We start from the raw sequence: 57,671 nt of genomic DNA, 5'->3' as shown, positions 1-57,671 counted from the left end.
TTCATTAAAATCGTCGGTAGATAAGTTTTACAACGAGGATGAACTGAAAAAATGGTCGGCAGCGTTACAAACCGAGCCAGGCGATTTAGTATTGGTTTTAGCTGGTGCGGTAAAAGAAAAAGTACAAAAACAAATGAACGAGCTGCGTTTAGAAATGGGTTCTCGTTTAGGCTTACGCGATAAAGATAAGTTTTCGGCACTTTGGGTGTTAGATTTCCCACTGTTAGAATGGGATGAGGAAAGTGAACGCTATCACGCCATGCACCACCCTTTTACTTCGCCAAAGCCAGAAGATATCGCTCTGTTAGATACCAAACCAGGCGAGGTACGAGCAAATGCTTACGATATGGTATTGAACGGTACTGAAATTGGCGGTGGTTCTATCCGTATACACGATAAGGAAACACAGGCTTTAATGTTTAAGCATTTAGGTTTTTCTGATGAAGAAGCGAAAAAACAATTTGGCTTCTTGTTAGATGCTTTCGAATATGGCGCTCCGCCACACGGTGGTTTAGCCTTCGGTTTCGACCGTTTGGTATCTCTTTTTGCGGGTTTAGATACCATTAGAGATGTAATTGCTTTCCCTAAAAACAACTCGGGCAGAGATGTAATGATTGATAGCCCAAGCACAATTGATAATAAGCAATTGAAAGAATTGAAGATTAGTACAGTTGGCAGTTAACAATATTAAGTTAGCAGTTTGCGATTAGCAAAAAGAATAGCAGCCCCGATAAAAATCGGGGCTTTTTGCTATAGTTAAAATTTAATATTTCACTTAAAAAAATAGTTTTTGTCTATAAGGATATCAAAATTTAGTATCGGTTTTGGATTGTCTTAGCCTTTGTTTTACCCTATCTTTGCGGCAAGAAAAATTTAAAAACAAAAATAATTATGAGTTTCGTAGGTAAAAAATTCCCTAGTATTACAGTTGATGCCATGTCTGAAATGGGCGACGATTTGAAAATCAACGTATTTGAAGAAGCAGTAAAAAATAACTCTAAAGTATTATTATTCTGGTATCCAAAAGATTTCACTTTTGTTTGCCCTACCGAATTACACGCTTTCCAAGCAGCTTTAGCAGATTTCAAAGAAAGAAATACGGTAGTAATTGGCGCATCTTGCGATACCAACGAAGTTCACTTTGCTTGGTTAAACACAGCTAAGGATAACGGCGGTATTGAAGGTGTAACCTACCCTTTAATTGCTGATACACACAGACAATTGGCAGGTACTTTAGGTATCTTAGATCAAGAAGTAGATTATACCGAAGAAGGCGAAGAAGTTTTCTCTGGTTCAAACGTATCGTACCGTGCTACTTATTTAATTGATGAGACTGGCAAGGTATTCCACGAAAGTGTAAATGATATGCCTCTGGGCAGAAACGTGAAAGAATATTTACGTTTAATTGATGCTTACGCTCACGTACAAAAACATGGCGAAGTTTGCCCAGCTAACTGGGAAGAAGGTAAATCGGCAATGAACGCAACTAGAACTGGCGTTGCTGAGTACTTAAGTGCTAATTAATTAGAACAGAAAAACCACAAAGGCACAAAGAACACGAAGTATAAAGAAAACCTTTGTGTTTTAGTGCCTTTGTGGTTAAAAATCTTTTAAAATCATGTTTTTAGAATTAACAGAAGATAATTTAGGCCAATACCTTTCAGACAATAAGAAAGTGATGGTGCAATATGCAGCTTCGTGGTGTGGCAACTGCCGTATCATGAAACCAAAGTTTAAAAAATTAGCAGCAGAAAATGAAGATGTAGCATTTTTAATTGTTGATGCTGAGAAGTTTCCGGGTTCTAGACAGTTTGCAAAAGTAGATAACTTACCCACTTTCGCTGCTTTTGAAAACGGTGCTCTGGTTGATCAGGCTCAAACTAACAAAGCAGAAGTGCTAACCGATTTATTTACTAAAATCAAGTAGTTATGAAAGTTCCTGTAATTAGGCAGTTTTTCGAAAACGCAACACCTGAGCAGTTAAATGCAACCTTGGAAGTGTTAGAGGCTTTTTGCGAATTTAGAGGAGTAAGTGAGGCAGAGGTTGATGTAGCCGGAGAAATGATTACCAACATTTGCGGTGCACTAGAAGTACACGAAAGCGTAAATGGAGGTTTAGAGCCTCGTGAAGCATTAAACGCTTTTTCTGCTAAAGTAATGGGTTCTATCGATAGGTAGTTCTCTTAACATACAAAAATCCCCGAAATAGAAATGTTTCGGGGATTTTTTTAAAGATTTTTCCTATACAAATTATAAATAACCTGTTATCAAAGAAGTCAATGTTTGTGTTACATTTCGTTGGCTGTAGTGAACTTTAGTAGTTTCCATGGCAAATCACATCCAATAACAAGCCTTAAAAAACGATATAAATCTGAATTGGACATAAATTAAGGCTTTTTTTTATATAGTAGACCGATGTTAATCCAGCAATCAATTAGCTAACAGCATTTTATAGCTCAGGGTTGTGGGGTTTTTTATCTATGTTTTGTCAAAACAATTATTTTTGACTTAAACAACCTATTTATGAAAAATTTAATTTTAATGTTCTTCTTTGCAGTTTCTTCTGCATTTACTTACGCTAAAACTCCTCAAAATTTTGACACAACTAAACTAGTATATGTTGTTAATTTCGATGAATACAGCGATTCCTAAATTCAAGAACTCCCCTTAAAAAAATGGTAGCGCCAGTTTTGCTCATAACCTACGGCGTAGCTAGCTTAGAAAATCCACACCTTCAGAAACTGAACACTTCTTGGCAAAACAAAGTAAAGGACATGAAGATGAAGGGTAATGGTTTAGACGACTACACTCAATTTGCACCAATGGCCTTCGTTTATGGACTTAATCTTGCAGGAGTAAAAGGAAATCATGACATAGGGGATGTTGCGGCAGTGAATGTTATTTCTTTCCTACTCTCTACGGCAATTGTCCGTCCAATAAAACAGCTCACAAATGTAGAACGTCCAGATGGCTCGAATCACCATTCCTTTCCTTCAGGCCATACAAGCACGGCTTTTGTATCAGCACAGCTGATGTTTAGAGAATATCAAGGTAAAGATGTTGTTTTAAGCTTACTTGGCTATCCGTTTGCCGTTTACACCGCATTATATCGCACAGTAAACAATAAACACTGGCTTGGAGATGTGGTTGCTGGTGCAGGCATAGGCATACTAAGTACCGAATTGGCTTACTACATGCTACCACATGTGAAAAAACTCTTTAATAAAAAATCTAAGTCAAACTTTGCTGCTTATCCCATTTATCAAAATAAGGCATACGGATTAGGAATGACTATGAAGCTTTGATTAGGTAAGCCTAGCGAAGCTTTTAGAGCATCGATAGGCCCAATTTAAACTACAAATTCTTCCTATACAAATTATAAATAACCTGTTTATCAAATTCTGTTAAAATCGGGCTGATATCAGATTGTACATAGTGAATTTTAAAAGCTTCTATGGCATAATTTGGCCGTTGTAAATTATACCCAATTACTTTTAAGCCAACCATAGGGTCAAAATTTTCTGGAACGCTATCTAAAACATCATCATACCATAAACCATAGCCTTGTTGCGCTAAAGTTTTCCAAGGGAAGTTTTTAGGGTCGTTTTTACGGCCTGGCGCATAATCTGCATGGCCAATAAAATTAGCAGCAGGAATGCTGTATTTTTTCTTTAAGGTTTTCAACAAAGCACACAAGCTGTTAATTTGAGCATCAGTCCAAGGATCTGTAGTGCCGTTATTATCCATTTCTATACCTATTGAGCAAGAATTCATATCGGTAACTTGGCCCCATTTACCAGCACCAGCGTGTTGGGCCCGCAAATAATCGTTTACCATTTGCACCACTTTGCCATCTCTGCTTACCACATAATGTGAGCTGGTTCCGGTACGAGGGAGCGTGAAAGTTCTTAAAGTTTGTCCTAACGAATCTTGCGCAGTGTGGTGTATCATCACAAAGTTTGGTTTCCTAATGCCCATATTGGTGGTGCCAACAAAGTACTGTTCGTTAAAAAGCGAGTTCATTTGCTGGTTTTCGGGTGGGGTGGCAGCAATAATCTTCGAAAATGATTTTGCATTGTTTTTATACACTTTATCGGTAGCCTTGTATTTGTAAGTGCTACAAGCAATAAGGAATAACAATGCCGATGATAAAAAGACGATTGTAAATTTGTTCGATTTCATTGATGTGGATTATTAATAGGATTTGAAAAATTATCATAGTGGAAGAAGTTATTTGCCAATTCGTGACTAAAACTTACAACTCTTTGTGTACTTTGCGGCTTTGTGGTTAAATTTGAACTTTTTATTTTTTACTAATTTAGCACATTAACGCAAAACCCCGAAAAAACAATCGAATATGCGCAAAATAAATATCAAAATCGTGAAACCAATACTGTTGGGCGCTGTAATAGCTACAGCTTTTACAGCATGTACAGGCACAAATTCTACACAAGAAAGTTCGGCAAAAAAAGATGTAGACTCTTTAACAGAATATGTAGCACAACGACTTCCAATATACGAAAAGGTGAGATTGAGCACCGATTTGAATTTATTGACACCAAATGAGCGCAAGGTTTTACCTTTACTAATTGAAGCTGCGCAAATTATGGACGAACTGTTTTGGAAGCAAGCTTATCCGCAACGCGACAGCTTACTGGCAGCTATTAAGGATGAAAAAACAAGGGAATTTGTAAAAATTAATTACGGCCCTTGGGATAGGTTAAACGGCGATAAACCTTTTGTTGCTGGCATTGGCGAAAAACCACTCGGCGTTACTTTTTATCCTTTGGATATGACCAAGGAAGAGCTGGAAAAATCTGACGTGAAAGATAAACAAGGGCTTTACTCGGTAATTATTAGAGATGCAGGCAAGTTAACCTCGGTGCCTTACCATATCTACTTTGCTACCGAGTTACAAAAGGCAAGCAGTTTACTAAAACAGGCCGCTTTATTGGCTGATGATGCCGGACTAAAGAAATACTTGAACCTTAGGGCGGATGCCTTGGTAACCGACAACTATACCGCTAGCGATTATGCTTGGTTAGACATGAAATCGAACGGCTTGGACATCATTATTGGTCCAATTGAGAATTATGAAGACAAGCTTTTTAACGCCAGAGCCTCTTTTGAAAGCTATGTACTTGTTAAAGACAAAGAGTGGAGCAAACGTTTGGCAAAATATGTTTCAATGCTTCCAGAACTGCAAAAAGGCTTGCCAGTAGAAGCTAAATATAAGAAGGAAGTACCAGGAACCGATTCTGAATTGAACGCTTATGATGTAGTGTACTACGCAGGCGATTGCAATGCGGGTTCTAAAACCATTGCGGTAAACTTACCAAACGATGAAAAAATTCAACAGGAAAAAGGGACTCGCCGTTCACAGTTGAAAAATGCAATGAAAGCGAAATTCGATAAAATCTTAGTTCCAATTTCTAAAGTATTGATCGATGCAGGACAACAAAAGCATATCAAGTTTGATGCTTTTTTTGTCAACGTAATGTTCCATGAAGTGGCTCATGGTTTAGGCATTAAGAATACGGTTGCTGGCAAAGGAATGGTGCGTACCGCTTTGCAAGAGCAATATTCTTGGTTAGAAGAAGGCAAAGCCGATGTTTTAGGCTTGTACATGGTAACTGGTTTGCTTAAAAAAGGCGAATTAGAAGGAGACATTAAAGATTTCTATACTACTTACATGGCTGGAATTTTGCGTTCGGTACGTTTTGGAGCCTCTAGCGCACACGGAAAAGCGAATATGCAGTGCTTTAACTTCTTTCAAGAAAAAGGCGCTTTTGAACGTACTGCAGCCGGAACCTATAAAGTAAACTACGATAAATTTGCCACAGCCATGAACGAGCTAAGTGCTGTAGCATTTGCACTGCAAGGCAATGGCGATAAAGTTGCAGTAGAAAAAGCACAAAAAGAAAGAGGAATTATCAAACCAGAACTACAAGCTGATTTAGATAAATTGGCTCAAAAAGGCATTCCGGTAGATGTAATTTTTGAACAAGGTGTAGATGTGTTGGGGATGAAGTAGAAGCCCTCCGAAAATCGGAGCAAGCTCTCCAACCTCTGGCTTAGCATACCGGCAATAAAATATAAATTGGCTCGATATGATTTTCGAGCCAATTTTAGTTTTTAGCGAAGCTATAAACTCCGTTCGATTATTATTTGTGGATTAAAATACTGCCGCGGCTTTTTAAGACACCCCACCCGTTGGGCACCCCTCTGAAAGAGGGGAATTACACACAACATTCCCCTCTTTCAGAGGGGTGGTCGAAGACCGGGGTGTTTTATACCGCAAAAGCTAATATTCTTAATATTAATAATCGAACTCAGGCCTATAGGCTGTCTAAAACCTCAATAATAGACTTAGTAGTATAGGCATTTTCAACGGCTTTGCTTTCAAATACAAACATTTCGAAAAGAGAAAAGCAGAAATATATCAAATTAGTAGATGGGTCGAGCTTATCTCTTCAGGCCTAAGACATCAGCCAAGCTTTATAATTCTATCTATAAATTCATTTAAATTATTTTTATTAACTTTTGATGGGATAATGCTAATTTTTGGTTTAAATAAATCACTGCCAAAAATAACTTCTTCATTTTGACCAGGATAAACTAAAATTAATTCTTCCGCTTTTAATAACGGAAAATCTGTCAAGCCAATATCTAAAATATAGTCTTTTATACATTTCAGTAGATGAGTAGTCTTAATTCTTTTTTCGGTAGAATATTTGGAGTCCAAAATGTAAAACTTCGTTCCACTGTCTCTTTCAATTTTCAATATATAATCAGGTTTGTAATATCCTGAAGATATTCTTTGTAATCCTGTCAAATTACTTTTATTACCAATAAAAAAGTCATAGAACAAGGATACTTTGAAATTCGTAAATTGAAAATAAAATTCTTGAAAAGTATTATCCTCTAATTTTGGATTTTCTTTCTTAAAACTAATAGGATTCTGTGCTTTTAATGAGTTGATTATTACAAAAAGATTAAAACGCTCATATAATGTACTTAATTTTTTAACATTTAATAGATTTAGTTCACCTTCAAGGTTAATGTTGACGTCTCTAATTAATTTGATCTTATTGTACGCCTCTGCATAATGTCTTTTGTTTGAAAAGACAGGTGTTAACCTTGGAAGTGCATTTTTTGAACTGGCTTTGGTAAAAGCAGATTCATACTTTTTCTTTAAAGATTGAATTTTACTCTCCACTTTTTCCAAATCATCCTTAACCTTCAAAAAAGGAATAACTTTGAACTCATTTATGCTGTAAAACTCTTTATCATAATATTGTTTAGTGGGTAGATAGTTTTTAATTCTGTTTTTAATTTTCCCTATTTCTAACTTTACATAATCAAAAGACCCAAGAATTATTTGGTTTTCATAGACATTATAGTCATTTACTTTTTCTTCTGTGCGAATTTTTTCTATTACACCATAATTATTATTTATCTGAATTGAGTTGATGGCATTTTTATAAAGGTAATCAATATTTAATTCATCAAGATTATTTATCAACCAATCGATAGAACTGTTTGAAACTTCTGCTAATTCATAATCTACAATTTTACTTTCTATCCTTAAAACATTATGAGGTAGTGATTTAAAACTAAAGAAAATACTCTTAAAAAAGTTGTAATATTCATCAAAAATATTTACAAATTTTGAACTATAATCAAGATTTTGATTTTCTTTATCAAGCCTAGATTTCAGCGTGCTCTTTGAGAAAAAATTATCAAAAATAATGGGATCTTGATTCCACAAATACAAGAGTATTGCTTCCAACTCTGGTACTTTTAATTTTTGAATTCTAACTTCAAAATTAAATTCTTTAGCGCTAATATTGATTTTCAAATACCCAAAGTAATCTTCAAAAATTCTTTTTTTTCTTTCGTAGAAATACTATCATCGGTAAACACTAATAAGTTGTTTTCAGTGTCAAATATCTCATCTTCTATGAAAACGGTTTTTTGCTTTACCTCCCCTAAAAATTGAAATTTGTATTCAAATAATTCATAAACAATATATATCCCATTTTCGGGATAAACTTCTTGTGCTATATTGCTTTGGTCTATATGAAAGAGCTTAAACATTCGATAACGTCAAAAAATAATTATAATTTTCTTCATAAATTCCTTTTTCTGACCCTATGTTAATTATATCTTCTAAAATCCTAGTTGAAATATCACACTTATTATTTTTTAATTGATCTTTTAAAGATTCTAACTTTAACTTATTTTCCGAACCTTGCAGGTTTATTAAAGGTAAGAGTTTTTGTGCAACACAGTAATCTAAAGGCTTATTAACGTCAGACATATGTTGACTAGCTAAACTAATGTATCTTCTTATAGCAATTTCTACCCTTGGACTAATATAAATTTTTAAGTTTTTGAACTCATTTTTGATATCCTTATACCCTTTTTCTATTTTGCCTTCAATTTTAAATTCGATAGAATCAGTTAGTTCAAAAAACTCAATGCATCGTTGAAACGATAATTGAATATTCTTTATTTTTGCATTTGAAATATTGTTAAAGCTAATGTCTTCAGCCTTGTTTAACTGAATTATATTTATTCTGTCTAAAACACGCGGTGATAGTTCTTCGGTAGTATGATCGTAATTAATTGTGCCAATAAACCTAAGATTATTGGGGAATTTAATCGCTTCATTGTGCCCTAATTTAACTTCAAGCATACCTGATGAATCTGTCAAGTTATAAAAAGAAGACCAATAATGTTCCAATGGACTTAAATTTGCCTCATCTAATATGATAAAGGACATAGGCGTTTTTAAATATATTGTCTCATCTTTTGCCTCTTCATTCATTTGTCTTGTCAAAGAATATATATCCGTTGATGAAGAATGAAATTTTTTTGTTAATGGGTTTACAAAGCCTATAAAATCTTTTTGAGAAGTCCAACCTCTATTTACTGAAACTTCTCTAATTTTTTCTTTGGGCGTTAATATATTGGCAAGAATTCTAGCTAAAGTTGTTTTACCAGTGCCAGGAACGCCTGCAAATACTGTCAATGTATTTTGAAAAATTGAAATCAATAAATTATCGACAAAGTGATTATCAAAATTTCGATTATTTTGTTTTAAAATATTAACTACCTCATTTCTAAAGTCACGATATTGATGCTTTTCAAACTGATCTATTATTTTAAAGTCCTGAGCTACAAATATCTCATTTTCTTGTTCAGACAAATCTCTACCACTTATAAAATCGAAATGAGTTTTTCCTTTTACTAATTCTGCCAATTTTTCTTGGGAATTTTTTTGCTCACTTGTAAATTCAGACTTTAATTTCTGAACTCCCGCCTTTAAATCATCTTGGATAATACGTAATTTATCGTTTTCTAATCTAATCTCTTGATTACTTTCCTCTAGTTTTAATTTACCCTCCTCAACCTCTTTTTCTAAATTTTCTTTCCGAGCTTCTAGCTTAATTATATCACTATCTAGTTCGGCTTTTCTTTTTTCCAATTCTTCATTTTTGGTTTGTTCGAGTTCATTGATCTCATTTGCCAGCTTATTTCTTTGTGTCTCAATTTTTTCTATATCCTGTTTTAAGACAAAAAATTCTTCTTCTAATTTTTGCTTATTTTCTTTTATTTCTTTTATTTCTGGGATATTCTTGAGCAAATCAATATCGCTATCTAATACTTTTCCACCTTTTTCAAGAATTTTTTTTAATCTGAAATTATCCCTAATTTTGCTCTCAATCTTCTCTACTTGAGTTGTTTTTCTTAGTATTAATAAAACATTTTCGAGATTATTCTCATTAAAATAATCAGGGTAATTAATTAACTCTGTTTGAAATTCTGTCAATAATTCATCATCGCTTTTGAAGTCATATTCTTCTTTGAAAATCAAGCTTAAATCATTTACTTCAATATAAACTTTTCTGATAAGATCATTAGCCTCTAATTCTAAATAAGAGTTGTCATTAAATTCATATTCGCCAAACTTTTTAAATCTACTTTTTGCAATCTTAAATGAATTGTCATTTACTTTTACTGCTTTGAAAGGGCCTAATAATTTTTCTTCAAATATTATAAAAAAACAATTTTCAGTTTCAACATAAAATTCTTTTATGAGCTGAAAAAATTCCATTTGCGGTGTAAATAGTGATTCTTCTACATTAATTACACCTTCAAAAAATTCAATTATCTGATTTGCTTCTATAGGATAAATATATGAATCTATTGTTGAACATTTAGGCAATGTTCCTCCTTCATAGTATCTCGTATTTCCAGAAATAGTTCCATATGATATTTTAATGATTTGCTGTAGATTAAATCTAGATAGTGATTTATCTTGGATAGTTTTGTGGGGTATTACAACTATTTTCCCCATATCCCATTCGTCAATACTCCTGATGATACCGTTATCGTAATAAAAAAGCGGCAAAATATTTCTCTCGGGAAAATCTTCATCTTTTACCGCTACAACATAATTATTATGTGTTAACTTTAAAAATGGAGTTTCCTTGTAACTAAACGGATCATTATTATCTAATTTCATTACCTTTTTAAATCTGATTGTTAATTATTGATTATATCAAATAGTAAATATAAGTGTTAAATGAGCATAAAAAAAGTTGATATTTTAATAACTAAAAATGAGCTTGCCGCAGCTGATGAAAAATCAGTTGCGCAATGACGGAATAATGAAATAGCTGTGGTTATAAATGAAAAAAGGCTTCCAAAAATTTGGAAGCCTTTTTTATGGTTTTTTTAACAATTGTTAATCAAAAAACGGCACAACATTATTTTTGTTGATATATTCTTCAACAATTCCAACCTCATCAATATCAACAAATTCTAAAAAATCGGTGTCTCTAATTTGTTCCCACAATAAATGGTTTTTATCATTATGGTTTACTTTAGGCTCTCTACCTAAAACAAAATACTTACCATCTTTTTGTCCGTCTAATTCTAATGCCTTAGTTAGGGCAACAAACCTGGTAACATCATTCTCTAAATTATAATGTTGCTTTTCAAAATTAATAGCTTGTCCTGCAACAGGTACGCCGTTAACGCCTATAAAATTTACCTCAACAGGGGCAATTAAATTCTTAAAATCGTTAGGGGTAATTGTTCTATCTACATTAACCTTACCACTAATTTTAGGATAAAGTTTACTTTTTACTTTTTTATAAATGTCAAAACTATCGTCAACAACAATTGCCTCATCATATTCAAAAATATATTTTTCGAAAAGCTTTCTGAAATTAGAGGTGTTTAATTCAATGTCAATTTGTTTGGCTTCAGAAAATTGAATTAAATTATTTGAGTATTTAGAAAGATAAGAGATGTAAGAACTGTTTACCCAATTAGTTTTCGGCTTATTACCTAAACTAAATAACGCTTCAACATTTTCGGCCTCATTATTTATTTCCTTTTCTAGCGTTCGTAAATAAGTCTTTAGAATGGTATTACTTTCATTAGCTAATAATCCTTTAATTGCTGACAATTTTGATGCAGAATATTTGAAAAAGTGTTGCTCGCCATTAAACATCATCAGCCCAATGCTCACTTTCTCATCAAGAGCAGCACTAATTGGGACGTATAGTATGGAGAATAAGGTTTTCATTTTAGTTCAGTATTAAAGAATGGATAAAAGCTCTAAAGGTATCTTCACATTGTTTTTTCCAAGCATCATTAAACAAATATTGTTCCATCTTTGCTTTTAAATCTACAGTATTTATAGTCCAAGAATTTGGTACTAAGGCAAGTATGTTGTCTAAATTTTTCTCGCACTCTTTGGTGCAAAGGTAAAAACTTTCGACCAGTTTATTTACGGTTTCACCCAATTTCCTATCATTAGCAAACAACAACTTAGCTAAATCTGTATTTAAAATGCTTTCATCGGCCGTTAATAATGATATTCCGTAATCGAACGAGCTCGAATTAAAAATATTTACGTGGTCTATCGCATAAAATGATAAGCTGTTATCTTTTGCATAATGAAGCAGCAAGTTGTTATTGTTGTAATTTCTATCTTCGTTGGCTAACCAAATATCAAACAAAGCTATTTTTAAAAAGTCAGATTTCACTAAAATTTTATCTCTAAAACTCTTTTCCTTAAATGAGGGAATAAATGTTAAATCTAGTTCTTTTGTATTTTTTAGAAACAAAGAGCCAAAGCAATCCTTATCAAAAAGGTTTGGCTGCAATTTCGGAAACCTTTCAATTGGTACGTGTTCTTTACTAACTTGCATTAATGAGTTTTCAGGGACGTTTATCGACCATAGTTTCGCAAATTCTGAAGCAACTAGTTCGTTAAACAAATAGTTAGGAAATTTATCATATTTGCAAACCCAATCTTTTAAATCATTACAGGTAACCAAAAGAGGATGGCTACCACTGGTAGGAAACATCTTATGAGCTTCTTGAATAGTTTGTAGTTGTTCCAAAAACGTAATTTGTTTGTTTACTGCAATATATAAAATTTAAGTTGATATCTCTTCAACCAAGAACATCCCTAAGGATAGCATTCTTAGCCCGACGCCTCCCCTAAAGAGGCGTTTCTTTTGATAAGCAAATTTTCGTTGTAAAATAATTGGCTTATCTATACTTTCAATTGCATTCGTTGAAGATTTAAAACGTGGACAAAAAACAGTATTTTTTGTCCATATCAAAACAACCTGGGCCAATTTTTCGATTTCTGGCCCACGTTCCTCGTAAAACAAAAATAGTAGCTAATGCCTGTGTGTGCTAAACCCAGATTGAGCAGATTAGCCCGCAGGCGAAGTAAAACTAGCCGAGGACTATAAGCGAAAGCGGGACTAGCATCAACCATTGCAGCAATATGCTTTTCAAGAAAACAGTTTATTTATGCTGCTTTGCCGCTTTTTTTATGTGAATTATTCTTCGTTGCTAAAAAATGAAAATTTCTTGTAACCTTTCGCACCCCTTTTTCGTCTACTACTAAATACAAACTAATAAAAAAGGCCTCGGGTCTTTTTAAAAACTAAGCGAAATTTTTAAAAGTTAAAAAATACACCAAACAGGTGCGGGTATTTTTATGCCCAAAAATTTAAAATAAAACACTCGGAAATGAAGAAAATATACTTATTAATGATTGCTTTTCTAACATCGATTTCGCTCCTAGCAGAGGCAAATAGAGGAAAGCAAATTGACATTAACGGAACTGTTTTAGATGAACAGCGTAAACCGATAGATTATGCCACCGTTGGTTTGTTTAAAGCCTCAGACTCGTCTTTGGTTAAAACAGCTATGACTACCCCCGAGGGAAAATTCAGCTTTCCAAATATTGTTGCGGGCAGCTACTACATCAAAATTAACATGATGGGTTATCAAATCTATAAAGGAAAATCTTTTGTAGTTGGCGAAACGGTTTTAAACCTTCCAGATATTTTATTAAAAGCAGATAGTAAGACCTTAAATACGGTAAGTGTAACGGCGGTAAAACCTCTTTTAGAGCGCAAAGCGGATAAAATGGTAATGAATGTGGAGAACAGTTCGGTTGCTGTAGGTTCATCTGCTTTAGAGGTGTTACAAAGAGCGCCCGGGGTTACGGTAGATCAAAACGATCGTATCTCAATGCAGGGAAAACAGGGCGTACTGATTATGCTAGATGGCAAACAAACCTATATGAGCCAAGCTGATGTGGCAAATTTATTGCGTAACATGCAAAGTTCTGAGATAGAAACTATAGAGCTCATCACCAACCCATCATCAAAATACGATGCTGCTGGCAACTCTGGCATCATCAACATTAAAACAAAAAGAGCTAAAAATGGTGGCGCCAACGGAAGCTTTAATGCTGGTACGGCGTATGGTAAAAACCCTAGAGGCAATACAGGATTAAATTTAAACTACAGAAACAAAGGTGTAAACGTTTTTGGGAGCTACAACTTTAATAAGGGAGCTAGAACAAATGTAATTGATATCGATCGGATTGCTAACGCTACAGCCACCAGTGCAGACACTTATTTTTCGCAAAAAGGAGGCGATGATAGGGATTTCGAGAACAATAATTTTAAAGTTGGCGCCGATTTTTTCTTAAATAAAAATAACACCATCGGCGTTTTGGCTACGGGCTATCTTAACAGTGCCAGTCAAGATTCTTACAACAAAACAAATATTGGCAAATCATTTAATCAGCTAGATTCTATTTTAAACACCACCAACTTAAATACATCTAGCTACAGAAATTTTGCTTACAACTTAAATTATAAATCGGTATTAGATACCACAGGCCAAGAATTAACTTTTGATGCCGATTACTCCAAATATAAAGGTAACGACAGAAGCGATTTGGTAAATACCCTCACTTTTGCAGATGGTTCTTTTGTAAAACCAATTGGCCGGTTGAGGAATAATACGCCCAGCACAATTAACATTAGGGCGCTAAAAGTAGATTACTCTTTGCCAATTAATAAAACTACGAAGCTTGAAGCGGGTGCAAAAAGCAGTTGGGTAGAAACAGATAACGATTTGAAAGCCGAAGAATTTGTAGGCAGTGCGTGGCAAAATGATGAGCGTAGGAGCAACCGATTTGTATACGATGAAAATGTAAATGCAGTGTATACCAATTTAAGTAAGCAGTTTAAAAAAACCAGTGTACAGTTAGGTTTAAGGATGGAACAAACCAACTCTAAAGGCCATTTAATTACCACCAATAACATGGTAGAGCGTAGCTATTGGGATTTCTTTCCGACCATTTATGTGCAGCAAACGCTGTCTAAAAACCATCAGCTAGGGGCTTCTCATGGGCGAAGAATTGACAGGCCTAGTTACGATGCCTTAAACCCGTTTGTTTTTTATTTAGATGAATATACCTACAACCAGGGCAATCCTTTCTTAAAGCCGCAATACACCAATAATTACGAGGTAAATTACACGTTTATGCAAAGGTATTTCTTAAATCTAGGTTACAGTGTTACCAACGATGCCATTACCGAAGTAATCTTACCGAACGAAGAACGTAAAGCGCTGTTTCAAACCAATGAGAACTTGGCCACTCAAAAGGTACTATCGGCCAATTTAACGGTGCCTGTTAAAATTAAAAAATGGTGGAGCATGAGCAACAACTTAAATGTTTTTCACATGGCTTTTGAAACACCAAACTTAAATGGCCAAGCGTTAAAAACCGGGCAAACTTCTTACCAATTCCGTATGCAAAATAATTTCATCATTATGGATGGATTAACTGCAGAATTGAATGCAAATTATGAATCGCCGTTAACTTACGGAACGTTAGACTTGGAAGAAAGAACTTTTATAGATTTCGGGATCAGCAAAGCGATTTTGAAGAAAAAAGGCAGTTTAAAGTTTGCCGTATCTGATGTATTTGACACCAATAGAACAAGGTTGAAAAGCGCTTATCCAGGATTATCTTATAACCTATACCAAAAAAATGAAACACAGCTATTCCGTTTAAACTTTACTTACAGGTTTGGTAAAAACGAAATTAAGCCCGCCCGCAGAAGATCTACAGGAACGGAAGCAGAGCAGGGCAGAATGAAGAATTAGCAGATAACGCTCTTAAAAAAAGCTTAGTCGATTTTTGACTAAGCTTTTTCGTTTGAGCTGTGCTTTGCCTTAAGCAAGCACCATCTCAATATGCGGAATTTCGTCTTCCAAATATTCCTCACTATCTTTTACAAAGCCAAAGCTTTCATAAAATTTCTTCAAATACAGCTGCGCTCCAATGCGAATTGGGCGTTTACCATGGGTTTCGTAAACTTTTTCGATGCTCTTTTCCATCAAAGTAATACCAGCACCAATGCCTCTATATCTCGAATTACTTAATACACGGCCAATGCTCGCCTCTGTAAAAGAAACTCCGGGTGGAACTATGCGAGTGTAGGCAACCAAATTATCGCCGTCCCAAGCCATTAAATGGTGGCACTTCAAATCTTTGCCATCTACATCTTGGTAATTGCAGTGTTGTTCAATAATGAAAACCTCACTTCTTAACCTCAAAATGGTATAAAGCTCTAGTTTCGATAATTCCTCGAATGATTTGTAAGTCCAGTTTAATATTGGCGTTGACATAAGAAATGATTAAATGAGTAATTGACAAAATGATAAATAAATACCCGCAGATTTTGGCAGATAACCGTTCTGCGAAAACCTGCGTTCGCTATCAGCGAAAATCTGCGGGCAAATTTATAAAAACTAGTTTAATGTTGGTGTTGTCATAAGAAATGAGTAATTGACAAAATGATTAATACCCGCAGATCAGCACAGATTTATCCGCTGATTTAAGAAGATGCGTTTCTGTGTAAATCTGCGCTCTTATTATCAGCGAAAATCTGCGGGCAAATTTATAGAAAATACCTTAGGCATATTGTTCAACTGCCTTCGGACTTTCCGTCTATTAACTTCCGATTTCTAAGCCAAGTTTCTACCCGCATTTACGATGCCATAAACCGTTCTGATAGCTAATTTCTCGTAAGCCTGTTGTTTTTCTTCACTTAAATCGCCCTGCAACTTATCTAAAGCAAAATGTTGGATCAACACTAGTGGCAAAATGATTTTTTCACGCACAGCGATTGATTTCTTCTCTACCGGATAGTTTTCCATCAAGGTTTCATGTCCTGTCAATTTCAATAACATCGATTTAGAAAGTTCAAATTCTGTATGTAATTGCTTCCAAAAAGCACCAAATTCTTTATTATTTGCTAAGTAAGCCGTAATCTCAAAATCCGATTTACTCATAGACATGATACAGTTATCTACAATGGTTTTAAAGTAGCCTGATTGATTATAAGTCTTCTTAACCTGCTCCCAATTTCCTAAATCTTCTTGCGCTTTTAAGGCTGTACCCACGCCGTAAAAACCTGGCACATTCTGCTTTAGCTGGCTCCATGAGGTTACAAAGCCAATAGCACGTAAATCATCTAGTTTTAGTTTAGTACCAGCGTTTCTTTTCACTGGTCTACTGCTAATCGTAATTTTAGATAGCAAACTTAACGGAGATAGTTTTTCCAGATACTCTAAAAACAATGGATCGTTACGCAAATCGATATAAGCTTGGTAACTATCTTTAGCCATTTTGCTAAGGATATCGAAGTTTTCTTTATCTAGCAAAACGTTGTGCTTTTCTTTAACGCCCGATGAAATACCTGCGTTAATTAATTGTTCTATGTTAAACGCAGCACTATCAACAGAGCCATATTGCGAACTAATGGTTTGCCCCTGCACCGTTAACTGGATATTCTTATTTGCTATTTCTTTACCCATAGAGGCATAAAAACGGTGTGTTTTACCTCCACCACGAGCTGGGGGACCTCCTCTACCATCGAAAAATGCCAACTGAATGTTGTGTTCTTCGGCAACTTTGGTTAAAGCAACTTTAGCCGTAAATATAGACCAGTTGGCCATTAAATAACCACCGTCTTTGGTACTATCAGAGAAACCCAGCATTATGTGCTGCTTGCCGCCTCTCAAAGCCAAATGTTTTTTGTAGAACGGATGCGTGTACAATTTCTCCATGATTTCGCCAGCACCAGTTAAATCGTTAACGGTTTCGAAAAGCGGCACAAAATCAATGGTTAAATCTTCTGCTTCCCAGCCATTCCAAAGAAAAAGCTCCATTAATTGCAAAATATCGCTTGCTTGTTGGCAATTACTGATAATAAAACGGTGGCAAGCTTCCTCGCCATTTTTCTGTTGGATGTCTTTAATCTCTGCAATAGTCTGTAAGGCATCTTTAATCAAACTATCTTGTTCATCCGTGTAAATTACCTTGGCGCTCCTAAACGAAATGGCTTTGAGCTTCTCTTCTTCCGATAAGCTATCGTAATCATCGCTGTAAAGAGAATTAATTGGTTTCTGGCTTCTGCAATACTGATGCACCTTTCTTAATACTCTACTGTCTTGTCTAATATCTAACGAGGCAAAGTGACAACGATAAAGCTCTACTTTCCTTAAAAGATCTTGTACCACATTCACAAACAAGCCGTCATGATCTTTATTCAACGTATCAATAATGTCATTTAGATTTTTAATGATATAATCTGAAATATCTTTTTCTTCTAAGGTATTGTTGAAGGCATTTTCATAGAATACTTCTTGCAACAAATTGATACTCTCTTCTACCCCTCTAAAAGTGATACGTCTTTTGATATTTCTAAAATCGCGATAGTAGCACCTGAAAAGAATTTGGCGCAACATTTTAGAAACTTCCAAAGTGGTTTGCGCTTTTACGTTCGGATTACCATCTCTATCTCCACCTGGCCAAAAACCTAATTCGATAACTTTTTTAGGATCAATGTGATATTCGCTTAGTAACTGGTTTAGGCCAGTTTGGATGTTTGCCGCAGCAAAATAGAATACATTTTCTAGGTACCAAGCTAAGCTTAATGCCTCGTCTACCGGCTGTTGGCGATTTTTTATTGAAGAACGGCGTTTTGCCTAATTGTTGCAATAATTGATTAATGGTGGTAAAATCGTTTGCCTTAATTGCCGATGTTAAATCATTGATGATTCCTAGAACAGGACCAGGGTAAAACTGTGTAGGATGCGCAGTTAGCACCAATCTTAATGAAAACTCTTCTACCAGTTTGTCAATTTTCTCATGCAAGTTGGCATCGTCATTTGCTTTAAGAAATAAGGCTCTTAAAGAACTTTGCTCATCACTGATATTCAACTTGGTAAAAGAAGCATCCTCTACCGCATCAAACAGCACCACTTGGCGCTCTATGTACTGAATAAATCTGAATAATAGATCTATTACCGCGGTCTCGTCCTTGTCTTGCACATATTTATCGAAAAATTTTCCTATCAGCTCACTGGGCTTCTCATGGTTTTTAATTCCATCTTCGCAACTCTTGAAAAATAAAGGTAAAAGTGTTCCTGTATCTTTAATTTTGTAAAACGGAAGCGTAAGAAACAAACTGTTGTACAATTCGAAACGAGAAATAACCTCGTTATTAAAATAATATTCGCGTTGACTGGGTTGATTTAATTGCATCCCGAAAAATAAGCTATATTTTTTTGTTACAAAAATAAAAATGGATTTTTAACGAGTATTTTGGTAGACTTTAGCAAACACGAACATATATTTTGAATTTTTAATAAATAATTGCTACCTTGTACCTATTAAAGGTTAAACGTAAAAATCTTTTAAAAGCATTACAAAGCCCATTGTGGCGTTGTAAAAAATTGTTAATTTTTTGGGAAAAACGTTCCGATGTAAAAATCGGAACGTTTTATTTTTTCTAGCAATTTCAAAACCTCATTAAAAATAAGAACTTATCATCGTGCGGCTTTCGATTTGTTTCCATAACAGTTAAATTTCTCTATTTTTAAGGCAACCAAAACCCTTCGCTCATCATGAGAAAAACACCTCTTTTTATATGCTTTTTAGTTATTTGTGCAATATCTCTGCTTTTTTTGGCCTTTAAACCTAAAAATGAGCAAAGCTGGATAAGAATTAATCTATTAGGTTACCAGCCTAAAGCAATAAAAGTAGCCGTGTGGGCAAGCAAAGGCAACAATGTTCCTAAAAACTTTGAATTGGTAGATAAAAAAACTGGAAAAACGGTTTATTCATCGAATAAAATCCAAGTATTTGGTGCTTATGGGCCATTCAAAACATCGGCTAGGTTAAATTTTTCTGAGTTTAAAATACCTGGCAATTATTACCTCAAAGCAGACGGCGCCACATCTCCAGAAATCATCATCAACGAAAATGTTTATCAAAACACGGCCGATTTCGCCCTGCGTTATATGCGCCAACAACGTTGTGGTTACAATCCGTTTTTAAAAGATAGCTGCCACACCCACGATGGTTTTGTGGTTTATGGCAAAGAAGGTGGCCTAAAAGACAGCACCCATTTTGATGCCGTTGGTGGTTGGCACGATGCCAGCGATTACTTGCAATACAGCACCACTACCGCCAATGCCACTTACCATTTGCTAATGGCCTATCGTGATTTTCCAAAAGCGTTTACAGACACCAAACTAGCCACAGGTTTGAATGGTAAAAATGGCGTCGCCGATGTTTTGGATGAAGCCAAATGGGGTTTAGATTGGCTGATGAAAATGCACCCGCAGCCTAACATTATGTTTAATCAACTGGCGGATGATCGAGACCATATCACGATGCGCATTCCGAAAGAGGACAGCCAGTACGGAAAAGGTTTTGAACGGCCTTTATACTTTATTGATGGAAAACCACAACAACGAGGCAAATTTATGAACGATACCAAAGGCACCAGCTCTACAGCTGCTAAATTTGCTAGTGCTTTTGCTTTGGGCAGTGAACTTTATAAAGATGAACCCTACGCTATTGATTTGGCAACAAAAGCAAACACCGCCTACCAATATGCCATCAAGAAAAAAGGCGTTACCCAAACTGTTTCGGTAAAGTCGCCTTATATTTATGCAGAAGATAATTGGGTTGATGATATGGAGTTAGCACTCGCAAAGACCGGAAAAATTATTGGCTACGGTGCAAAGTCGTTAGACTCTGCTTATTACTATGCCATGCAGGAACAAGTTACCCCTTGGCTTATTGCCGATACGGCCAAACATTATCAATGGTATCCATTTATCAACTTAGGGCATTACGAATTAGCAAAGCAATCTTCTGGAGATAGAAAAAGAGAATTGATAGATTACTACAAGCAAGGTATCGCACACGTGTGGAACAGAGCAAAAAACAATGCTTTTTACCGAGGCGTACCGTTTATTTGGTGCAGCAACAATTTAACCGTTGCTTTTGCCATGCAATGTATGTGGTATCAACAATTAAGCGGCGATGGCACTTTTTCTGAACTGGAGCAAGCAAATTTCGACTGGATTTTTGGTTGCAATCCGTGGGGAACGAGCATGGTTTACGGTTTGCCAAGTTGGGGCGATACACCAACCGATCCTCATTCTGCTTTTACGCATTTGGGCAAATATCCAATTGATGGCGGTTTGGTAGATGGCCCAGTTTACACGAGCATTTACAAAGGTTTGATAGGCATACAGCTGACGAAACCTGATGACTATGCCGATTTTCAAAGTGATTTGGCAGTTTACCACGACGATTATGGCGATTACAGCACCAATGAGCCCACCATGGACGGGACGGCTTCGTTAGTTTATTTGTTAGCGGCTTATGATAGCAAAACGGCAAAGGATTTATCGAGTTACAAAAAAGAACAAGGCGCTATTATTAGAGGCGATGTAAAAGAAAAACAATTAGCTATTGTGTTTACTGGCGATGAATATGCGGATGGTAGCCAAAAAATAATCGCTGCTTTGGATAAAGAAAAAGTAAAAGCCTCGTTCTTTTTAACAGGCAACTTTTACAGAAACTCATCTTTTTCATCTTTTATTAAGAGTGCAAAAGCAAAAGGACATTATCTGGGAGCTCATTCAGATCAGCATTTATTGTACGCCGATTGGAAGAAACGCGATTCGCTTTTGGTTTCTAAAAAACAATTTGATGATGATCTTTCGGCAAACTACAAAGCCATGCAAAAATTCGGTATCACTAAAAAAGCTGCGAATTACTTTCTGCCGCCTTACGAATGGTACAACCAAGCCATTGCCAATTGGACGGAAGATTTAGGCTTAAAGCTCATCAATTTTACGCCAGGTACCCGCTCAAACGCAGACTATACCTACCCAGAAATGGGAAAATCTTACAGAACGAGCGATGAAATTTACCAATCTATCGTTGAGCTGGAAAAACAACAAGGCTTAAATGGTTTTATATTGTTGCTGCATGTAGGAACAGACCCACGCAGAAAGGACAAGTTTTATGATAAATTACCCGAATTATTGAGATACCTTAAACAAAACAATTACAAGGCAGTAACGGTTAATCAATTATTAGGGAATTGATGTAAATTGATAAATGTGATGATATAATCATTAGCTGAGGAATGGCATTATCACATTAGCTAATTACCTCATTCATTCATTATCTCATTATCACATCAGCTAATCATTACATTCATAAATAGCTACATTAGCTAATTCTCACATTAAAAATGTTTAGTTTTTGATTGAAATAACTAACTTTGCTGCAAAAGTTTTAAACATGAGCAATTCAGAAAATAAAAACAATTTTGATTGGGTTTGGTATGTAATTGGTATGGTGGCATTTGTACTTGCTTTTTCTGCCGTTACTTTACACATTGGTTATCTTTTCCTTGCAGCTATCATCGGCTTAATTTTCGGTGGAGTTTTCTTAAATAAGATTGTAAAAGGAAGAGAGCATAAGCTTTCTTTACGTCTACTTCTGCAAAGCTGTAAAATCAAGATACACAACCAATATTATATTTTGATGAAGAAAATAAGCTTAATCATGTTCCTTTTAGTAGGAGCATTAGCTGTAAATGCGCAAAACGTTACTACTGGCGTTACGTTTCCAAAGGTAGATGCCAGTCCATTGGATGTGGTTTACTATCCGTTAAATACTACGAAGTCTAAAACTCCAGTAGAACCTGTAATGCGGGTTTTGTATTCTCGTCCGCAAAAAAAGGGAAGAGAAGTTTTTGGCGTATTAGAGCAATTTGACAAAGTGTGGCGTTTAGGCGCTAACGAAAACACAGAGATTCAGTTCTTTAAACCCGTAACCATTGCAGGTAAAAAGATAAAGGCTGGTAGATATAGTGTTTTTGCTATTCCTAGTAAGGATAAATGGACTATCATTATCAACAAGCAAAATGACAAATGGGGAGCCTTTACGTATGACGAAAAGCAAGATTTGCTAAGAACCGAGGTAGTAGTTAACAAGATTGAGAAAACAATAGAGGCATTTTCTATTACTTTTATCGATGCCCCCGAGGGAGCTAACTTAGTGATGGCTTGGGATAACACACAGGTATTTTTACCCATAGGGTTTAAGAAATAAGCAACAATGCTATTATACAAAACGGAGGACAAATCATTCTCCGTTTTTTTGTGTCTTTTTTGTTCCTTTTCTAAGCAAACTATCCAAATAAACGAGCAGCAGCGCCGCATTGATGAACAGCACCACCATGAGTACTGTAGGATTAAGCAAAGCGCTCACATCGGCATCCAAATTAAGCGAGGGCATTTTCATTTTAAAATTTGCCGTTGCAAAAGCATAACCTAACAAGCCTAGTAAGGTAATAGAGAAAAATCCGCCGATGGCGTAAATGATGCGAGTATCTACCTTGGTTTTAAGTTTAATGGGAGCTATCTCTTGCTGCACCTGCTCCATCACGTTTCTAGTAAAAGACATAGATGGCTCGTCTATCTCCAAATGCGCCCCCAAATGTTCATTTACTGCCAACAACTCCAAATAAAGCTGTTTAAATGCTTGGTCTGTTGCTAGTTTTTTTTCTATCTCAACCTTTCCTGCAACATTGCAGAAACCATCAATATAGTTCCAAAGTTGTTCTTCTTGTGGTGTCATATCAACTCCTTTACTTCTTCTTTTAACAAAAGTTGCAATTTTTCTTTTAACCGATGTCTTGCCCTGTGCAATTTTACTTTTACCGTATTAGGTTCCATCACTAGAGCCTGTCCAATTTCCTCTAAACTTTGCTCGCCTTTGTAAAAAAGCGTAATAATTGCTGCATCGTCTGGCAAAAGCATTGCAATTGCTTCATTCAAATATTTATAGGTCGATTTTTTTTCAATTGTATTTGCATCAAACGAGCTGTCTGTATTTGCTACTTGCAAAACCTGTTCATCATTATCAATTGATGTAGAATCCAGTTTTTTCTTCCTCAAATAGGTCATTGCGGTAGTATAGGTAATGGTGTACAGCCATGTAGAAAACTTCGAAGTTTGCTTAAAGGTTCCCAAGGCTTTATATGCTTTGATGAAACAATCCTGCGCTATCTCCTCTGCATCTTCTCTATTTTTTGCAAAACGCAGCGCCAATGTAAAAACAAACCTTTGATGACGCTTAACCAACAACGCATAATGGCCCGTATTTCCGGCTAAAATGGAGTTAATGAGGTCTAAATCTGTTTCTGTTTGCTGCATACTTACGGCTATGACGCTCGGTTTTTACATCAGGTTACAGCAAATTACGATTTTTTGGTTTAACTGTTGATTTGGTTAATAGGTTAACTGAAATAAACGACCATAACCCTATTAAATTAACCAATTCAAACGATTTAAACAGTTAACCCAACTTAATGCGATACGGCTTTTAAACCGATGATAGAACCGATAAGTGTAACGATGAAGAACAACCTCCAGAAACTTGCTGGATCTTTGAAAACTAGAATACCCATTAATACCGTGCCAACAGCGCCTATACCGGTCCAAACGGCATAGGCTGTGCCAATGGGTAAAGTATGCGTAGCTTTAATAAGCAACAACATACTAATGGTTAAAGATACTAAAAAGCCTACAAACCACCATGCGGCTTCGGTACCACTCGTTTCTTTTACTTTACCTAAACAAGAAGCAAATGCCACTTCAAAAAGTCCGGCGATAATTAATATGATCCAATTCATTGTATTTTATTTTGCTGCAAAAATCGGTGGTTGGGCTATCATTTTATTTAACAAATGATAAAAAATAGGTTAGCCACAGATGCACAGCCATCCTTCTAATATTTAAAATTCAACTGCGCCAATAAGAGTTGATAATTTTAGACGCTAGTAATCGATTTTACATCTGTGCATCTGTGGCTAAAAGTTAAGTCATCACTTCGCAGCAGCTCTAATTCTGCTCAGCGAAACCTGCGTAATGCCTAAATAAGAAGCGATGTGTCCTAACTGAACACGCTGTAGAATAGTTGGCGAATGCTTCATCAAATCTTGGTAACGCGCTGTGGCGGTTTTAAACTGCAAATCCATAAAGCGCTGTTCGGTAAGCAGTAATTCTTGTTCGGCAAACTTACGCCCCCAATTGGCCATAGGTAAGTGTAGGCTATACAGCTCTTGCAAGTGATTGCTAGAAATTCTGTAAAGTATGCTATCTTCCAAAACCTCTATACTTTCGTAGCCAGGTTTATTTTTAAAGAAGCTCATAAAGGAGAGCATTACGCCGCCAGCTTCGCCAAACCAAATGGTAGTTTGGCCTTTATCGGTTTCTCGAAAAGCTCTAGCAATTCCTTTTTCTATAAAATAAACATATCGTTCTATCTTCTCCGCATTAATTACAATGGCACCTTTTTGCACTTCAATTCGTTCAAAACGAGACAAAAACAAAGCTTTCTCCATTGCTGGCAACGGAAAAATTTCATCAATTTTATTGGATATAATCGTCAATTGGTGGTGGTTTGATGGTACAATTTAATTTTTTTCTACCAATAGTGTAACCTAATTTTTTTTGCTGTTGTCCTAATTCACAGAACACGGTTCGTAAATTAATAATGTTTAAAAGAAAAAATATAAAATTATGAGTGGAGAGTTAGTAGCCATCACCATGTTTGTTGGCGCATTTGCATTAGTATTTGGCATTAGATACTTCTTAAATAAAGAAAAAATGGCCATGATTGAGCGGGGGATTGACCCAGGGCTTAGAAAGGCAACACCAAGACCATTTATTAGTTTAAAATTTGGTTTGCTGATGGTAGGTTTAGGATTAGGGCTTTTAGTTGCGCTATTTACCACCCGAGGAATATTTAGCGCCAACATGACCAATGCAGAAGAAGGCCAAGCGGTAGCGGTATACTTTGGAAGTATCTTTATCTTCGGCGGCTTGGGCTTGATTACTTCTTATGTAATTGAGAAAAAATGGCTTGATAAACAGCCTTAATTAAATGTCTCGGTATGTCGAGCGTAGTCGAGAAATCTTTGAAAATGAATAGACGACCTTCTATTAAATCCAAAGATTTCTCCATTATGCTATGCTCTGGTCGAAATGACGACCGTTTTGGAAAAATTATTTTTTCTTCTGTTTTACAGCTTTTAGAAACTTAATTAGCATACTGCCTCATCGTTTTTCAACGCTTTCTTTTCATCTTTTTCTGCTAGTGCAATCTTCTTGAGATAAGGTTGTAAATCGCCAGTTTCAAATGATTCCAATAAGATCGGATACACGTAAGCACTTTTACACACCGCTCTTGTATTTCCTAATTTGGCGGCAACACAATCTAATGCTGCTACCACTAATTTTTTGGCCGACATTTCTGGATTTTCGTTAGTGCACACCGCCAACTGACGCATTGCTTCTAGCGTTCCGCCCCAGGTTCTAAAGTCTTTCGCTGTAAAGTCGTTTTCGGTAATTTCTCTAATGTATTGGTTAATCATGCCAGACTCTACCCCTTTATGTTTGTTGCTGTCGGTGTAAAACTGAAACAAATGTTGCCCTGGAATATCCTTACATTTTTTAACTAGCTTGGCCAAGCTCTTATCGGTAAGGGTTACCTCTTGTTTTACGCCCTTTTTACCTACAAAGCATAAGGTTGCAGTATTTCCCTGCTGTTTAAAATGTTTGTCTTTTAAAAGCACTTAAGCCATAGCTATTGTAGCTTTTCTCGTAAATGGCACTGCCAATACGTATCAAGGTTTCTTGCAATACCTTAACGCAAATGGCTAATACCTTACGCTCATCTAGGTTTCTTCTTCTTAAATCTTTTTCTACCTGCTTTCTGGCCTTTGGCAGTGCTTTTCCAAATTCTAATAAGCGGAAATATTTATGATCCGACCTTCTATTTACCCAATCTGGATGGTAACGGTATTGCTTTCTTCCAGCTACGTCGGTACCAATGGCCTGCAAATAGCCATTCTTTTTTGGCGAAATCCAAACATCTTTCCAAGCTGGTGGTAACACTAATTTTTGTACACGCTCTAACGCTAAAGCATCCGTTATTTTATTGCCTTTATGGTCTTCGTATTTGAATTTGCCTGGTGCACCTTTGCGGTAAATCCCCCCTTTCTCGGGACTAACAAAAACTAAATTACTATCGTTAATGATATCAGCTGTGCTTACCATAATTGTATTTTTATGGCAACAACAATAGAGAGTTGAAAAAGGTTTTACCTTACGAAACGTAACATTGAGTTCGTAGAAGTATAGACCTACAGCATATCTAGCGCTCTCGTTATTCCAGCAGCCTGTCCCGATTTCATCCCTATGGTATGGACACAAATATTAATAAGTGTCATTTTCCTCCCCCTGCCCCCTCGAAGAGGGGGATATGCAAAATGCCTAAGCACAATGTGTCCCCCTTTGGAGGGGGATTCAAGGCGAGGAACGAGATGTGTCCAAACGATAGGATTTCATCCGGGATGGGTAAAATCTTATTTATCAGTCACTTCTATAGCATTACAATCCCAGACTAAATCTGGGATGACGGACGAGGAAAGAACCTGCTATAGCTACTGCGGCTTTGGCAAAATTGCTACAGTTAACCTACTTACGCAATTCATTTTGCCCTTATCGGTATACAATTTAATTTCCCAAATGTGAGTTTTACCACCAATATGCAGCGGCTTGCAAATGCCTTTTACAAAACCAGAGGCCACCGGACGGATGTGATTAGCATTCACTTCTAAACCTACAGCAATGTATTTATCTGGATTGATACACATGTACGAAGCAATGCTTCCTAAAGTTTCTGCCAATACCACCGAAGCACCACCGTGTAAAATTCCTGCTGGCTGGTGTGTACGTTCATCTACAGGCATGGTCGCTTCGATATAATCATCGCCAACTTCCGTAAACTCTATCCCTAACAAAGCACCAATATGGTTTTTAGGGCGGCTATTCAGCATTTCGGGTGTAAATTCTTTAAACCACATCATAATTTAAGTTAAAAAGTTAACCCCTAAATCCCCTAAAGGGGACTACAACAAGGCGGTTAATTAAGGTTCAATATTACTTATCCATTCCCCTTTAGGGGGCTAGGGGGTTAAATAACGCTCTACAATTACCTTTTTATGGTGCATAACATGACCAGCTAAAATATAAACCAACGCCTTTACCGTAATTTGATTGCCATTAGCGGTGCCAGCTCTGTTGAGCTCTTCTTCATTTAGCGATTGAAGCAGATACATATTTGATTTTCGTAGCAACACAAACTCTTCACACAAGCTCAACAAAGTTCTATCCCTAAAATTCGCATTCGTAACGTAATCGTTTTCATCGAACCCAGGCAAAGCCGCTTGTTCTGCCCTTGCGAAACAAGTTAAACGAAAAACCATAATACGTTCGGTATCTATGATATGACCCAACATTTCTTTAATGGTCCATTTTCCGGGGGCGTAGGCATAATCCGCCTTATCCGCATTTTGTTGTACAAAGCTAGCAAACTCTTCTGCTTGCCTATCTAAAATTTGTAATACATCGCCATCAACTAAGTCTATATAGCCTTTATACCATGTTGGGTAATCCTGTATTTGTGGTGGGTTCATAAGTAATGCTACTTTTTAAAATAATTCTGAAGGTGGTGCCTTTTCCAATTTCCGATTCTTTCACGAAAATTTGCCCTCCGTGATAGTTCTCTACAATTCTTTTAGTTAAGGTTAAGCCTAAACCCCAACCTCTTTTTCTTGTGGTAAAACCTGGCTGAAAAACGGTGTCGAACTTAGACCGAGGAATACCTTTACCGGTATCCGTAATATCAATAAAAACTTCTTCTTTGGTCAAATTTTCGATGATATTAATGGTAATTGTTCCGTCGTTATCTATGGCATTAACTGCGTTTTTCAATAAGTTTTCTATGACCCAATCAAACAGCGGCCCCGAAAGCATTGCTCGTACTTGTGTATCGCCAGTAAGTATAAAGTTGATTTTATCAGAAGTACGAACTCTAAAATACTGCACAAAGCCATTGATAACAGCATGTACCACGTGGTCTTCCAATATTGGTTTAGAGCCGATTTTAGAGAAACGATCTGCAATGATTTCTAAACGCTGAATATCATTTTCCATCTCTGCAACCAGAGGGTCTTCCTCAGCATCGAACCGAGTTTTAATTAATTCTACCCAAGCCATCAGCGATGATATTGGTGTACCCAATTGATGGGCGGTTTCTTTGGCCATCCCCACAAATTCTTGATCTCGCTCTGCCCTTCTTGCAGCACTGAAACCAACGTAAGCAGTAATTAAAAACAAGGCAATTACGCCCAGTTGGATGTAGGGAAAAAACCTCAACTGTGTTAAAATACTCGAATCTTTGTAATAAGCAATTAGCTCTTCCCCATCAATTCCTTTCATTTTTGCTGGCGGATGTTGATTTTTCATATCGGCCAATTGCCTTGCAAAATAAACAGAGTCGTATTCTTTGTCTTTATTATCAGGATATAATGTTTTCGTGGTATCTAAACCATCCCACAGGTAAATAGAACCATCAGGTTTGGTAATAATTACATCCATTTTATTGTTCTTCTTTATCGTCTCAAAAACTTCCGATAATTGTTCGTTATCGTACATTTTCATTCGCTGTTCTGCTACTTTTACCCAAAGTAAAAACTGCGTTCCCTCTTCCCTTTCCATCTTTTTTACAAAAAAATCAGAATAAAACACAGAAGCAGCGCCAATTAAGGCGGCAAACATCAATAAAAATAATTTCCAACGCTTTTTTTCTGGTAGGGATTCATCTTGAGGCAAATTACAATATCAAAACGGAAAAACCACAAAACTATGATGCTTTTTCAAAAAGCTTAATCAAGAGGAAAAACATATCTTTGCAGCACAACAGAGGTTATCGCAGTTCGATTCGTTCTTCGTCATGCTGAATTTATTTCAGCATCCGTTGGGTTAGCCGATCCTGAAATAAATTCAGGATGACGTGCTTGGGATTGGTTTTAGCTTAAAAACCTCGGTTGGATTATACAGACACAACCATGAACAAAGAAGTTAGAGTAAGATTTGCACCAAGCCCAACAGGAGGTTTACATTTAGGCGGCGTTAGAACTGCCCTTTTCAATTATCTTTTCGCTAAAAAACATAACGGCACTTTTATTTTAAGAGTAGAAGATACCGACCAAACTCGCTTTGTAGAAGGTGCTGAGCAATATATTGTAGATTGTTTGGAGTGGTGCGGTATTGCGCCCGATGAAAGTCCGCAAACGCCTGGTGCTTTTGGCCCTTACCGCCAAAGCGAGCGCAAACCTAGCTATAGACAATATGCCGAGCAGTTAGTGGCTAGCGGTTATGCTTATTATGCGTTTGATACGCCCGAAGAGCTGACAGCAAAAAGAGCAGAAGAACCCAACTTTTTGTACGGACAGAAAAGTCGGATGCAAATGCGTAACTCGCTTACTTTAACGCAAAGCGAAGTGAGCGAATTGTTAGCACAAAATGCACCTCATGTAATTCGCATTAAAATGCCTACAGATGAGCAAGTGACTTTCACCGACATGATTAGAGGCGTAGTAAGTTTCGACACCAATTTGGTGGATGACAAAGTTTTACTGAAAGCAGACGGCATGCCAACTTACCATTTAGCCGTAGTAGTTGATGATAGGGCCATGGAGATTTCGCACATTTTTAGAGGCGAAGAATGGTTACCATCGGCACCGATACATATTTTGCTTTGGAAATATTTAGGCTGGGCAGATGAAATGCCAGCTTGGGCACATTTACCACTCATTTTAAAGCCAGATGGCAATGGAAAATTAAGCAAAAGAGATGGCGATAGATTAGGTTTCCCGGTTTATGCCATGAACTGGACCGACCCTAAAACTGGAGATTTAACCAAAGGATTTAAAGAATTGGGCTTTATGCCAGAGGCTTTTGTAAATCTTTTAGGTGTATTGGGTTGGAATGATGGAACGGATAAAGAAATTTTCACTTTAGAAGAATTGAAGGCCAGTTTCTCGGTAGAAAGAATTAGCAAAGCTGGTGCGAAATTCGATTTCGAAAAAGCCAAATGGTTCAATCACGAGTGGATTAAGCAATCTACAGTTAGCAGTTTACAGTCAACAGTTGGCAGTTTATTAAAGCAAAACGGTATTGAAACTTCCGAAGCTAAATTAGCTCAAGTAATTGAACTGGTAAAAGATAGATGTACTTTGTTGCCTGATTTTGTAGCGCAAACCTCTTATTTTTTCGCTACACCAAGCGAGTACGATTCTGCTGCGGTTAAACCTAAGTGGAATGCAGATAAAGCGGCTTTCTTTCAAGAATTTGCAAACACTTTAAATGTAGAGCTAAGCGCTTTAGAATTAGAGGCTAGCTTTAAAGCTTTAGCAGAAAGTAAAGGTTTAAAACCGGGAGAAGTGATGCTTCCATTACGTGTAATGCTAGTCGGCGGTAAGTTTGGCCCAGGAGTTTTCGACATTGTAAAGTTGTTAGGCAAAGCAGAAACGCAAAACAGAATTACCAAAGGTATTATGGCATTTAATGCTTAAATTGGTTATAAAAATAAAAATCTTGTTCTATGCAATGGTTTGGTAAAGGTAGTAACAATATGGAAGATGGCCGCGGTGGTGGCGGTGGCAAAGTAGCCCTTGGTGGCGGTATTGGTATCATTATTGTCATTATTGGCTTATTTTTAGGGAAGGACCTAACCGGACTGGTTAATCAATTGCCAATTACATCTGAACAGACTGAAGTTAAAAGAGGCGTTCCGGCAAATGATGCACAAGCGCAGTTTGTCTCTGGTGTACTCGAGTCTACCGAGCAAGTTTGGACACAACAATTTAATGAACTTGGTTTAAGCTATCAGTACCCAACTTTAAGACTATTTGAAGATGGGGTGCAAACCGCTTGTGGGGGTGCTAGTTCTGCCGTTGGACCTTTTTACTGCCCTGGCGATAATAAAGTCTACATCGATCTTTCTTTTTTTGCAGAACTCAAAAACCGCTTTGGTGCAGCTGGAGACTTTGCACAAGCTTACGTAATTGCTCACGAAGTTGGCCACCATGTACAAAACTTATTGGGCACCTCAGAAAAAGTACAACGTGCCCGCCGTAATTTAAGCGAAAAAGAATACAACAAACTTTCGGTGATGCTAGAGCTGCAAGCTGATTTCTACGCAGGTCTGTGGGCGCACCATGCGCAGAACTTAAAAGATTTTAGGCTAGATGCTGGAGACTTAGAAGAAGCCTTAACCGCAGCCAACGCTATTGGCGATGATAAATTGCAGAAACAGGCCACAGGCGAAGTAGTACCCGATTCGTTTACCCACGGCACCTCTGCCCAACGCATGTATTGGTTTAAAAAAGGATTCGAAAGTGGCGATTTTAACCAGGGCGATACTTTCAGCACAAGTCGCTAATAAAAGATCGGCCAAAACTTCAAGTTGTAAATAAAATTTTTATCCAATCATTTTTATTTACTTTTGAAAATGATCTTACTTGTTGACGATACTCCAGAGAACCTTATCTCTTTAAAAAACGTTCTCGAAAAACATGGTTTTGAAGTAGATACGGCTAATTCTGGCGAAGAAGCGCTAAAAAAAGTGCTTAAAAACTCTTATGTACTTATCATTTTAGACGTGCAGATGCCAGAGATGGATGGCTTTGAAGTGGCCGAGGTAATTTCTGGCTACAGCAAAGCTAAAGAAACCGCCATCATCTTTCTTTCGGCGGCCAATACCGAATTTCGTTTTATTGCTAAAGGTTATTCTTCTGGCGGATTAGACTACATTACCAAACCTGTAGATATCAATATCCTATTATTAAAAATTAAAACCTTTTATCGCATTTACGAGCAAAGCCGTAAGCTTAACGAAATGCAATCTATTTTATTAGAGGAAATTGAGTTTAGAAAAGAGGCCGAAAAAAAGAAAGACGAGTTCATCAGCATCGCTAGTCATGAGTTAAAAACCCCACTTACCAGTGTAAAAGGTTATATCCAATTGCTAGAAAGAGGGCTAAACAAAGGCGATATTAATTTGGTTAAAAGTCATTTGGCCAAAGCACATGTACAGCTAGAGAAACTAAACGGCCTTATTGCCGATTTGCTGGATATTTCGAAGATAGAAAGCGGCAAGTTAAAGTTTAACAAGCAATATTTTGATTTTGACCAGTTGCTGAATGGTATTATTGAGGTTATCCAACAATCTAATCCGGGGTTTAATATTGTAAAAAACGGATTGGCTAATACCAAAATTTTTGGCGATGAGATGCGCATAGAGCAGGTAATTGTTAATTTTCTTACCAACGCCATTAAGTATCTCCAGGAACCGAAGAGGCTTTAATTACGGTTAAGCGGCAAAATAATCAGCTGTACGTAGGAGTTAAAGACTATGGCATTGGAATGAAGCCCGATCAGCTTAATAAGGTTTTTGAAAAATTTTATCGCGTAGAAGAAACTTCTCATCGTTTTCAGGGTTTAGGAATAGGACTTTACATTTCTTCCGAAATTATCAGTAGACATGGCGGAGAAATTAATGTTCGCTCTGTATATGGAGAAGGCTCCGAATTTTATTTTACCATACCAGTAGAACAATTAAGTTCTGATGTTTAAAGCTTATACCTTTTTAGATGAAACTAACCTTAAAAAATAACCTACGTATTGGTTTGGGAATTTCGCTCTTACTGCTAATCGTAAGTTCTACGGCTTCTTATATCAGTATTAAAAACCTCATTAAAAGTGCCGATCTGGTGGTAGAGAGCAATGCCATCATCAACGATGTTGATAATGTTGTTTCGATGCTTAAAGATGCAGAAACTGGGCAAAGGGGATTTTTACTAACCGGAAATACCGTTTTTTTAGACCCTTATGATAGGAGCATCAAAAGAACCGACTCCTTTTCTCAAGAGTAAACTTGGCAACAAAAGATAATGCATTCGAGCAACAAAAGCTTCAAGAGCTTCGAAAAATTATTGATAAAAGGATGGAAATTTTATTAAGCACTATCCAAACCAAGAAAAACAAGGGAGCTATACTTGAAAGCGTATTGCTAGAAGGCAAACGCTACATGGACGAAGCCCGACAGATTATAAGGGACATACGGAACGAAGAAAAAAGAGCATTGGCAGAAAAAATGGAGGAGATGAACAAACTGGCTGGTTTTTCTCCTTTCTTAATCATATTTGCCGCCGTACTATCGGTTTTAGCTATTACTGTTTTCTTTTATCGTAAAGTAAGTTCTGAGTTTAACGAGCGGGTAACGCTTTTTGAGCAATTACAACAGCTTAACGATGATACGGCCAAAAGAATTGATACCATTAAAAGCATTGCACATCAAATTTCTACCGGAAACTACAAGGCAAGGCTTCATGAAACTTCTAAAGATGGGCTTGGCAGTTTATCTGGTTCGCTAAACCACATGGCAGAAGCCCTGCAAACATCTTTTACCTTATTAGAAGATAAAGATTGGATGCAAACCGGCATAGCCAACCTTAATGATAAAATGGTGGGCGATAAAGACATTACTGCCCTAGCCAAAGATGTGTTAGAAATAGTGGTTGCACACACCAAAAGTATGGTTGGTGCTTTCTACGTGCTAGATGAAGATCAACACTTACATTTAGCTAGCGGCTATGCATTAGCTAACAACCAAAAAAGCACTAAAATTGCTCCTGGAGAGGGTTTGGTGGGCCAAGCTTTCCATTCTGAAAAATTAATTCTGCTTGAAAAAGTTCCGGATCAGGTGGGTACCATTAGCTATGCTACTGGCCAAACCAAGCCAAATAGCGTGGTGGCATTTCCAATTATGCGAAACGGTTTGGTATTAGGGGTAATAGAATTGGCTACTGTAAACGCTTATCCGCAACGTAAGTTAGATTTCATGACCAACGTTTCTACCAACGTGGGTATTGCCATCTACTCGGCCCAAAGCCGTAAAAAATTGCAAGATTTCTTGGAAGAAACTCAAGCTCAGGCCGAAGAACTACAATCGCAACACAGTGAACTAGAGGCTTTAAATGCAGAATTAGAGGCCCAAACACAGAAAATACAAGCTTCGGAAGAAGAGTTAAGGGTGCAACAGGAAGAACTGCTACAAAGCAACCAAGAACTTGAAGAAAGAAGTGCTTTGTTAGAAGAGCGCAACCAACTAATTTTAGAGAGAAACCTAGAGATTAAACAAAAAGCTGAGCAGTTAGAGCAAAGTACACGATATAAATCGGAGTTTTTGGCCAATATGTCGCACGAACTGCGTACACCGCTAAATTCTATCTTGTTGCTATCAAAGCTGATGTCTGAAAGCGAAGAGCTTGAAAAAGAATATACCGAATACGCATCGGTTATACAAAGCTCGGGGCAGGGTTTATTGAGCTTAATTGATGAGATTTTAGACCTTTCTAAAATTGAAGCCGGCAAAATGGAACTAGAGGTAACCGAAGTTCGCATAGATGAAGTTACCGCCGACGTTAGATCGCTCTTTATGCCAATTGCGAAAGACAAACATTTAGAATTGGTAATTGGTGTTTCTGGCGATGCTCCGCATTCGTTTACCACCGACAAAATGCGTTTATCGCAAATTTTGAAGAACTTACTTTCTAATGCGTTCAAGTTTACATCTCAAGGTAAAGTAAGCCTAGCCATTGGTTATCATGAAAAAGATGACATTTTAAGTTTTGCAGTTAGCGATACTGGCATAGGTATACCAAAGCATAAACAAGGCTTAGTTTTTGAAGCGTTTCAACAAGCAGATGGCTCTACCAGACGTAAATTTGGCGGTACCGGATTGGGCTTATCCATCAGCAAGCAATTGGCTATGCTTTTGGGCGGAAACATTAAATTAGATAGTAAAGAAGGCGAGGGAAGTACATTCACGTTAACCATCCCTGCAAATTTCAATGAAAAAAGCGAATTGATTTTTTCTGAAGAACCTAAAGAAACCATAATAGCGCAAGAACAAACGCAAAAAGAAGAAGAAGAAAGATTTATCGTTGCTAAAATACCAACAGAGGTAGCCGATGATAGAGATACCATTACAACAACCGATAAAAGTATCTTAATTATAGAAGATGATACCTTTTTTGCCAAAACCCTGCTAGATTTTACTCGAAAAAGAGGCTATAAAGGCTTAGTTGCTGTTCGTGGAGATGTAGGCATAGAGATGGCGCTACAATACAATCCTTTAGCCATATTGTTAGACATTCAGCTGCCTGTAAAAGATGGTTGGCAGGTAATGGACGAACTGAAATCTAATCCACTTACTAGACATATTCCGGTGCATATCATGTCATCGCTTTCGGCAAAAAAAGAAAGTTTACAAAAAGGAGCGGTAGATTTTATTAACAAGCCCTTTGCTTTGGAGCACATGAAACAGATTTTTGAAAAACTGGAGTATGCGCTTAGCAAAAACCCGAAGAAAGTATTAATTGTAGAAGAGAATAAGCAACACGCCGAAGCTTTAAGCCACTATTTAAGCTCTTCGAACTTACAAACCTTGGTGGTTTCTAATATTAGCGAAAGTATTGATGCGTTACAGCGCAAAGAGGTTGATTGCGTAATTCTTGACATGGGCATACCTGATAAAACGGCCTACGAAACTTTAGAAACCATCAAAAAAAGCGAAGGTTTAGAGAATTTACCTATCATCATTTTTACTGGTAAAAACCTTTCTAAAGGCGAAGAAACCAGAATAAAACAATATGCAGACTCTATTGTTGTAAAAACCGCTCACTCTTATCAACGTATTTTAGACGAGGCCGCGGTGTTTTTGCATCTGGTAGAAGAAAAAGATGGTAAAGGAAAGCAGTTGGGCAAATCAGAAACGTTACAAAACGTAGCCGATGTTTTAAAAGATAAGGTGGTATTAATTGCTGATGATGATGTGAGAAATATTTTTTCGCTAACCAAAGCCTTAGAGCCTCACAAAATGAAGGTATTGCCTGCTATAGATGGCAAAGAAGCTTTAGAAGCCATTAAAGCAAATCCAAAAGTAGATGTTGTGTTAATGGATATGATGATGCCAGAACTTGATGGCTACGAAACAACTAAGCAAATTAGGGAGATGCCCGCATACAAAAACCTGCCAATATTAGCTGTAACAGCTAAAGCAATGATGGGAGATCGTGAAAAATGTATTGCTGCTGGCGCATCAGATTATATCTCTAAACCTGTAGATATTGATCAGCTCATCTCCTTATTAAGAGTTTGGCTTTATGATAAATCTAATTAGCGGAGCGCATGGATACTTTGCAAAAGAAAATTTTAATTATTGATGATGACAGCCGAAACATTTTTGCGCTGAAAGCCGTTTTAACGGCTAAAAAGTACAAATGCTTAGCTGCAAATGGTGCCGAAGAAGGCTTTGCCATCATCAAACAAAACCATGATATTGGTGTAGTGCTGTTAGATATGATGATGCCAGATTTAGATGGCTACCAGGCCATGGCCAAAATGAGAGAAGACGAGCAGCTAAAAGACCTGCCTGTAATTGCTGTAACAGCACAAGCCATGCTTGGCGATAAAGAGCGTTGCATAGCTGCTGGTGCAGCAGGTTACATCTCTAAACCTGTAAATGTTGAAGAACTTGTTAAATTATTAAATAAATATATATAGTGCCCAACTCTGGAACCATAAGTGACGAACAAGTAGAAATCTTGATTAATGATGTGTTAGAGCAGCATGGCTATGATTTTACTGGTTACTCTAGGGCTTCTTTAAAAAGGAGATTGGTACGCCTATATAACATGGACAAGCACGTTAGCTTCGCCGAATTTAGATATAAGACTTTAAATGATGAGGTTTATTTTAAGCATTTTGTAGAAGGAGTAACCGTAAACGTTACAGAAATGTTTCGCGACCCGAGTTTTTACAGGCTCTTGCGAGAAAAAATTTTACCGAGCTTAAACACCTACCCTTTTATTCGCATTTGGCTGGCGGGCTGCTCTACCGGAGAAGAGGCCTACTCTATGGCTATTCTTTTGCAAGAACTTAACTTGCTGCATAAGTCTTTAATTTATGCAACAGATCTTAATCCAACGGTGTTAGAAAAGGCGGCCAATGGTATGTTTCCGCTTAGCCAAATGAAAAGTTACTCTGAAAATTACATCGCCTCTGGCGGAAAAAAAGATTTCTCTTCGTATTATACGGCAAACTATACGTTAGCTAAATTTGATATGGAACTGAAAAGCAAAATGATTTTTTCTACCCATAACTTAGTTTCTGATCGTTCTTTTAACGAGTTTCAATTAATTTTATGTAGAAATGTATTGATCTATTTCGACAGGCCTCTGCAATTTCGTGTTTTTCAGTTGTTTGATCAAAGCCTAGAAAATTTGGGTTATTTAGCCCTTGGCACTAAAGAAACAATAGATTTTTCGCCAATTTCTTCTTCATATAAAAAAGTTGGAACAGATAAAGTGTGGAGGAAACTGGGCAAATGAAAAAAAATGGATTATTAGTTATTGGAGGCTCTGCCGGAAGCTTGGATGTACTGTTAAAAGTATTGCCAGAGGTAAACCAGCACTTAAATTTTGCCATTATTATTGTTATACACCGCAAACAAGGAACCGACTCGTTGTTAACCGACCTACTAGCCCACAGAACTAAACTTAGCGTAAAAGAAGCTGACGAAAAAGAAAAGCTAGAAAATGGGAAAGTGTACATTGCCCCATCAGATTACCATTTACTAATTGAAAAAGACTTTACCTTTTCTTTAGATTATTCCGAAAAAGTAAATTATTCTCGCCCTTCTATCGATGTAACCTTCCAATCTGCTGCCGATGCCTTTGGAGAAAACTTGGTTTGTTTACTCTTATCAGGCTCTAATGCCGATGGCGTAAACGGATTAATTTCGGTAAAGAAAAATGGCGGCACTACCTGGGCACAGAGCCCCGAATCGGCGCAGGTAAGTTACATGCCAGAACAAGCAATTTTAAAAGCCAATGTTTCTGCAATCTTAAAAATTGAAGAAATGGCTAATTATATTAACTCTTTAGCCACAAACAATTAGTATAAAATGACTAAAAAGGTTTTCATTTTTGACGATAACAGAGATATTTTAGACCTGTGCACCCTCATCTTAGAAGGTGTAGGCTATGAAACTAAAACTTCTAATACCTCTAACAACATTGTCAACCAAATTTCTACTTTTGAGCCAGACTTGATCTTAATGGACAACTGGCTGCCCGATGTGGGTGGCATAGAAGCCACTCAGGAGCTTAAAAAGCATCCCAAGTACAAAAGCATACCCGTAATTTATTTTTCGGCAAACAACGACATTAAAACCTTGGCAGAAACTGCTGGGGCAGAAAGCTATTTATCTAAGCCTTTTGATATAGAAGAACTGGAAGAAAAAGTGGTTTCTTTAATTGGAAGATAAACTTTTGAAACTATAATTTTCCACAGTTTTTTTCTCGTATATAAGTAAAAGCTCCAATTTGCATCGGAGCTTTTACAGCTTTTATTTAATTTTTGAAACCTTAAATGGCTTTTTAACTGCCTTATGTGCTGCCTGCTGGGCGGTGAGTGCGTCGGCATCGCTTACCTTCTCTGGCTTGTAGGTATTGCCAACTACATTTTGCTTAAATATTTCTTCGTACCAAGCGCAAGATGCTGTATATCTACCCACATTCAACTCTAAGTGGTAGCCATCTCTACATAACACATCGCCCAGTTTGGTACGTGCATTTTGTATAGCTGTACCTGCCGGTACAACAATATCTATCGGAATTAGGCTGCTAACTTTACCAGAAGCATCGGCAATGGCCTCGTACATTCTCATCTGATCTTTATTATAACTAGCAAAACCATTGTGGGTAGAGTTTTGTGCATAAGCCCAGGTTTGGTGCCAAATGTATTTTACTTTAGGGTTGGTTGCCTTTTCTTTCACATAATTAAACAAAAGGGGCAGCGGTTCTTTAAAGGTATCGAACAACCCAGATTTTGGACTAGCCTGCTGAAAGCTGATGTAATCCCATTTTTCATCGGCCAACGCCTTTGAGATGCTTGTTTTGGGGAAGCGCTCCTTTTTACCATCTAAGCCAACTTTTCTGTAATCATAAACATCTGCGTTATTTTGGGCATTTTTCCAGTGCAAATCTAAAGGGGCGCCACCAATGTAAAGGTTCCCGATAATTACTTTATAGCCACCGGCTTTGGCCAATCCGTGCAAATAATATTCAATGGCATCTTCCGAAAAACTGTTACCAATAGCCAAAATTTTAATCACACTGTCTTTACTTGGCCTATCAGCATGGTAAACCGATGGTTTTTTAACAATTTCAAAAGCATCAGCTTTGCTGATGAATGCACTGGTAAAGTACTACTAAAAAAACGAATAGCTGCTGTTTAAATAATTTCATTTTGGAATGGGTTATAAAAGTTGATTTAATTCTTTCAAGTTAAGATTTATCGGCTACTTCTTCAAAGTATTTTCGAATAACTTAAAAATTCGTTTGTATTCATCTGTCCAACTGCTTGGCTCTACAAAGCCATGGTCTTCTACTGGGTACACTGCTAACTCCCAATTATCTTTCCCTAACTCGATAAATCGTTGAGTTAACCGCACAATATCCTGAAAATGTACGTTTACATCAACCATACCGTGCAACATTACCAAATCTCCTTTAAGTTTATCTGCAAAGTAAATTGGCGAACTTTTATTGTAGGCATTAGGATCGTTAAAAGGTTCGTTTAAAATGTTTGATGTATAACCGTGGTTGTAATGCGCCCAATCGGTTACCGAACGTAAGGCTGCCCCAGCTCTAAATGTTTCTGATGCGTTAAACAAGCCCATTAAAGTAATAAAACCGCCATACGAACCGCCATATAAGCCCACGTTCTTAGGGTTAACGCCATATTTCTCTACCAACATTTTTACACCATCTACTTGGTCGGTTAAATCTTTCCCACCCATGTGGCGATAAATTCCGGTACGGTGGTTACGACCGTAGCCCGAACTGGCTGTATAATCGATATCAATTACGGTGTAACCATTATCCGACAACATATTATTGAACATGTACTCTCTAAAATATTGGCTCCACCAGTAATGTACATTTTGCAAATAACCTGCACCATGCACAAAAACCACCGCTGGCTTATTGGGGTGTGGGTTTTTAGCCGGATAAACTCTGGCATACACATCATCGCCATAACGGTTTTTAAACGAAACCAAATCAGGCTGGCGCCATTGGTAACTATCAAACTCGGCAGAGGTAGATTTAGTAATTTTAATGGCTTTGGCTCCCGGCTTGTTAGCTTGAATGTACAATTCCCAAGGTTTATCCATATAAGAATAATTGATGGCCAACCATTTCTCATCTGGCGATAGCGTAACCTCATTTCCACCTTTCATAGAAGTAAGCTGCACCAAATTACCTCCGTTTACACTTAATTTATAAAAATGGGTAATACCCGGATGTGCTTTGTTTGCGCTGATGTAGAAAGCACTTTTATCTTTAGAAAGCTGCACTTGCTGCACCTCCCAGTTGCCAGAGGTAAGTTGCTTTTTCTCGCCAGTGGCAATGTTGTAAGTGTATAAATGCGAATGGCCTGTAGTTTCGCTTTGGAAATAAAATCGCTGGTTGTCTATCCATTTCACATCACGGGCTACACCAGGTCCGCCAATCCAAGCTTCATCTCTCTGGCGATCTATTAAAGTTAGTTTTCCTGTTGATGGCTCCAGTTTTAAAATCCAGAAATCTTTATTGTCTTGTGCCCTGCCTGTTACTACTGCAAAAGATCCGCTTTCGTTCCAGTTAGCGATGCTAAGGTTCACTTTTCTATCTTCGTTCTTTTTGCTGCGTTCTTCTAGTTGTTTAGGATAATCTTTCACATAATCTGGCAAATCTTTAATGCCGGGAATTTGCGAAACATTTAAAGCATAAACCGAGTCTTTTTCTATATCTAAAAGGTAAGTTATATTGGTTGATAAAGCTTCTCCAACTTTAGTTCTTCCGTTAATATCTTCGGTATAGCCAGATGCCGTAACGTAATTTGGCACAATGGTTCTCTTGTTGCCTTCGGCTTGTTTAATTAATCTGTAGCTTACAAATTTCCCATCCGGACTAACGCTTAAACCCGACATGAAATCTTCTCCCAGCAGTATAGGTTTAATTATTCTTGGTTTGTTATCATCTGTTAGAAAACCAAAACCACGCCCCCTACCTCTAAATCCGCCATCGGTGTTTTTTTCCTAATGATATCAAATAATGCCGTTTGATCGTTTTTTAGCCAAAGATCTTGTTGCGAAATTCCCGTTGTGGGCCTGCTGCTGTTAGGCCTTGATGCGGCACTACTTTCTGGCTTACCTTTAATAAAATTGGTTAGCTGTTTCAGCTCGCCGCTGGTTAAATTCAGTTGGTAAAGGTTATCTGCCTTTTGATATACTATATCGTTATTGTAAAGAAATTTAGCATTGCTTTCTCTTTCTAGCGTATTGGTTAACCTTCGTTCTTTCTTCGACTTGATATTGGTTAGGTAAATATCCCCGCCTTTTTCAAGCAGTCCCAGTGATTTATCTTTATTGTAAACATAGTTGATGGCAGCATTCTTTTCCGCTTCATCAGCTTCTGCTTTATCTATTTTTAACGTTGCTGTATTTACTTTATAGGGTTGTGCTTTGTCTTTATTTTCGGGGTTCCAGCTAAAAAAAACCGTTCTACTATCTCCCGACCAGCGATATTCTTCGGGCGAGGTTCCCATCCATTTAGGGTCTCTCATAATTTTTTGTACGGTTAAAGGAGCTAAATCTTGCGCATTTGCAGCAGATGCAAATAAGAAAAACAGGAAAGATAATTTCTTCATCTTAGTTTATGGTTATGCATGCAAGTTATGCAAAAAAGCAATTGGCTTAAAACAGGCAAAGCAAATGTTACAGACTAAACATGAAGTTGATTTTTACCACTTAAGACACCTTAGCTCTCGTAAGTCTAAGTTGTTCTCAGGTGTCTTAGATGGTTGAATAAAAATTACCTCAAAATCTCTTAGATTTTCTGCTAAACTCCTAAACAAATCTGCGAATATCTGCGGGAGAAAAATTAAATTATCCTTACTGCTACCTCAAAATTTTCCCGGTTTTATCTATCGTAACATTAAAAGGAGGCATATAATCTTGCAAAAGCACGGCCAATTCGCGTTTAGAAATTTGACGCTCGGGCTTAAAATCAGAAGAAAAAGCATAAGTAGTAGACCATTTTTTTTCAACTTCTTTGCGCATCGTTTCCAGATCTTTATTGCCAACGTAGCGTATCATATCTAGCGCTTGTCCAATGGTAATGATATCACTTTTATGATCATCAAACCAAATCTGGGCTTTGTAATAATGGTCTTTTATTGGCTGGCTAATATCAGCTGTGCTTACCAATTTTTCGGCGTTAAAAAGTAATTTTCCATTCACTTCATCTGCCTTTAAAACCCCTGTTAAACCCACCATTTGTATGGCTTTCCAATTGGAATCTTTTATGCCCACATCTGTAAAAGGCATTAAATTAGTGTTAAAAGCAATAAGTTCTCCCTGTATCTTCTTTAGGTTTGATTCTGAAGTTTTCAAATTAAAGAAACCCGCATAAGCCGCCACCGCACCCGCAGCTTGCCCCAATAACATACTCGAAGCATCGTTTACATAAACCAAATTTTCTTGCGTTGGCATTAACAATTGGTATAAAGAGTAAATGGTATTGGTACTTCCATCCATATTTTTTCCTGTGGCCACACTGGTTTTGTAAATGGGGTTTTGGTAGTCGAATTTACTCCAAGACGTTGCCGCTGTAGCGTCAATTTTTAGTGAGGTATTTAGTTTTTGGTCGGCAACGTTTACAAAAACTTCTGGTCTAATGGTTTTTCCGTCAGATAGTTTAAAAACCCAACCTTTGCCAGAGCGATCTGCCTTTACCCAAAGCACGTTCTTCATTACAGTAAGATTTTTGATGCTATCAGTCCATTTAGTCAGCACCTCATTGGCTGTTTGCTTATCAAAATTAAGCTCCGCAATACTATCGTTCTGTTGCTTAAAAGCTTTTAATTTGTTCAAAAAAGCAGCTTGCAAGCCAGAGTGTAGGTCGTCTCCTATTGGTTGAATATCGAACCCTCCAGCCTGCAACAACAAAATAGTTTTTGCGTTGGACTGTGCCGCTTGTATAGCAGCAGCAACCGCCGCATTGCTATTGCCTACCACAAATACATCTGGTTTAATAGTTTGTGCCTTTAGGTGGTGCCACAAAAAGAAAGCAAAAAACAAAAACAGATATTTTCTCATGATGTTACATTAACGATATTACAAAAAGCTAATTTGCTTATAATTATAAGAAGTTTTATTAGCGTTTAACTATATTTCCTCTATAAAAATTTTTATATTGGTTGAGGAGAGATCAATCAATCCTTTTTTAACGATATTATTTACTTTCGCATAAAAAGGATTGATTTAAGTTTAACAATTATTCTTCCACTTTGTGAGGCATTATGAATAGAATTAGTTGTGTTTTTAAAAATCAGCAGGCACACCAATATGTGTTACGGCAAACTAATGCTTTGCAGCGAATAGACCAACTAAGGAAATTAAAAAAAACTATCCAAGAAAACGAAGATGCGATTTATTTTGCCCTGCGTACAGATTTAAGAAAAAGCCATTTTGAAGCTTCGTTAACAGAGCTTTTTTTTGTTTACGGCGAAATAGATTTTGCGATCAACAACCTTAGGGCGTGGATGTCTCCCACACGCATTGGAAAAATGCTGAGTAATCCTTTTGCAAAAAACCGTATTTATTACGAGCCAAAAGGCGTTTGTTTAATTATTGCACCTTGGAACTATCCTTTCCAGTTAGTAATGTCGCCGCTGGTTTCTGCCATTGCAGCTGGCAATTGTGTGATGGTAAAACCATCCGAGTTAAGCCCTGCCACCAGCAAAATCATCACTAAAATTATCTTAGATACTTTTGAAGAAGAGCATGTTGCTTGCATAGAAGGCAATGCCGATGTTTCGCAACAACTACTAGAACTACCCTTCGACCATATTTTTTTTACAGGCAGTACCGAAATTGGCAAAGTAGTGATGAGTGCCGCCGCAAAAAACCTCACTTCTGTAACGCTGGAGCTAGGTGGCAAATCGCCAACGATTATTGACAACGAAGTAAACCTAGAAAAAGCAGCGAAGAAAATTGCTTGGGGTAAATTAGTAAACGCCGGACAAACCTGTATTGCTCCAGATTACATTCTTGTTCCGTACCAACGGGTGGATGAATTTGTGGGCTTATACAAGCAATTTGCAACCGAGATGTACTTTAAGTCGAAGGACGAAGTTAACCCAGAAGCTTACGGAAAAATTATCAGCAAAAGACATTTTGACAGATTAAGCGGCTTAATTACCGAAGCTGTAGAAAAAGGTGCTAGAATTAATTGGGGCGGTAAAACCGATGAAAAAAATCAAACTATCTATCCTGCGGTTTTAACTCAAATACCAAATGGTGCAAAAGTGATGGAAGAAGAAATTTTTGGCCCAATTTTACCGATTATTCCTTACACAGATTTGGATGAGGCCATTGCTTTTGTGAACCAAAAATCGAAGCCTCTGGCGCTTTATATTTTTAGTAACAGTAGTAAAAACATTAAAAAGATCATCAAATCTACCAGTGCAGGTGGCACCTGTGTAAACGATGTTTTGGTGCACATTGCTAATCCGAAAGTACCGTTTGGAGGAGCCAACCATAGCGGAATGGGCAGTAGCCACGGCTTTTTTGGCTTCAAGAATTTTTCGCACGAGCGTACTGTAGTAAAACAACGCCGCATTGATTTTAACGATATGGTTTACCCACCATACCACACTAAACAATGGGTACTGAATTTATTGAAACGAATAATGTAATTTTTAGCCACAGATTAATTTGATGGGATCATTAACTATCTTGATTTGTGCATCTGTGGCAGTAAAATAAACAAAATAATGAAAAAAATCTATTTATCCCTCCTCCTGATGTTTGCTGCGCTCTACGTTTCGGCACAAAATCCTACCTTAAAAACCTTCTATTTTATGCTTGGCAAATGGGAAATGAAGACCAAAAATGGTAAGATTCTAGAGCGCTGGCATAAGCATAAAGATAGCTTAACCGGACAATCGCATAAATTTAATGCCACTGGAGACAGCATTTTAACCGAGGCTGTGGTATTAAAGAAAATTAATGGGGAGTGGCATTTTTGCGTTACAGGTTACGAAAAAGGGAATGAAGGCAAAACAGATTTCAAATTGGTTAAATCAATAAAAAATACCTTTACTTTTGAGAATAAACAACATGATTTTCCGCAACAAATCACTTATCAAAACAAAGGAAAAGATGAACTTTTAGCTTGGATTGAAGGAAACATTAATGGGCAGAAAAGAAAAATTGAGTTTCCTTACATTAGAGTAAAGTAAGCTTTAATAAAACCGTGATTGCCGTGAAAACGGTAATTGTAAAGCGTTTTTTATTAAGATCCTGAAATAAATTCAGGACGACGAGGAGTTTAGGCAATAGCCTAACCCACCCTCACAGAAGTCATGGTTAGCGAGCCCCCAACAGCTTTATCATTAAACAATAACGCCTCTTCCTTATCGCCCTGCAAACCTAATGTGTACATTAATGGCAAATAATGCTCGGGCGTGGGTATAGATAAACGCACCTCACTGCCCATTTGCTCAAAATTAATTAGCGAATGATGATCTTTATGGATAATGGCCGATTTGAATTTATGGTTCGCTTCGAGAGCCCAGTCGTAACCACCGCCATTAATCATTTCCCAACTAACCATGCGTAGGTTGTGCACCATATTTCCGCTAGCTAAAATTAACACGCCTTTTTTACGCAGAGCGGATATTTCTTTGGCCAAATTATAATGGTACTGCGCTCCTTTGGTACAGTCTATGCTCAATTGCAAAACAGGGATATTGGCATTCGGGCACATGTGTTTAACTACCGTCCAGGCGCCGTGGTCTAAGCCCCAATCGTGATTTAGCTCTACTGCGGTAGATGTAATTAAACCTGCAGTTTCTTTAGCCAATTCCGGATTTCCAGGAGCTGGATATTGCACATTGAACAAGGCCTGCGGGAAACCACCAAAATCATGAATGGTTGGCGGAAAATCCATGGCTGTAATTTTAGTGCCGCGGGTAAACCAATGTGCAGAAACTACCAAAACCGCCGTAGGTTGAGTTATGGATTTCGCCATATTTGCCCAGCCTGTACTAAACTCATTTACTTCTATACCGTTCATTGGCGAACCATGCCCCATAAAAAGCACAGGCATAATTTCACTTTGTGGTAAATTAGATGAAAAGTTTTTGAACTGATTAAGTCTGTTCATTTTTTTAATTTATTAGCAACAGATTTTCGCTGATTTTTCCGCAAATAGGGCAGATGTTCAAATCCGTGAAATCTGCAGTGTTTTTCCGCGAAAATCTGCGGGAAGCAACATTACTTAGCTTGCGCAAATTGCAAGTTCAAGGTAATGTTAATGTCTTTAGCAATGCCAGCACCAGTAGGGTCGTAATTGATGTTATAATCTAAGCGATTAATTTTAGTAGTGGCCATAAAACCTGCTTTGGTGTTACCTTGTTGGTCTTTAGCAGTACCACCATACGTTACAAAAAAAGAAACGTCTTTGGTTACATCTTTAATAGTCAATTTACCCTTTAAAACATAGGTGTTGGTTGCTTTCTTCGGCGATTTAACTCCTCGTTTTACAAAAGAAGTGCTTACAAATGTCATTTTTGGATATTTAGCTACACTAAAAAAGTCATCAGATTTTAGGTGGTTATCACGCATCTCTACACTGGTGTTAATGCTAGCTACATCAACGGTAAAATTTATTTTCGCATCAGTTAAATCAGCTTTGCTGGCTTCTATTGTACCATCAAATTTCTTAAAAGAGCCATCTACAAATGAAATTCCAGAGTGCTTAACCGAGAAGTTTACAAAAGAGTGCATCGGGTCTACCGTCCACTTGGTTTGAGCAAACGTAGCTACAGTTAAGCTAGTTGCCAAAAGGAATAAGAATAATTTTTTCATGTCTTTGTCTTTTAATTAATTGAACACAAAGTTACAACAGCACTGTCGGCAAAAAGTTGATGTATGTTAAGAAAGTAGATTGTCCCGCAGATTTAAACAGATTAAACCGCAGATTTAAGAAGAATAGAATTTCCTGTTGTTAGAATGTTGAGAATAAAAGGATTGTTAAAAATTCCCTCCAATCTCCAGAGTTGATCAGCGAAAATCCGTAGGAGAGTTTACAAAATATCCAAAGTGTTCCGTTTTAAATCTTGCTTAAATTGAGATGGCGTAATGCCTGTTTCCTTTTTGAATTGGGCAGAAAGATGTGCTACGCTACTATAATTCAATTGAAATGCGATTTCGCTCAACGTTAATTCGCCATAGCTCAGTAGCTCTTTAGCTTTTTCTATTTTTTGCTGGATGTAGTAATGCTCTATGGTATTGTTTTCTTCTACAGAAAAAAGGTTGCTTAATGAGGCATAATCTGTTGCCAACTTTTTACTCAAATACTCAGAAAGGTTTACTTTTAAGGGCTCCTTATTGTAATGAGCCAACTCTACAATAGCTGCTTTAATCTGAACAACTGTGGTTTTTCGCCTGTCTTCTAACAACTCAAAACCGAGCTTCTCCAAAGCTTGTTTTAGCTCTTGATATTTTGGTTCTGGTAACCTTTCCTCTTTCAGCTCAACTTCTCCTAAAACCACATTGGTGGGATTTAGCTGTAACTTAGAAAACACCTGTTTTACCGCCATTTTACAGCGATCGCATACCATATTTTTAATGTAAAGCTTCATCAAACACTAAAATAGTTAATTATTTGTTTTGCTTAAAACCACAGGCGATAATTCAACTTTAGACAGACATTTTTAGCCACAGATGCACAGATAATTTATCTACATAAATGAGACAATCAGGATATTAAATCTGTGCATCTGTGGCTAAATTATAACACCTTATTTTTTTTAAATAACTTAGCGCAAATTCTATTTCAACATGAAAAAACTCTTGCTCATTTGTCTCCTATTTTGCTACAGTTTCGCTCATTCTGCAAAACCAAAATATCAATATATTAAAATAAGCACAGCCAAAGGCGAATGCATTGTTAGGCTTTACAACGAAACCCCTTTGCATCGTGATAATTTTTTAAAATTGGCCAAAGAAGGTTATTACAATGGCACCATTTTTCACAGAGTGATTAAGGATTTTATGATCCAAGGTGGAGACCCCGATTCGAAAAATGCCGACTCTACGCAAACTCTGGGCAATGGAGGCCCGAAATATACCGTACCTGCTGAGTTTAGAGATAGTATTTTCCATAAAAAGGGAGTTTTAGCGGCGGCAAGAGACAACAACCCAGAAAAAGCATCGAGCGGCAGCCAATTTTATTTGGTGCAAGGCAAAGTTTTCACAGATGAACAGCTGAATAATCTGGAGAAGAATAGGCTAAAACACAAAATTCCTGATTACCAAAGAGAAGTTTACAAAACCATTGGCGGTACGCCACATTTAGACAGAAATTATACCGTTTACGGCGAAGTGGTAAAAGGCTTAGCAATGATAGACAGCATTGCTGGCGTAACAACCGGAGCGGCAAACAGACCTAAAGAAGATGTAAAAATGACGGTTACCGTGCTCAAAAAGCGTGAAGCAAGAAGATTGGAAAAAGAATTGAACAAGTTGGCCAAAGCCAGTAAATAATATTTCATTGCCGTTGGTTTAAACCAACGGCAATAAAGAAAATAAAAAATGAAAATCATATCATACAACGTAAATGGCATACGTGCCGCAGCAACCAAAGGCTTATTTACTTGGCTACAAGCCACAGATGCCGACATGGTTTGCCTACAGGAAGTAAAAGCCCTGAAAGAACAAATACCGGATATTTTGGCTTTAATTGAACATTTAGGCTATCATCATTATTGGTTTGCGGCAGAGAAAAAAGGCTATAGTGGTGTGGCTATTTTTACTAAAATAAAGCCAAAACACGTAGAATACGGCTGTGGCGAGCCGTGGATTGACGCCGAGGGAAGGATTTTACGTGCTGATTTTGAAGATTTTTCGCTGATGAGCGTTTACTTGCCATCGGGCTCTAGTGGCGACGAAAGGCAAGCAAAAAAATACGAGTTCATGAAGTTTTTTGATAGCTATATTGGAGAACTGAGAAAGGAACATCCAAACCTGATTATCTCGGGAGATTACAACATTTGCCACAAAGCCATTGATATCCACAACCCAAAATCTAACGCCAACTCATCTGGGTTTTTACCCGAAGAACGCGAATGGATGGAACTTTTCATCAATAACGGCTTCATTGATTCGTTCCGTCATTTTAACCAAGATCCACACCATTACACCTGGTGGAGCTATCGTGCTGGGGCAAGAGGCAAGAACTTGGGCTGGCGTATCGATTACCATCTAACCACCCGAGAAATGGAAAGCAGGCTTAAAAATGTACGTATTTTACCAGATGCACTACACAGCGACCACTGCCCTATTTTATTGGAACTAAATTGAGTTATGGGTTAAAGGTTATGGGTTACGAGCCCAAACCGGCAACTCACAACTCGCAACTCATAACCTATGCTCATTACCAACATCAAAGCCTTAGTTGGCGTTCATCCAAAAGAAACCCTAAGCCTTCGCGGCAGCGAAATGGCAAACCTACCTATTTTGGAAAACGCTTGGTTGTTGCTAGAAGATGGTTTAATTAAGGATTTTGGTTTGATGAGCGAAGTGCCGTCTCAAATCTCAAATCTCAAATCTCAAATCTCGGCAGATGGCCGCTTTGTGTTCCCTTCTTGGTGCGATAGCCATACGCATATTGTTTTTGCAGCACCACGAGAAGAAGAATTTGCCCTCAAAATTGCTGGTAAAACCTACGAGGAAATTGCCGCTGCAGGTGGAGGCATTCTAAACTCGGCCAATAAGCTTCAAAAAGCTACTGAAGATGAGTTGTTTGAAAGTGCGAGCATCCGTTTAAACGACATGATTAAGCACGGTACAGGAGCAGTAGAAATTAAAAGTGGCTACGGCTTAACTGTAGAAAGTGAGTTGAAAATGCTTAGGGTAATTCAACGTTTGAAAGCTGCATTTCCAATACCAATTAAGGCAACTTTGTTGGCTGCCCATGCTTATCCAACCGAATACAAGAACAACCACCAAGCTTACATCGATTTAATTATCAATGACCTTTTGCCCAAAGTTGCAGCAGAAAAGCTAGCAGATTATATTGATGTTTTTTGCGAAAAGGACTTTTTTCTAACGAAGAAACCGCACAAATTTTAACCGTAGCTGCCAAGTATGGCTTAAAGCCAAAAATTCATGCGAACCAATTATCTAGTTCTGGAGCGGCACAACTGGGTGTAAAACACCAAGCCATTTCTGTAGATCATCTAGAAGAAACCGATGAAAACGTATGGCAAACATTGGGCGAAAGCAATACCATTGCCACCTTATTGCCTTCATGTTCTTTTTACATCAACATCCCTTTTGCCAATGCCAAAGCCTTAATTAACAGCAACGCTATTGTAGCCTTAGCAAGCGACTACAACCCCGGTTCTACCCCATCTGGAAACATGAATTTTGTAGTATCATTAGGCTGTATCAAACTAAAAATGACACCAGAGCAAGCTATAAATGCAGCAACATTAAACGGCGCCGCAGCAATGCAATTAAGTAATGATGTGGGTAGCATCGCCATTGGCAAAAAAGCGAATTTGTTTATTACCCGACCAATGAGCTCGCTGGCTTATTTGCCCTACAGTTTTGGTCAAAGCCAAATAGAAACTGTAATTTTAAATGGAGAAATTTACCATGGATAGTTTTCAAATTTTTTCGAAAAGCGATATTTTAAGTTTAGTTAACAAACGTGATGGCGAAACAAAACTCGGGCAAAACGTTGTCTATTACCCCCACGGGGTTATTTCTACGGATGGCCTAAAGCAATCGCCTGCAAGATTTGTACTTTTAGGTATTCCAGAAGATATTGGCGTAAGGGCAAATTATGGTATTGGCGGAGCACATACTGCTTGGCGACCTGCACTAAAAACATTGCTTAACTTGCAGCAAAATCAATTTCTCAAAGGCCAAGATCTTTTGGTTTTGGGCGAATTTAACATCCCCGCAAATAATACCACCGATATTAACGAACTAAGAAAAACAGTTGCAGAAATTGATGATTTGGTTTATCCTATAATACAAGCTATTGTAGCTGCAGGAAAGGTTCCAATCGTTATTGGCGGCGGACACAACAATTGCTATCCTATTATTAAAGGCACTTCACAGGCTCTAAAAACCACCGTAAATGTGCTAAATATTGATGCGCATACTGATTTAAGAAACACCGATGAGGGCCGACATAGCGGCAATGGCTTTAGTACAGCATTAGAAGAAGGCTTTTTAGAGCAATATCGAATGTTAGGCGTACATCAAAATTATTTATCCGAAGCTCAGCAACAATTCATTTCCGAAAATAGCGCCGTTAAGGCCTTTTATTTCGACGATTTGCTTGCCTACCAACAAGACCTTAACGTTGCCGCACAAATTCTCTTAAACGGCGTAAAACAGCCGCTAGCCTTAGAAATAGATTTAGATAGTATTTGTGGAGTTTTGGCTAGCGCTAGCACGCCAAGTGGTTTTAGCTTAAACGAGATTAGGCAGCTCCTGCTCCAACTACAAAAAAACTTTACTTATCTACATATTTGCGAAGGGGCTTACCAACTAAACAACGGCAGAAAAGACGAAACCATAGGAAAAACAATTGCTTATTTAGTAAGTGATTTTATGAAGAGCAGTTGATTTTATAAGCTAATTTCCTCAACAGGCAAGGCAGTCACACCATCTTAAATCTGCATTTCTGACCTATGAAAATCTGCAGGATAACTAACTAAAGCTCCTCATCTTCGTAGCGCTCTGCTGCCTTCATCATAATTTCCATATCGGCTAGCTCTTTTGATGTTAAAGGCTCTTCTTGCTCTTGCATCTCAAAAATAGCGATCATGATATCTTCGTATTGCTTAGCCGTAGTAATTCTAAAGTCCTTTTCCATTTTTACAAGTATTGAAATTTGAGTATCAAGTATCGAGATTATATTTCAATTTTTATAATTCCACTAGGTGTAATGCACAAATCCAAACGAATGTCATTATCGTGCACATCCGAAATCTCTTCCTGCAAAATATCAAATAAGGAAACGCCCACTTTAACGGTTTCAATCTCCGACAGAAACCTATCGTAAAAACCTTTGCCATAACCAACTCTGTAGCCACGCCTATCAAAAGCCAGCAGAGGTACCAAAACCATATCTATTTTATCTTTAAAAACAGTTTTGGTTTGTGGCTCTAAAATTTGGTAGGCATTTTCTTTTAAATCTTCCCTGCTAAAAAGATGGTGGCTCATAGAGTGATCTTCAAAATTAGACCTAGACACCACAATATGAATATGCGGATAAGTTTCTTTTAACCAATCAATCATCAAAAAAGTATCTGGTTCTCGCTTCTTCACAATGGGTAAAAAAGCATGTATACTTTTTACCTCAGAAAAATTAAGCGTCTTAAACTGTTCCAAAAGCAATTGGTTCATCGCCAAAAACTCGCTATCAGATAGCGCCTTTCTTTGTGCTAAGGCTTGTTTTCTGAGGGTTGATTTATCTGCCACTTCGCCGTTATTGAGGGGTGTAATAAAAATCCTTCGACAAGCTCAGGATGACAATTTGGAAATACTAATTTCCAAAAATGGCCTTGGAAAAACCCAAAGCCATCAATTGTTTTTTAAGAATCGTGATCTTCAAAATCCTGAAAATCCCAAAATCCCGACTTTATTTTACACGCTCTACATACTCGCCAGTACGTGTATCTACTTTAATTTTATCGCCTTGGTTAACAAACAAAGGAACTTTAACCTCTACGCCGTTTTCAAGCGTTGCAGCTTTTAATGCATTGGTAGAAGTATCGCCCTTAACCGCAGGCTCCGAATACGTAATCTCGAACTCTGCAAAGTTTGGCAGTTGCGCCATAATAGGCTCCTCGCTTTCAATAGAAACAATTACATTCATTCCCTCTTTTAGGAATTTAATTGCGTTACCAAATAGCGATTTAGAAACATTAAACTGCTCGTAAGTATTGTTGTCCATTACCACTAAAGCGTCGCCTTCTTCATACAAATATTGGTAATCGTTGGTTTCTACTCTACAAATTTCTACCGCTTCATCGGTATTCATACGAGCTTCTACCAATCTACCTGTTTTAATGTTACGAAATTTCCCAGTATAAAAAGCGCCGCCTTTACCTGGTGTACGGTGATTCCACTCATCAACAGTAACCAACTCGTTATTTACGCGAAGGATATTTCCTGTTTTTATTTCTGATGCTTTTGCCATTACTATGTATACTTTGTTACTTATTATTTTTGAAGCTGCAAGGTAAAAACAATTTTTAAAATTTAGTGCAAAAAAAGATGGCTTCGGGAACCACTCCGAAGCCACAATCAACCTAAACCTAAAACTAAACTATGAAAATTTATTTTACTCTTTATATGTATCCGCCGCTCTCGTATTAAACGTAAACTTTGGCACTTTTATTTCTTTTTATATCCAACACCTATGGTGTTTTCCCGATTTTTAAACGCTGATACCTCGTCCGTATTTCGTGGCGCAAAGGTATATACTATTTTTCAATCTCGCAATAGCAATTTTAAAATATTTTTTTGATGTGCTTTAGTTGGGTTTAAACCTACATTTCGGCACATTTATCATATAAATTTTACTTTTTATAGTCCAAAATATTTAAGCGATGTTGGCAAAATTGATATTCGTAAGACTGATTAGAACCTACTAAAACCAGTCTATCCTTCGCAAATTTTTCAACTAAACTCAAATACCAATCAGTACCTTGTGTATCTAAATTAGAGGTGGGTTCGTCTAAAACTAAAATAGGTGTATGGGTACAAAAAGCCAAAGCAAGCTTGGTTCTTTGCTTCATTCCCGACGAAAAATATTTCAAAGGCTTATCTTCTGCCTTGCTTAAGGCTAATAAATCTAAAACCGCAGCGGCATCAAATCCTTCTTGGTACGCTTTAAATTTAAAATGGAATTCTATCGTTTCCTGCAGTGTAAATTCTTCTATCAAATCCAGATACGGCGCCGCCAAGCTAATGGAATTAAATATGTTCTCGGGGAGGATTTCTTTTTCATCCTTGTAGGTAATCTTACCTTCTGATGGAGTAAGGTTGCCCAGTAAAACACTTAACAGCGTAGATTTGCCAGAGCCATTTGGACCCAATATGGCGTATTGTTGTCCTTGAGAAAACACATAACTGACCTCTTTAAAGATCCATTCTTTGTTAAATCGTCTACCTAAATTCTCAAGGATAATCTGCATATATACCTAGCCGCCAGAGCCAAAACCCCTCATTACGCCACGGTTAGAGTTGCGTATAAAATCTACAATTTCATCACGAATTTCTGTTGGTTGAAATTCTGCTTCAATAGTATCCAATGCTTTGGTTACGTTGTTATTCTTAACGAAAAGAATACGGTAAACTTCTTGTATTTCGTTAATTTGTTCTGAAGAAAAACCTCTACGGCGTAAACCGACAGAGTTGATACCTACATAAGACAACGGCTCTCTTGCTGCCTTAACGTAAGGCGGCACATCTTTACGCACTAAAGAACCGCCCGTAACAAAAGCGTGTGAACCCACTTTAACAAATTGATGGATAGCAACCAGACCTGCCAAAACTACGTAATCGCCAATGGTAATGTGGCCAGCTAATGTGGTGCTATTTGAAAAAATGCAGTAGTTACCTACTTGGCAATCGTGTGCAATGTGCGAATAAGCCTGAATTAGGCAGTTATTACCCACCACGGTTTTCCATTTATCTTTGGTGCCACGGTTAATGGTTACACATTCGCGGATGGTGGTATTATCTCCAATTTCTGCGGTGGTAACCTCGCCTGCAAACTTTAGGTCTTGCGGCACACCAGAAATTACCGAGCCTGGAAATATGCGGCAGTTTTTTCCGATACGTGCACCATCCATGATGACTACGTTAGAACCAATCCAAGTGCCTTCGCCTATTTCTACGTCTTTATGTATTACCGCAAATGGCTCCACAACTACGTTATCGGCAATTTTAGCCTGCGGATGTATGTATGCTAAGGGTTGTATCATTTTGTGCTATCGCTATCTTTTACTTTTACAATTTGGGCCATCATTTCTGCTTCTACAGCAATTCTTTCGCCAACCATGCCTACGCCTTTCATTTGGGCAATACCCCTTCTAATGGGCTCTACCAAATCACATCTAAACACAATGGTATCTCCAGGCAGTACTTGCGATCTAAAGCGTACATTATCTATTTTAAGAAAATAGGTTAAATAATTCTCTGGATCTGGCACTGTACTCAACACTAAAATACCTCCTGTTTGCGCCATCGCTTCAATTTGAATTACGCCAGGGAAAACAGGTGCGCCCGGAAAATGCCCTTTAAAAAACTCCTCGTTCATGGTTACATTTTTAACCCCAACTACGTGAGTTTTGCTAAGTTCTAGCACTTTGTCTAAAAACAGAAAAGGCTGCCTGTGCGGCAGTATCTTCATGATATCTACCACATCGTACAAGGGTTTGGCATTTACATCATAAACATTGATTTTCTTTTTGCCTTTTTCTTTTTTTATTGCTGCTTTAATTTTTTTAGCGAAGGCTACGTTTGCCGCGTGGCCTGGCCTGGCTGCCATAATATGGCCTTTAAGGTGTACGCCAACCAAAGCCAAATCTCCAATCATATCTAATAATTTATGACGTGCAGGCTCGTTTTGGTAACGTAGTTCCATATTGTTCAAAATCCCTTGTGGGGCTACATCAATTTCTTCTCTATTAAAGATTTTTGCTAAGTGCTGTAGCTCATCTTTGGTAACTTCTTTATCTACAATTACAATGGCATTGTTTAAATCTCCGCCTTTAATAAGGTTATGCTGTAATTGATATTCTAGTTCGTGCAGAAAACAAAAAGTTCTACAAGAAGCAATTTCTTTTTTAAACTCGCCAATGGTAGTGATACCAGCATGCTGGCTTCCCAAAACGGGAGAATTATAGTCGATCATGCAAGTGAAGCGATAATCGTCTAGCGGCATAGCCACAATTTCTACGCTTCTTTCTGGCTCGGTATAGGTAATGTTATGCGGAATAGTAAAATACTCTCTATCTGCGTTTTGCAGGGCAGAACCAACCTGCTCCAACACTTCAATAAATTTAATGGAACTTCCATCCATAATTGGCGTTTCTGGACCATCAACTTTAACCAACACATTGTCTAAATCCATACCCACCAAAGAAGCCATTACGTGCTCTACGGTGCTTACACTGGCTCCGTTTTGTGTAATTGTTGTGCCTCTTGCGGTATCGGTAACATTATCACAATCTGCATCAATAATGGGCTCGCCAGGCAAATCAACCCTTTGAAATTTAAACCCGTGGTTTTCTGGTGCCGGACAAAAGGTTAAAGTTACATTGGCTCCAGTGTGTAAACCAACGCCCTGAACCGATATCTCGCCTTTTATAGTTTTCTGCTTAACGTTCATTATTGTGTTTGTGTTGTTGTCATTTTTTCTATCACAGCAGTAAGCTCCGCTATTTTAGTTTCCAATTCTCTTACCCGCTTATCTACTTCTGGCAACTTCTTAAATATCACGGTAGAGCGCATCCATTCTTTTAACGGCTGTGCCGGACTACCATGCCATTGTTTATTTTCTTCAGTATTAAAATTGATGCCCGCTTGAGCGCCAACTTGGGTTCTCTTGCCTAGGGTAAGATGCCCCGCAATACCAACCTGTCCGCCAATTACGGAGTTTTCTCCCAACTTGGTGCTGCCCGAAATTCCGGTTTGTGCCGCTACTACAGAATGTGCGCCAACCTCTACATTATGGGCTATTTGAATAAGATTGTCTAATTTAACGCCTTTACGAACAAAAGTAGAGCCCATTGTAGCTCTGTCTATG

58 protein-coding genes (2 of these 58 running past the window's edge) are annotated in these 57,671 nt (G+C 37.5%); 27 read left to right on the top strand and 31 right to left on the bottom strand.

Annotated features, from left to right (window positions below):
- From aspS to OVA16_RS05770, 5 genes are all read left to right on the top strand, one after another.
- Positions 1-682: the end of an aspartate--tRNA ligase gene (gene aspS, locus OVA16_RS05790; protein ID WP_267764126.1), read on the top strand. The gene continues 1,070 nt to the left of window position 1, outside the view; only the last 682 of its 1,752 coding nucleotides appear in the window; its start codon lies off the left edge, out of view; the stop codon is at positions 680-682.
- A gap of 209 nt (positions 683-891) precedes the next feature.
- Positions 892-1,524, top strand: coding sequence for a peroxiredoxin (locus tag OVA16_RS05785; RefSeq protein WP_267764124.1), 633 nt, complete (start codon positions 892-894; stop codon positions 1,522-1,524).
- A gap of 94 nt (positions 1,525-1,618) precedes the next feature.
- Positions 1,619-1,927 (top strand): thioredoxin family protein, encoded by a 309-nt coding sequence (locus tag OVA16_RS05780; RefSeq protein WP_267764123.1) that lies wholly within the window; start codon positions 1,619-1,621, stop codon positions 1,925-1,927.
- Between the two features lie 2 nt (positions 1,928-1,929).
- A complete protein-coding gene (locus tag OVA16_RS05775; protein ID WP_267764122.1) occupies positions 1,930-2,178 on the top strand; it encodes a DUF6952 family protein in 249 nt (82 codons plus the stop codon).
- A gap of 497 nt (positions 2,179-2,675) precedes the next feature.
- Positions 2,676-3,305 carry a phosphatase PAP2 family protein gene (locus OVA16_RS05770; protein ID WP_267764121.1) on the top strand — a complete coding sequence of 210 codons (630 nt, stop codon included), beginning with the start codon at positions 2,676-2,678 and terminating at the stop codon, positions 3,303-3,305.
- Positions 3,306-3,354: 49 nt separating this feature from the next.
- Here the strand turns inward: OVA16_RS05770 and OVA16_RS05765 are convergent, their stop codons facing one another.
- Positions 3,355-4,182, bottom strand: a complete 828-nt coding sequence (locus OVA16_RS05765; protein WP_267764119.1) for an N-acetylmuramoyl-L-alanine amidase — start codon at positions 4,180-4,182, stop codon at positions 3,355-3,357.
- A 199-nt stretch (positions 4,183-4,381) separates the two neighbouring features.
- Between OVA16_RS05765 and OVA16_RS05760 the strand changes: the two genes are divergently transcribed.
- The gene (locus tag OVA16_RS05760; protein WP_267764117.1) at positions 4,382-6,034 is read left to right on the top strand and encodes a dipeptidyl-peptidase 3 family protein; all 1,653 of its coding nucleotides are present in this window, start codon (positions 4,382-4,384) and stop codon (positions 6,032-6,034) included.
- A 453-nt stretch (positions 6,035-6,487) separates the two neighbouring features.
- Here the strand turns inward: OVA16_RS05760 and OVA16_RS05755 are convergent, their stop codons facing one another.
- From OVA16_RS05755 to OVA16_RS05735, 5 genes are all read right to left on the bottom strand, one after another.
- Positions 6,488-7,861, bottom strand: a complete 1,374-nt coding sequence (locus tag OVA16_RS05755) for a hypothetical protein (RefSeq protein WP_267764116.1) — start codon at positions 7,859-7,861, stop codon at positions 6,488-6,490.
- A complete protein-coding gene (locus OVA16_RS05750; protein WP_267764114.1) occupies positions 7,858-8,100 on the bottom strand; it encodes a hypothetical protein in 243 nt (80 codons plus the stop codon). Before OVA16_RS05750 ends, OVA16_RS05755 begins: the two co-directional genes overlap by 4 nt.
- Positions 8,093-10,534 (bottom strand): AAA family ATPase, encoded by a 2,442-nt coding sequence (locus OVA16_RS05745; RefSeq protein WP_267764112.1) that lies wholly within the window; start codon positions 10,532-10,534, stop codon positions 8,093-8,095. The genes OVA16_RS05750 and OVA16_RS05745 overlap by 8 nt, the downstream gene beginning before the upstream one ends.
- A gap of 222 nt (positions 10,535-10,756) precedes the next feature.
- On the bottom strand, positions 10,757-11,605 hold the full coding sequence (locus tag OVA16_RS05740; RefSeq protein ID WP_267764111.1) for a hypothetical protein: 849 nt from the start codon (positions 11,603-11,605) through the stop codon (positions 10,757-10,759).
- Position 11,606: 1 nt separating this feature from the next.
- The gene (locus OVA16_RS05735) at positions 11,607-12,428 is read right to left on the bottom strand and encodes a HipA family kinase (RefSeq protein ID WP_267764109.1); all 822 of its coding nucleotides are present in this window, start codon (positions 12,426-12,428) and stop codon (positions 11,607-11,609) included.
- A 643-nt stretch (positions 12,429-13,071) separates the two neighbouring features.
- Between OVA16_RS05735 and OVA16_RS05730 the strand changes: the two genes are divergently transcribed.
- Positions 13,072-15,513, top strand: coding sequence for a TonB-dependent receptor domain-containing protein (locus OVA16_RS05730; protein ID WP_267764108.1), 2,442 nt, complete (start codon positions 13,072-13,074; stop codon positions 15,511-15,513).
- 69 nt (positions 15,514-15,582) lie between these two features.
- On the opposite strand, the gene OVA16_RS05725 is transcribed toward OVA16_RS05730, so the two are convergent.
- Both OVA16_RS05725 and OVA16_RS05720 read right to left on the bottom strand, forming a co-directional pair.
- A complete protein-coding gene (locus OVA16_RS05725) occupies positions 15,583-16,038 on the bottom strand; it encodes a GNAT family N-acetyltransferase (protein WP_267764106.1) in 456 nt (151 codons plus the stop codon).
- Positions 16,039-16,377: 339 nt separating this feature from the next.
- Entirely contained in the window at positions 16,378-18,384 is a 2,007-nt protein-coding gene (locus tag OVA16_RS05720) for a phosphoenolpyruvate carboxylase (RefSeq protein ID WP_324288599.1), read from the bottom strand.
- 939 nt (positions 18,385-19,323) lie between these two features.
- Between OVA16_RS05720 and OVA16_RS05715 the strand changes: the two genes are divergently transcribed.
- Both OVA16_RS05715 and OVA16_RS05710 read left to right on the top strand, forming a co-directional pair.
- Positions 19,324-21,828, top strand: a complete 2,505-nt coding sequence (locus OVA16_RS05715) for a glycoside hydrolase family 9 protein (RefSeq protein ID WP_267764104.1) — start codon at positions 19,324-19,326, stop codon at positions 21,826-21,828.
- Positions 21,829-22,027: 199 nt separating this feature from the next.
- Entirely contained in the window at positions 22,028-22,843 is an 816-nt protein-coding gene (locus OVA16_RS05710) for a DUF2911 domain-containing protein (RefSeq protein WP_267764103.1), read from the top strand.
- 33 nt (positions 22,844-22,876) lie between these two features.
- Here the strand turns inward: OVA16_RS05710 and OVA16_RS05705 are convergent, their stop codons facing one another.
- From OVA16_RS05705 to OVA16_RS05690, 4 genes are all read right to left on the bottom strand, one after another.
- Entirely contained in the window at positions 22,877-23,371 is a 495-nt protein-coding gene (locus OVA16_RS05705; protein WP_267764102.1) for a hypothetical protein, read from the bottom strand.
- Positions 23,368-23,949, bottom strand: a complete 582-nt coding sequence (locus tag OVA16_RS05700) for an RNA polymerase sigma factor (RefSeq protein WP_267764100.1) — start codon at positions 23,947-23,949, stop codon at positions 23,368-23,370. Before OVA16_RS05700 ends, OVA16_RS05705 begins: the two co-directional genes overlap by 4 nt.
- Before the next feature lie 152 nt (positions 23,950-24,101).
- Entirely contained in the window at positions 24,102-24,428 is a 327-nt protein-coding gene (locus OVA16_RS05695; RefSeq protein ID WP_267764098.1) for a DMT family transporter, read from the bottom strand.
- A 192-nt stretch (positions 24,429-24,620) separates the two neighbouring features.
- Complete coding sequence (locus OVA16_RS05690) at positions 24,621-25,187, bottom strand: Crp/Fnr family transcriptional regulator (protein ID WP_267764097.1); 567 nt, start codon at positions 25,185-25,187, stop codon at positions 24,621-24,623.
- A 130-nt stretch (positions 25,188-25,317) separates the two neighbouring features.
- Between OVA16_RS05690 and OVA16_RS05685 the strand changes: the two genes are divergently transcribed.
- Positions 25,318-25,677 carry a DUF6249 domain-containing protein gene (locus tag OVA16_RS05685; protein WP_267764096.1) on the top strand — a complete coding sequence of 120 codons (360 nt, stop codon included), beginning with the start codon at positions 25,318-25,320 and terminating at the stop codon, positions 25,675-25,677.
- 164 nt (positions 25,678-25,841) lie between these two features.
- Here OVA16_RS05685 and OVA16_RS05680 read toward each other — a convergent pair whose 3' ends face one another.
- From OVA16_RS05680 to OVA16_RS05660, 5 genes are all read right to left on the bottom strand, one after another.
- Positions 25,842-26,372, bottom strand: coding sequence for a hypothetical protein (locus OVA16_RS05680; protein WP_267764095.1), 531 nt, complete (start codon positions 26,370-26,372; stop codon positions 25,842-25,844).
- A complete protein-coding gene (locus OVA16_RS05675; protein ID WP_267764094.1) occupies positions 26,347-26,856 on the bottom strand; it encodes a hypothetical protein in 510 nt (169 codons plus the stop codon). Before OVA16_RS05675 ends, OVA16_RS05680 begins: the two co-directional genes overlap by 26 nt.
- A 386-nt stretch (positions 26,857-27,242) precedes the next feature.
- The gene (locus OVA16_RS05670; protein WP_267765349.1) at positions 27,243-27,665 is read right to left on the bottom strand and encodes a hotdog fold thioesterase; all 423 of its coding nucleotides are present in this window, start codon (positions 27,663-27,665) and stop codon (positions 27,243-27,245) included.
- Positions 27,666-27,767: 102 nt separating this feature from the next.
- Complete coding sequence (locus tag OVA16_RS05665) at positions 27,768-28,277, bottom strand: DinB family protein (RefSeq protein WP_267764092.1); 510 nt, start codon at positions 28,275-28,277, stop codon at positions 27,768-27,770.
- Positions 28,237-29,475 (bottom strand): HAMP domain-containing sensor histidine kinase, encoded by a 1,239-nt coding sequence (locus tag OVA16_RS05660; RefSeq protein WP_324288541.1) that lies wholly within the window; start codon positions 29,473-29,475, stop codon positions 28,237-28,239. The genes OVA16_RS05665 and OVA16_RS05660 overlap by 41 nt, the downstream gene beginning before the upstream one ends.
- A 236-nt stretch (positions 29,476-29,711) precedes the next feature.
- On the opposite strand from OVA16_RS05660, the gene gltX reads away from it, so the two are divergent.
- The 10 genes from gltX (at position 29,712) to OVA16_RS05620 (ending at position 39,040) form a co-directional block, all read left to right on the top strand.
- Positions 29,712-31,220, top strand: a complete 1,509-nt coding sequence (gene gltX, locus OVA16_RS05655) for a glutamate--tRNA ligase (RefSeq protein ID WP_267764090.1) — start codon at positions 29,712-29,714, stop codon at positions 31,218-31,220.
- A gap of 29 nt (positions 31,221-31,249) precedes the next feature.
- Positions 31,250-32,089, top strand: coding sequence for a neutral zinc metallopeptidase (locus tag OVA16_RS05650; protein ID WP_267764088.1), 840 nt, complete (start codon positions 31,250-31,252; stop codon positions 32,087-32,089).
- A gap of 69 nt (positions 32,090-32,158) precedes the next feature.
- Positions 32,159-33,013, top strand: a complete 855-nt coding sequence (locus OVA16_RS05645) for a hybrid sensor histidine kinase/response regulator (RefSeq protein ID WP_324288540.1) — start codon at positions 32,159-32,161, stop codon at positions 33,011-33,013.
- Positions 33,013-33,282, top strand: coding sequence for an ATP-binding protein (locus OVA16_RS20000; protein WP_324288598.1), 270 nt, complete (start codon positions 33,013-33,015; stop codon positions 33,280-33,282). Before OVA16_RS05645 ends, OVA16_RS20000 begins: the two co-directional genes overlap by 1 nt.
- A 17-nt stretch (positions 33,283-33,299) precedes the next feature.
- Positions 33,300-33,581, top strand: a complete 282-nt coding sequence (locus tag OVA16_RS19995; RefSeq protein WP_324288539.1) for a CHASE3 domain-containing protein — start codon at positions 33,300-33,302, stop codon at positions 33,579-33,581.
- A gap of 2 nt (positions 33,582-33,583) precedes the next feature.
- A complete protein-coding gene (locus OVA16_RS05640; RefSeq protein ID WP_324288538.1) occupies positions 33,584-36,892 on the top strand; it encodes a response regulator in 3,309 nt (1,102 codons plus the stop codon).
- A gap of 8 nt (positions 36,893-36,900) precedes the next feature.
- The gene (locus OVA16_RS05635; protein WP_267764087.1) at positions 36,901-37,275 is read left to right on the top strand and encodes a response regulator; all 375 of its coding nucleotides are present in this window, start codon (positions 36,901-36,903) and stop codon (positions 37,273-37,275) included.
- A complete protein-coding gene (locus OVA16_RS05630; protein WP_267764085.1) occupies positions 37,275-38,102 on the top strand; it encodes a CheR family methyltransferase in 828 nt (275 codons plus the stop codon). The genes OVA16_RS05635 and OVA16_RS05630 overlap by 1 nt, the downstream gene beginning before the upstream one ends.
- Positions 38,099-38,671 (top strand): chemotaxis protein CheB, encoded by a 573-nt coding sequence (locus OVA16_RS05625; RefSeq protein ID WP_267764083.1) that lies wholly within the window; start codon positions 38,099-38,101, stop codon positions 38,669-38,671. The genes OVA16_RS05630 and OVA16_RS05625 overlap by 4 nt, the downstream gene beginning before the upstream one ends.
- Before the next feature lie 6 nt (positions 38,672-38,677).
- Positions 38,678-39,040, top strand: a complete 363-nt coding sequence (locus tag OVA16_RS05620; protein WP_267764081.1) for a response regulator — start codon at positions 38,678-38,680, stop codon at positions 39,038-39,040.
- Between the two features lie 81 nt (positions 39,041-39,121).
- Here the strand turns inward: OVA16_RS05620 and OVA16_RS05615 are convergent, their stop codons facing one another.
- The 4 genes from OVA16_RS05615 to OVA16_RS05600 form a co-directional block, all read right to left on the bottom strand.
- Positions 39,122-39,889: a DUF4886 domain-containing protein gene (locus OVA16_RS05615; RefSeq protein WP_267764080.1), complete on the bottom strand. Its 768-nt coding sequence runs from the start codon at positions 39,887-39,889 to the stop codon at positions 39,122-39,124.
- Positions 39,890-40,075: 186 nt separating this feature from the next.
- The gene (locus tag OVA16_RS05610) at positions 40,076-41,749 is read right to left on the bottom strand and encodes a S9 family peptidase (RefSeq protein WP_267764079.1); all 1,674 of its coding nucleotides are present in this window, start codon (positions 41,747-41,749) and stop codon (positions 40,076-40,078) included.
- A gap of 53 nt (positions 41,750-41,802) precedes the next feature.
- A complete protein-coding gene (locus OVA16_RS05605; protein ID WP_267764077.1) occupies positions 41,803-42,468 on the bottom strand; it encodes a hypothetical protein in 666 nt (221 codons plus the stop codon).
- Between the two features lie 250 nt (positions 42,469-42,718).
- Positions 42,719-43,918 (bottom strand): hypothetical protein, encoded by a 1,200-nt coding sequence (locus OVA16_RS05600; protein ID WP_267764076.1) that lies wholly within the window; start codon positions 43,916-43,918, stop codon positions 42,719-42,721.
- 203 nt (positions 43,919-44,121) lie between these two features.
- Here OVA16_RS05600 and OVA16_RS05595 point away from each other — a divergent pair, with 203 nt between their 5' ends.
- Together OVA16_RS05595 and OVA16_RS05590 are read left to right on the top strand one after the other, a co-directional pair.
- A complete protein-coding gene (locus tag OVA16_RS05595) occupies positions 44,122-45,519 on the top strand; it encodes an aldehyde dehydrogenase family protein (RefSeq protein ID WP_267764075.1) in 1,398 nt (465 codons plus the stop codon).
- Between the two features lie 78 nt (positions 45,520-45,597).
- The gene (locus OVA16_RS05590; RefSeq protein WP_267764074.1) at positions 45,598-46,065 is read left to right on the top strand and encodes a DUF6265 family protein; all 468 of its coding nucleotides are present in this window, start codon (positions 45,598-45,600) and stop codon (positions 46,063-46,065) included.
- Between the two features lie 101 nt (positions 46,066-46,166).
- Here OVA16_RS05590 and ygiD read toward each other — a convergent pair whose 3' ends face one another.
- From ygiD to OVA16_RS05575, 3 genes are all read right to left on the bottom strand, one after another.
- Positions 46,167-46,991, bottom strand: coding sequence for a 4,5-DOPA dioxygenase extradiol (gene ygiD / locus OVA16_RS05585; RefSeq protein WP_267764072.1), 825 nt, complete (start codon positions 46,989-46,991; stop codon positions 46,167-46,169).
- Between the two features lie 110 nt (positions 46,992-47,101).
- Complete coding sequence (locus tag OVA16_RS05580) at positions 47,102-47,695, bottom strand: YceI family protein (RefSeq protein WP_267764070.1); 594 nt, start codon at positions 47,693-47,695, stop codon at positions 47,102-47,104.
- Between the two features lie 218 nt (positions 47,696-47,913).
- Positions 47,914-48,429 carry a helix-turn-helix domain-containing protein gene (locus tag OVA16_RS05575; RefSeq protein ID WP_267764069.1) on the bottom strand — a complete coding sequence of 172 codons (516 nt, stop codon included), beginning with the start codon at positions 48,427-48,429 and terminating at the stop codon, positions 47,914-47,916.
- 241 nt (positions 48,430-48,670) lie between these two features.
- Here OVA16_RS05575 and OVA16_RS05570 point away from each other — a divergent pair, with 241 nt between their 5' ends.
- From OVA16_RS05570 to OVA16_RS05550, 5 genes are all read left to right on the top strand, one after another.
- Positions 48,671-49,375 carry a peptidylprolyl isomerase gene (locus tag OVA16_RS05570; protein ID WP_267764068.1) on the top strand — a complete coding sequence of 235 codons (705 nt, stop codon included), beginning with the start codon at positions 48,671-48,673 and terminating at the stop codon, positions 49,373-49,375.
- Positions 49,376-49,423: 48 nt separating this feature from the next.
- Entirely contained in the window at positions 49,424-50,191 is a 768-nt protein-coding gene (locus OVA16_RS05565) for an exodeoxyribonuclease III (protein ID WP_267764066.1), read from the top strand.
- Between the two features lie 66 nt (positions 50,192-50,257).
- Positions 50,258-50,962, top strand: coding sequence for a hypothetical protein (locus tag OVA16_RS05560; protein ID WP_267764065.1), 705 nt, complete (start codon positions 50,258-50,260; stop codon positions 50,960-50,962).
- Positions 50,917-51,498 (top strand): amidohydrolase family protein, encoded by a 582-nt coding sequence (locus tag OVA16_RS05555; RefSeq protein WP_267764063.1) that lies wholly within the window; start codon positions 50,917-50,919, stop codon positions 51,496-51,498. Before OVA16_RS05560 ends, OVA16_RS05555 begins: the two co-directional genes overlap by 46 nt.
- Positions 51,476-52,474 (top strand): formimidoylglutamase, encoded by a 999-nt coding sequence (locus tag OVA16_RS05550; protein ID WP_267764062.1) that lies wholly within the window; start codon positions 51,476-51,478, stop codon positions 52,472-52,474. The genes OVA16_RS05555 and OVA16_RS05550 overlap by 23 nt, the downstream gene beginning before the upstream one ends.
- A gap of 88 nt (positions 52,475-52,562) precedes the next feature.
- On the opposite strand, the gene OVA16_RS05545 is transcribed toward OVA16_RS05550, so the two are convergent.
- From OVA16_RS05545 to lpxD, 7 genes are all read right to left on the bottom strand, one after another.
- The gene (locus OVA16_RS05545) at positions 52,563-52,724 is read right to left on the bottom strand and encodes a hypothetical protein (RefSeq protein WP_267764060.1); all 162 of its coding nucleotides are present in this window, start codon (positions 52,722-52,724) and stop codon (positions 52,563-52,565) included.
- A 38-nt stretch (positions 52,725-52,762) separates the two neighbouring features.
- Complete coding sequence (locus OVA16_RS05540; RefSeq protein ID WP_267764059.1) at positions 52,763-53,332, bottom strand: 5-formyltetrahydrofolate cyclo-ligase; 570 nt, start codon at positions 53,330-53,332, stop codon at positions 52,763-52,765.
- Positions 53,333-53,492: 160 nt separating this feature from the next.
- Entirely contained in the window at positions 53,493-54,053 is a 561-nt protein-coding gene (efp, locus tag OVA16_RS05535) for an elongation factor P (protein WP_138728129.1), read from the bottom strand.
- Between the two features lie 382 nt (positions 54,054-54,435).
- Positions 54,436-55,053 carry an ABC transporter ATP-binding protein gene (locus tag OVA16_RS05530; RefSeq protein ID WP_267764056.1) on the bottom strand — a complete coding sequence of 206 codons (618 nt, stop codon included), beginning with the start codon at positions 55,051-55,053 and terminating at the stop codon, positions 54,436-54,438.
- A 6-nt stretch (positions 55,054-55,059) separates the two neighbouring features.
- Entirely contained in the window at positions 55,060-55,845 is a 786-nt protein-coding gene (lpxA, locus tag OVA16_RS05525; RefSeq protein ID WP_267764054.1) for an acyl-ACP--UDP-N-acetylglucosamine O-acyltransferase, read from the bottom strand.
- The gene (locus tag OVA16_RS05520) at positions 55,842-57,254 is read right to left on the bottom strand and encodes a bifunctional UDP-3-O-[3-hydroxymyristoyl] N-acetylglucosamine deacetylase/3-hydroxyacyl-ACP dehydratase (protein WP_267764053.1); all 1,413 of its coding nucleotides are present in this window, start codon (positions 57,252-57,254) and stop codon (positions 55,842-55,844) included. Before OVA16_RS05520 ends, lpxA begins: the two co-directional genes overlap by 4 nt.
- On the bottom strand, positions 57,254-57,671 hold the 3' end of the coding sequence (gene lpxD, locus OVA16_RS05515) for a UDP-3-O-(3-hydroxymyristoyl)glucosamine N-acyltransferase (RefSeq protein WP_267764052.1). The gene runs 656 nt beyond the window's last position; 418 of the gene's 1,074 nt are visible here — the last part of the coding sequence; its start codon lies beyond the right edge, outside the window; its stop codon occupies positions 57,254-57,256. Before lpxD ends, OVA16_RS05520 begins: the two co-directional genes overlap by 1 nt.

The sequence above is a fragment of the Pedobacter sp. SL55 genome (assembly GCF_026625705.1).
Lineage (GTDB): Bacteria > Bacteroidota > Bacteroidia > Sphingobacteriales > Sphingobacteriaceae > Pedobacter.
This window is presented reverse-complemented; position numbering and strand designations above follow the sequence as displayed.

Bases quoted from the DNA above. Each gene is read 5' to 3' on its own strand.
- OVA16_RS05740 (WP_267764111.1), bottom strand. From the start codon at position 11,605: ATGAAAACCTTATTCTCCATACTATACGTCCCAATTAGTGCTGCTCTT.
- OVA16_RS05600 (WP_267764076.1), bottom strand. From the start codon at position 43,918: ATGAGAAAATATCTGTTTTTGTTTTTTGCTTTCTTTTTGTGGCACCAC.
- OVA16_RS05580 (WP_267764070.1), bottom strand. From the start codon at position 47,695: ATGAAAAAATTATTCTTATTCCTTTTGGCAACTAGCTTAACTGTAGCT.
- OVA16_RS05710 (WP_267764103.1), top strand. From the start codon at position 22,028: ATGAGCAATTCAGAAAATAAAAACAATTTTGATTGGGTTTGGTATGTA.
- OVA16_RS05550 (WP_267764062.1), top strand. From the start codon at position 51,476: ATGGAGAAATTTACCATGGATAGTTTTCAAATTTTTTCGAAAAGCGAT.
- OVA16_RS05595 (WP_267764075.1), top strand. From the start codon at position 44,122: ATGAATAGAATTAGTTGTGTTTTTAAAAATCAGCAGGCACACCAATAT.
- OVA16_RS05785 (WP_267764124.1), top strand. From the start codon at position 892: ATGAGTTTCGTAGGTAAAAAATTCCCTAGTATTACAGTTGATGCCATG.
- OVA16_RS05650 (WP_267764088.1), top strand. From the start codon at position 31,250: ATGCAATGGTTTGGTAAAGGTAGTAACAATATGGAAGATGGCCGCGGT.
- OVA16_RS05570 (WP_267764068.1), top strand. From the start codon at position 48,671: ATGAAAAAACTCTTGCTCATTTGTCTCCTATTTTGCTACAGTTTCGCT.
- OVA16_RS05700 (WP_267764100.1), bottom strand. From the start codon at position 23,949: ATGCAGCAAACAGAAACAGATTTAGACCTCATTAACTCCATTTTAGCC.
- OVA16_RS05520 (WP_267764053.1), bottom strand. From the start codon at position 57,254: ATGAACGTTAAGCAGAAAACTATAAAAGGCGAGATATCGGTTCAGGGC.
- OVA16_RS05625 (WP_267764083.1), top strand. From the start codon at position 38,099: ATGAAAAAAAATGGATTATTAGTTATTGGAGGCTCTGCCGGAAGCTTG.
- OVA16_RS05715 (WP_267764104.1), top strand. From the start codon at position 19,324: ATGAGAAAAACACCTCTTTTTATATGCTTTTTAGTTATTTGTGCAATA.
- OVA16_RS05560 (WP_267764065.1), top strand. From the start codon at position 50,258: ATGCTCATTACCAACATCAAAGCCTTAGTTGGCGTTCATCCAAAAGAA.
- gltX (WP_267764090.1), top strand. From the start codon at position 29,712: ATGAACAAAGAAGTTAGAGTAAGATTTGCACCAAGCCCAACAGGAGGT.
- OVA16_RS05695 (WP_267764098.1), bottom strand. From the start codon at position 24,428: ATGAATTGGATCATATTAATTATCGCCGGACTTTTTGAAGTGGCATTT.
- OVA16_RS05635 (WP_267764087.1), top strand. From the start codon at position 36,901: ATGGATACTTTGCAAAAGAAAATTTTAATTATTGATGATGACAGCCGA.
- OVA16_RS05705 (WP_267764102.1), bottom strand. From the start codon at position 23,371: ATGACACCACAAGAAGAACAACTTTGGAACTATATTGATGGTTTCTGC.
- ygiD (WP_267764072.1), bottom strand. From the start codon at position 46,991: ATGAACAGACTTAATCAGTTCAAAAACTTTTCATCTAATTTACCACAA.
- OVA16_RS05725 (WP_267764106.1), bottom strand. From the start codon at position 16,038: ATGTCAACGCCAATATTAAACTGGACTTACAAATCATTCGAGGAATTA.
- OVA16_RS05765 (WP_267764119.1), bottom strand. From the start codon at position 4,182: ATGAAATCGAACAAATTTACAATCGTCTTTTTATCATCGGCATTGTTA.
- OVA16_RS05730 (WP_267764108.1), top strand. From the start codon at position 13,072: ATGAAGAAAATATACTTATTAATGATTGCTTTTCTAACATCGATTTCG.
- OVA16_RS05565 (WP_267764066.1), top strand. From the start codon at position 49,424: ATGAAAATCATATCATACAACGTAAATGGCATACGTGCCGCAGCAACC.
- OVA16_RS05590 (WP_267764074.1), top strand. From the start codon at position 45,598: ATGAAAAAAATCTATTTATCCCTCCTCCTGATGTTTGCTGCGCTCTAC.
- OVA16_RS05750 (WP_267764114.1), bottom strand. From the start codon at position 8,100: ATGTTTAAGCTCTTTCATATAGACCAAAGCAATATAGCACAAGAAGTT.
- OVA16_RS19995 (WP_324288539.1), top strand. From the start codon at position 33,300: ATGAAACTAACCTTAAAAAATAACCTACGTATTGGTTTGGGAATTTCG.
- efp (WP_138728129.1), bottom strand. From the start codon at position 54,053: ATGGCAAAAGCATCAGAAATAAAAACAGGAAATATCCTTCGCGTAAAT.
- OVA16_RS05745 (WP_267764112.1), bottom strand. From the start codon at position 10,534: ATGAAATTAGATAATAATGATCCGTTTAGTTACAAGGAAACTCCATTT.
- OVA16_RS05665 (WP_267764092.1), bottom strand. From the start codon at position 28,277: ATGAACCCACCACAAATACAGGATTACCCAACATGGTATAAAGGCTAT.
- OVA16_RS05685 (WP_267764096.1), top strand. From the start codon at position 25,318: ATGAGTGGAGAGTTAGTAGCCATCACCATGTTTGTTGGCGCATTTGCA.
- OVA16_RS05775 (WP_267764122.1), top strand. From the start codon at position 1,930: ATGAAAGTTCCTGTAATTAGGCAGTTTTTCGAAAACGCAACACCTGAG.
- lpxA (WP_267764054.1), bottom strand. From the start codon at position 55,845: ATGATACAACCCTTAGCATACATACATCCGCAGGCTAAAATTGCCGAT.
- OVA16_RS05575 (WP_267764069.1), bottom strand. From the start codon at position 48,429: ATGGCGGTAAAACAGGTGTTTTCTAAGTTACAGCTAAATCCCACCAAT.
- OVA16_RS05620 (WP_267764081.1), top strand. From the start codon at position 38,678: ATGACTAAAAAGGTTTTCATTTTTGACGATAACAGAGATATTTTAGAC.
- OVA16_RS05675 (WP_267764094.1), bottom strand. From the start codon at position 26,856: ATGGTAAGCACAGCTGATATCATTAACGATAGTAATTTAGTTTTTGTT.
- OVA16_RS05670 (WP_267765349.1), bottom strand. From the start codon at position 27,665: ATGTGGTTTAAAGAATTTACACCCGAAATGCTGAATAGCCGCCCTAAA.
- OVA16_RS05545 (WP_267764060.1), bottom strand. From the start codon at position 52,724: ATGGAAAAGGACTTTAGAATTACTACGGCTAAGCAATACGAAGATATC.
- OVA16_RS05780 (WP_267764123.1), top strand. From the start codon at position 1,619: ATGTTTTTAGAATTAACAGAAGATAATTTAGGCCAATACCTTTCAGAC.
- OVA16_RS05645 (WP_324288540.1), top strand. From the start codon at position 32,159: ATGATCTTACTTGTTGACGATACTCCAGAGAACCTTATCTCTTTAAAA.
- OVA16_RS05610 (WP_267764079.1), bottom strand. From the start codon at position 41,749: ATGTCGGGTTTAAGCGTTAGTCCGGATGGGAAATTTGTAAGCTACAGA.
- OVA16_RS05605 (WP_267764077.1), bottom strand. From the start codon at position 42,468: ATGAAGAAATTATCTTTCCTGTTTTTCTTATTTGCATCTGCTGCAAAT.
- OVA16_RS05530 (WP_267764056.1), bottom strand. From the start codon at position 55,053: ATGCAGATTATCCTTGAGAATTTAGGTAGACGATTTAACAAAGAATGG.
- OVA16_RS05770 (WP_267764121.1), top strand. From the start codon at position 2,676: ATGGTAGCGCCAGTTTTGCTCATAACCTACGGCGTAGCTAGCTTAGAA.